Raw genomic sequence first — 55,505 nt, forward strand, 5'->3', positions numbered from 1 at the left:
TCTGCCGTGGGTGTACGAAGCTTGAGAGGATCTGTCCCTAGTACGAGAGGACCGGGATGGACACACCTCTGGTGGACCTGTCGTGGCGCCAGCCGCGCAGCAGGGTAGCTAAGTGTGGAATAGATAACCGCTGAAAGCATCTAAGCGGGAAACTAACCTCAAAACAAGGCTTCGCTGAGAGCCGTGGTAGACCACCACGTTGATAGGCCAGGTGTGGAAGTGCCGCGAGGCATGGAGCTTACTGGTACTAATCGCTCGATCGGCTTGATCGTTCTTAGTAATACTCATGCGTGCTTTGCATGCAGCCAATGATGTCTTCTCATTCTGATCTGCTTGGTTGACCTGGTGGTTATGCCGAGGAGTCCCCACCCGATCCCATTCCGAACTCGGTCGTTAAGCTCCTCAGGGCCAATGGTACTTCGTCTCAAGGCGCGGGAGAGTAGGTCGCCGCCAGGTCTACCAAGCAGATCAGGATCCAGAACCCTTCAATTCACGATGTCATTTCAGGCTTTGCCGCGGGGTGGAGCAGCCCGGTAGCTCGTCAGGCTCATAACCTGAAGGTCACAGGTTCAAATCCTGTCCCCGCACCCAAAGCTTCCAGCCGATCGTATTCGCAGCCTCCTTCGGGAGGCATTTTTGATTCCGGCCTGCATCTGGGGCCCACCGTGGCGGTCCCGCTATCGCGCGGGGCCGTTTCCGCATCTAGCGCCGCGGCACGAGACCCAGCGGCGCGGCGGTTTCGCGCCGGTCGATGAAGCGCTGGTCGCGTGGGTCGTTGCTGATCGTCGTCTGCACCGACCCGAAGCCGTAGGTGGTGGTGTTGCTGTAGACGCTGGAACCTCCGCTGAAGCCGCTGCTGTAGCTGGCGCCCGACGCGGGCCGGCCGCTTCCGGCGAAGGTGTCCTGCAGCCGCGGGCCCGAGCTCTGGGTCGGCTTGAGGTGCTGGGCGGCGTCGCGGCTCGGCGGGGCCGAGGAGATGGTGAGCGCCAGGCAGGGCGTGCCGCCCAGGATCGCGAGGCCGGAGACGAGGGCGAACAGCCGCATGTGAGGCTCCTTCAGGACTGCGCCGAGCCTGGGTCCGGGAGCCGCGCCCGTCAAGCGATGCCTCAGGTGACCTGGGCCACCCGCAGCGAATTGGTGCCCCCGGAGCGGCCGAAGGGCACCCCGGCGATCACCACGATCTCCTCGCGACGCTTGGCGAACCCGCTCTTCAGCGCCAGCGTCGCGGCCTGGGCCACGGTCTCCGTCATCGTATGGGTCGTCTCGGAGGTCAGGGCATGCACGCCCCAGACCAGGGCGAGCCGCCGCGCGGTCTCGAGGCTGGGGGTCAGGCCGAGGATCGGCACGTCGGGCCGTTCGCGCGAAATCCGGATGGCCGTGCGACCCGAAAGCGAGAAGGCGGCGACCGCCTTGGCCTCGATGGTCTCGGCGACCTGCCGCGCCGCGGCGCAGATGGCGTCGCCGGCGGATTTCTCGGGCTTCGGCCGCATCGCGGCGCGACCGGCCCGGAGGTCGTCGTCGTCCTCGGTGCGGGCGATGATCCGATCCATCATCCGCACGGTCTCGACCGGATATTTGCCGGTGGCGCTCTCGGCGGACAGCATCACGGCGTCGGCCCCGTCGAACACGGCGGTCGCGACGTCGGAAGCCTCGGCGCGCGTCGGCGTCGGGTTCTCGATCATGCTCTCCATCATCTGGGTGGCCACCACGACGGGGCGGCCGAAGCGATGGGCGGCCCGGATCAGGCGCTTCTGGATCAGCGGCACGTCCTCGGCCGGCAGTTCCACACCCAGGTCGCCCCGGGCCACCATGATGGCGTCGGAGAGGCGCAGCACTTCGTCGATGGATTGCAGCGCCCCCGGCTTCTCGATCTTCGAGAGGATGAAGGCTCGATCGCCGACGATCTCGCGGGCCTCGGCCACATCCTCCGGCCGCTGCACGAACGACAGCCCGATCCAGTCGCAGCCGTGCTCCAGGGCGAAGGCCAGGTCGGAACGGTCCTTCCTGGTCAGCGCCGGGATCGGCAGCACCAGGCCGGGCAGGTTCACGCCCTTGTGGTCCGAGAGGCGGCCGCCGACGATCACCCGCGTTTCCAGGAACTCCGGCGTCTGGCGGGTGACCTCGAGGCGGATCTTGCCGTCATCCAGCAACAGGACCGAGCCAGGGCTGGCGGCGGCCATGATCTCGGGATGGGGAAGCTGCACGCGCTGGCCGTCGCCCGGCCGTTCCTGGAGGTCGAGGCGCAGTGTGCGGCCCCACTGCAGCACGACCGCTCCGCCGGCGAAGCGCCCGACCCGGAGCTTGGGCCCCTGAAGGTCGGCCAGGATGCCGATCGGCCGGCCGGTCTTCTTCTCGACCTTGCGGATCCGCTCGACCACCTCGGCGTGCCCTTCCTGGGCGCCGTGGCTGAAGTTGAGGCGGAAGACGTCGGCTCCCGTGCGGAACAGTTCCTCGAGCCGCTCGAGGCTGGAGGAGGCCGGCCCGATGGTGGCCACGATCTTCACCCGCCGGCGGCGCCGGATCGCTTCAGCCACGCGGGCGGTCTCCCTCTTGGTCCGCGAATCCGGACGTGCCAATTTGGCCCTCGCCGGTCCTGCCAGCAAGCAACCGCCGGGCCGCCAGTTCGGTTTCTCGATTGTCGGGATAGGGTGCGCTCGGACGTCCTAAGGTCGGAACAATCGGAAGGAGCTTCCCATGCCCTATGTGGACGGTTTCGTGCTGGCGGTGCCGAAGGCGAAGATCGAGGCCTACAAGGCCATGGCCGCCTTGGGCGGCAAGGTCTGGATGGAGCACGGCGCGCTCAGCTACGTCGAGACCTTCGCCGACGACGTACCCTATGGCGAACTGACCTCGTTCCCTCGCGCGGTCCAGGCCAAGGACGACGAAGTGGTGGTGTTCTCCTGGGCGACCTACGAGTCCCGGGAGCACCGCGACACGGTGATGGCCAAGGTAATGGCCGACGAGCGGCTGAAGGACGGCGACATGCCGTTCGACGGCAAGCGGATGATCTACGGCGGCTTCCAAAGCTTCATCGCCCTCTAACGCCCGCGGCGCGGCGTCGAGAAGTGGTGCAGGCCGCGTCCCGATGCTGCGCAACGCCGCCGCATTACCGCGATTTATCTTGGCCGCGCCGGCGGCGCGGGACACATAAGGGCCGCATCGGACGGGCTTGAGGGAGCCGTCGTCCCAGGAGCCGCCCCAACGTGCTGTCCCTTGTCGCCGCCCTCTCGATGGCCGCCCCGCAGGCGCCGGACCTGCCGCGCATGCCCGCCATCGAGCGTACGCCCCAGGTCACCTACCTCGACCGCAACGGCGCGGTGATCGGGGTGCGCGGCGGACGGTTCGCGCCGCCCGTGGACGTGGCCAGGCTGCCGCCTTATGTGCCCGCGGCGTTCGTGGCCATCGAGGACCGACGGTTCTACGAGCATGACGGCTTCGATCCTCGCGGCATCGCTCGCGCCATCGTCATGGGGCTGAGCGAGGGGCGCGCGACCCAGGGCGCCTCGACCATCACGCAGCAGCTGGCGCGGAACCTGTTCCTCAGCCAGGAGCGGACCCTGGAGCGCAAGGCCACGGAACTGGTCTATGCGATCGACCTGGAACGCAGCTACAGCAAGAAGCAGATCCTGGGTCTCTATCTCAGTCGGGTCTATTTCGGCGCCGGAGCCTATGGCCTGGAAGCCGCCTCGCAGCGATATTTCAACAAGCCGGCCGCCGGGCTCTCGATCCGCGAAGCCGCCATCCTGGCCGGCATCCTGAAATCGCCCACCGGCTACAATCCCATCGAGCAGCCAGAACGGTCAGCCGAGCGGACGAAGCTGGTCCTTGCGGCCATGGTCGAGACCGGCGCCATCACCCCCGCGCAGCGCGAGAAGGCGCTGGCCCAGAAGCCCCGGATCTTCAAGACCGCGGCCACGGCGCCGTCGCAGTACTTCGTCGACTGGGTGGACGCGGAGGTCCGCCGCATGGTCCCGAAGCTCACCCGCGACCTCACTGTCGACACCACCCTGGACCAGCGGATGGAGACCGCGGCGGGCGACGCCGCCAAGGCCACGGTCGGGCGCTTCAGGACCCAGGGCGCCGACCAAGCGGCCATCGTGGCGATGGACGGTTCCGGCCGGGTCCGCGCGCTGGTCGGCGGGATCGACTATCCGACCGCCCCCTACAACCGCGCGGTCAGCGCGCGGCGCCAGGCCGGCTCGGCCTGGAAGCCCTTCGTCTATCTGACGGCCCTGGAGCAGGGCCGTACGCCGGACACGCCAGTGATCGACGAGCCGGTGACGATCAACGGCTGGACGCCCAGCAACTACGAGGTCGGCAGCTACCTGGGCCCCATCACCCTGGAAACGGCGCTGGCCAAGTCGGTGAACACCGTGGCCGCGCGGCTGGCCGACGAGGTGGGACGCCCACAGGTGGCGCTGACCGCCCGACGCATCGGCATCAGCTCGCCCGTCAACACCGACCCCGCCATGGCGCTGGGCACCACCCTGGTCTCGCCGCTGGAAATGACCCAGGCCTACGCCGCGTTCTCGAACAGCGGCAATCGCGTCCAGGCCTATGGCATCGAGAGGATCCGCTCGGGCGGCACGATTATCTACCAGAAGCGGACGCCCGCGCCGGTCCCGGCCATCGCCAACCCGGCGCTGGGCGAGCTGAACCGGATGCTGCGCACGGTCATGGTCGCCGGCACCGGCGCACGGGCGAATGTCGCGGGCTACGACCTGGCCGGCAAGACCGGCACCACCTCGGACTACAAGGACGCCTGGTTCTGCGGTTATACGGGCGGCTTCGCGAGTTGCGCCTGGATGGGCCGCGATGACGCCAAGCCCATGGGGCGGATCAGCGGCGCGACGGCGCCGGCCGAGATGTGGCGGGGCTTCATGACGACGGCGCTCAAGCGCGCGCCGACCCAGGCGATCCCACTAGGCCCGCCCGCGCCGGTCCCGACGCCGCCGGTGGAGATCGCCGCGCAGGCCGTCGCGCCGGAGGCTACGGCCTCCCCGCCGCCGGTCGATCCGCCGACGGACTAGAACCGACCCGCGCACGCTGGTCTAAGGTCGGTCCGGGAACGATCGCGGGAACGCCGATGAACAGGTACTGGACCTTGGCCGACCGGCCGCTGCCGCCATGGCCCGAGCCGGACACCTTCGAGCTGCGGGAAGGCCCCATCCCGACGCCGGCGGAGGGTCAGGCGCTGACCCGGACGATCTACGTCTCCCTCGACCCTTACCAATGGGGCTACAAGCGGCGCGGCGTCGAACCGGCGGGCGGGCCCTGTCATGCGCGCACCGTCTCGCAGGTCGTCGAGAGCCGGATGGAGGGCCTCGCGCCCGGCGACTTCGTGTTCAACACCAACGGCTGGGCCGAGTATGGCCTGATGGGGGAGGGCGTCGCGCGGCCCGCCTACATGATCCCGCGCAAGCTGGACCCGGCCCAAGGGCGCATCTCCCAGGCGGTCGGTGTGCTGGGCATGCTGGGCCTGACCGCCTATGCGGGGATGATCCTGATGGCGGAACCCAAGGCGGGCGAGACCGTGGTGGTCTCGGCCGCGTCCGGTGGCGTCGGCCAGATCGCGGGCCAGCTTGCCCGGCTGCGCGGCTGCCGCGTGGTGGGGATCGCCGGCCGGGAAGACAAATGCCGGTTCGTCGTTGACGAACTGGGGTTCGACGCCTGCGTCTCTCACCTGAGCTCGACGCTTCCGCAGGATCTGGCGGCAGCCTGTCCGGCGGGCGTGGATGTCTATTTCGAAAACGTCGGCGGCGCGGTGTTCGATGCGGTCCTGCCGCTGTTCAACGCAGGCGCGCGGATGACGATCTGCGGGCTGATCGCCCACTATGGCGACGCTGCGGGGATGGACGCGCGGGCCGAGCTGATGCGCCGCGGCGAGGCGATCTTCCGCGAGCGCGGGGTCAAGGTGGGCGACCTGTTCGTCGGCGACTACGTCGCCGCGCACCAGGACGCCTTCCTTCGCGACATGGCCGGCTGGGTCGCCTCGGGCGAGGTTCGCTATCGGGAGGACATCCGCGAGGGTCTGGAGACCGTGCCCGCCGCCTTCGCCGAGATGCTGCGCGGCGGCAATTTCGGCAAGATGCTGGTGAGGATCGCCGCCGACCCCACAGGCTAGGGCCTCGCGCCAAGAAGAAGGCCGGGCGGATGGCTCCGCCCGGCCTCATCTTTGCGAATGCGACGGTCGCCGCGTCCCCGACTACATGCGGTAGCGGACACCGAAGATGATGGTGCGGCCGAAGTGGTTGTTCTCGTAGGCGCGGTTGGCTTCCTTATCGACGTACCGGTCACGATAGTCGTCCGTCAGGTTGATCCCCTCCAGAGACAGTTCGAGCTGTTCCGTCACGCGGTACTTCACCGAGGCGTCGACGTTCACCGACGAGTTGTAACCCTCGAAGATGTTGCCCGTGGCGCTGGCGTTGTCGACGAAGCCGGAACGATAGGCGATCGAGGCGCGGGCGCTGAACTTGCCCTCTTCATAGTAGAGGGTGGCGTTGTAGGCGCGCTTGGCCAGCCCATAGAGCGGCGAGTCGACGTCCAGGCCCGGCGAGGCGCCGCCCGGCGTGGTCGCCGGACCGGAGACCCGATAAGTCACGTTGGAGTCCACGAACGTCGCGTTCGCGATGCCGCCGAAGTTGGCCCAGAAGCCGGGCAGGAAGCTGAACGGCGCCTGGATGGCCAGCTCGACGCCCTTGAGGCTGCCGCCGCTGCCGTTCTCGGTCGTCGAGATGGTCCAGGCCTGGCCCTCGACGTTCGACGCCGCGGGCGAGCTCGGGTTGATGACCGAGGTCGGGAGGCCGGTCGACGCGAAGGTGCCGGTCCGGGTCACGCCCAGGGGGAAGGACTGGATGTCCTTCTTGAACACCGCGACCGACGCCACCGCCTGGGGTGCGAAGTACCACTCGACGCCGGCGTCGTAGGCCTTGGCCCGGAACGGATCCAGCTTCGGATTGCCGAACGTGACGCGGTAGTTGAAGCCATCGACGGTGCCGCCGGGGGTCAGGTTGCCGAGGTTCGGCCGGGTCATCACCTCCGACGCCGCGGCGCGGATGATGATCTGCTCGGTCGGGAAGATCGCCAGGTTCACGGCCGGAAGCCAGTCGTGATACTTGCGCTTCGCCGTCACCTCGACGCCGCTGTTCAGCCCGGTCGACGATTGGTCGGTCTCCATGTAGCGGAGACCGGCATTGGCGGCGAAGCGGATACCGCCGATCTCGCCTTTGAAGTTGCCCTGCACGAAACCGCCGGTGTCTTCCTCCCGCACCGAACGGATATTGCCCGCGTCGATGGCGGCGGTGCGGCCGTAGAGGCCGGTGAAAGCCGCGGCGGCGTCGATGTCCGGGACCACCCAGGTCGTCGTCGTACCGGAGGGTTGCCCGGCGCTGCCGAGGTTGACGGTCCGGCTAAGGGCCGCAGTTCCGCGATAGCCGTAGACGGCGTTGGCGCCGAAGACGCTCGACGGGGTGCAGGTGATGGTTCCGAGAACGGCGTCCGGTCCGGCCGTCGTCCGGGTCGGGCAGACGACGGTGTCACGGGTGTAGGCTTCAAGGTCGAAGTCGAAGCGGCGGTAGACGGCCCCGGCGACAAGCTGCACGCCCTCGGTCACGTCCCATTCCAGGTTTCCGGCCAGCGTCTTGAATTTGTTCGTGTTGTTCGACGGCCGGTCGCGCAGTTCGGCAAGCTGGAAGTTGGCCGGATCGGTCACGCTGGTGCCGAAGGTGAGAAGGGGACTGCGGGAGTCGGTATAGTCGTAGTGGTAACCGGCGGCGTCGCGGTCGTCGTACACGAAGGTCGTCTCGACCGGGATGTCGGCGTCCGACTTCGAAATGCCCCCAAGCACGTTGACGCGGAAGTTGTCCGTGAACTCGTGGCTGGCGTTCAGGCTGAACTGGTAGAACTCGGTCTCCGACTTGCGCAGATAGTTCTCGGTCCGCACCCAGGCGTCGTCGAAGGTGCCGGCGACGATGTCGTTGGTGGCCGGGTCGATGGTCAGATTCCGGGCGTCGATCGAGCGTTCGTTAGAGCGGAACAGCACCTCGGCCCACTGCTCGGTCCGCGTCTCGCGGAACCGCGAGTACAGGCCGTCCAGCGAGACCTTGGTGCGTTCGGTCGGCGCCCACTGGAGGCTGCCGGTGAGGCCGATCCGCTCGCGGTCGTGACCCACCTTGCCGTAACGCGGGATGCGGGGATGGAAGGCCAGGGCCGCGGCGTTACACCCGGCGCTGGGCACATAGGTTCCGCCGCTGTTCGGCGCCGTGAAGCAGCGGACGCCATCGACCGAGTCGAACCGCGCCTGCGCCCACCGGACCGTATTGTTGCCGAGCTCCAGCGTATCGTTCTTCGTGTAGGCGCCGGACAGGGAGGCTCCGAAGACCCCGTCCTCGGACCTCCATGAGACCAGGCCGGCGAGCCGCGGGCCGATATCGTCGCTGAGGTCGTTGTATTGGCCCTGAGCGGAGATGACGGCGGTGAGCCCCGCCTTGCCGGCGAGAGGGTTGCCGGTGTTCAGGTCGACCACGGCGCCCAGCGAGCCTTCGTCGAGCGAGGCCTCGGCCGTCTTGTGCACCACCAGGGAATTGAAGAGTTCCGACGCGAAGACGTTGAAGTCGAAGGCCCGGTCGCGATTGGGGCTGGCGCCGTCCGTGGACGTTGCGATGGCCTCAAGGCCGTTGACCCTGACGCGCGTGAACTGGCCCGAAAGACCCCGGACCGTGATGGCGCGCCCTTCGCCGCCGTCACGCTGAATCGAGATGCCGGGAATCCGCTGCAGCGACTCGGCCAGGTTCTGATCGGGGAACTTGGCGATGTCTTCGGCGACGATCACATCGACCGAGGAGACTGTTTCGCGCTTTACATTGATTGCGGCGCCCAGCGATTGGCGGAAGCCGGTGACGACGATTTCGTCGACCTCCGCGGATTCGGCCGCTGGCGCGGTCTGAGCCGCGGCCTGGCCGGCGGCGATCGCGCCGAGAGCCAGAATGGACACGCCGCAAACCAGCCGGCGCAGGCGGAAATCGCCCGGTCGCATCATCAGTATCCCTCCCCATCCACGACGGCGGCGCCGTCGTGTGACCGTCCGTGCGGCCTTGTTTCGCGTCCGACGCCGGTTGTAATGACACCGGTGTCATATTACCCTGGATTCACGCGCTCAAAACGAAGCAAACCCCAGGCGTGGAGGGAACATGCCTTTCACTGACACCGGTGTCAACACAGTGACAATCCATCTCAACCGGACCCCGCGGCGGCCGAACCCCGTGTTCTCGGACGAGTACAGCATCGTGCGCGGGGTGCTCATCGGCGCGCGCCGGGAGGCGGGGCTCAGCCAGCGCGCCCTGGCGGCGCGCCTCGGGAAGACCGGCTCGCACGTAGCCATGATCGAGCGCGGGCAGCGGCGCGTGGACCTGCTGGAGTTCTGCCGGATCGCCGATAGCCTCGGCGTTTCCGCCGACGCCCTGGTCCACCGGATCGCCGAGCAACTGGGCGCGCTGAAGGCTGCGGCTTAGGGGCGTGGCGGCAGGTTGCGGTCCTGGCCGCCGCCTGACGCGGCCTATTCGGGAATGCGCGTGAGCTGCGTGTAGGCGATCCGCCATCGCCCGGCCTGCTTCACCCAGAAATGGGCGATGCGCAGCCGCCGCGTCTGACGGCGACCGTCCTGAGTCCAGCTGAGCTTGAAGGCCCACGCCGTCAAGGCGGCGTCGCCCCGCACCTGATAAGTGAGCGGTGTGACCTCGTAAGGATCGATCCTGAAGCCCGGCGCGGCGAAGTCGGCGAGATAGGACGCCTTACCCTGGACGCTCGCGTCCGAGTTCACGAGCACATAGTCCTCGGTCACCAGGGCTGCGAGCGTCCTCGTGTCGTTGTGCGCCGTCGCCTGGTTGTAGGCGCCCAGCGCGCGGGCGAGGTCGGGCGGCAAGGCCTGGAGCTGCGGTGTGGCTGCCCGAGCGGCGGCGGCGGGCGCCACCCACCACAGGGTCGCGGCGATCAAGGCCATGGTGACGGCCCTGTGGCCGGTACGTTTCTCCGCGATCATGGCCGCCCCCCAACAAGGTGATCGTGGGCAGGCGAGCGTGGACGACGCAAGAAGGCACCTTCCGGTAACCGCGAAGACGAGGCGGCTATCGGAGGTCCCGCACCGCGCCGCGCGCCGCGCTGGTGGTGAAGGCCGCGTACGCGCGCAGGGCAAGCGACACCTTCCTGTCGCGCCCGACCGGCCGCCAGGCTTGAGAGCCACGCGCCAGCATGGCCGCGCGCCGGTTCGCCAGTTCCGCCTCCGTGACCTGCAGTTCGATCGACCGGCCGGGAATATTGATTGAGATCCGGTCGCCGTCCTCGATCAGGCCGATCACGCCCCCTTCCGCCGCCTCGGGCGAAACGTGGCCGATCGACAGGCCGGAGGTGCCGCCGGAGAACCGGCCATCGGTGATCAGGGCGCAGGCCTTTCCCAGGCCCTTCGATTTCAGATAGCTGGTCGGATACAGCATCTCCTGCATCCCCGGGCCGCCGCGAGGTCCCTCGTAGCGGATCACCACCACGTCGCCCGCCTTGATCCTGCCGGTCAGGATGGCGTTGACGGCTGCGTCCTGGCTCTCGAACACGCGCGCCGGCCCCGAGAAGACGAGGATGCTGTCGTCGACGCCGGCCGTCTTCACGATGCAGCCGTCCACGGCCAGGTTGCCCTTCAGGACCGCCAACCCGCCGTCCTTCGAGAAGGCATGCTCGACGCTGCGGATGACGCCGGCCTCGCGGTCCAGATCGAGGTCCGCCCAGCGACGGCTCTGGCTGAACGCGACCTGGGTCGGCACGCCGCCGGGGGCTGCCTTGTAGAAGGTCTGTACGGTCTCGCTGTTGGTGCGCTGAATGTCCCAACGGTCCAGCGCCTCGCCCAGGGTCCGGCTATGCACAGTGGGTGTGTCGGTGTGGAGCAGGCCGGCGCGATCCAACTCGCCGAGGATCGCCATCACGCCGCCGGCGCGGTGGACGTCCTCCATGTGCACGTCGGCCTTGGCCGGCGCCACCTTCGACAGGCACGGGACCCGGCGCGACAGGCGGTCGATGTCCGCCATGGTGAAATTGACCTCCGCCTCGTGCGCCGCCGCCAGCAGGTGCAGGACGGTGTTGGTCGAGCCGCCCATGGCGATGTCGAGGCTCATCGCGTTCTCGAAGGCCGCGAAGTTCGCCACCGACCGCGGCAGGACGCTTGCATCCTCCTGCTCGTAGTAGGCGCGGGTGATGTCGACGATCAGGCGGCCGGCCTCGAGGAACAGGCGTTCGCGGTCGGCGTGCGTCGCCAGGACCGAGCCGTTGCCGGGCAGCGACAGGCCCAGCGCTTCGGTCAGGCAGTTCATCGAATTGGCGGTGAACATCCCCGAGCACGAGCCGCATGTCGGACAGGCGGATCGCTCGATCACGGCGACGTCGGCGTCGCTGACGGAGTCGTCGGCCGCCGCGACCATGGCGTCCACCAGGTCGAGGGCCACCTCCTTGCCCTTCAGGACGACCTTGCCGGCTTCCATCGGCCCGCCGGAGACGAACACCGTGGGCAGGTTGAGGCGCAGTGACGCCATCAGCATGCCGGGCGTGATCTTGTCGCAGTTGGAGATGCACACCAGGGCGTCGACGCAGTGCGCGTTGGCCATGTACTCGACGCTGTCGGCGATCAGCTCGCGCGAGGGCAGGCTGTAGAGCATGCCGTCGTGGCCCATGGCGATGCCGTCGTCGACGGCGATGGTGTTGAACTCCTTGGCCACGCCGCCGGCGCGCTCGATCTCACGGGCGACCAGTTGCCCCAGGTCCTTCAGATGCACGTGTCCAGGCACGAACTGGGTGAAGGAATTCACCACCGCGATGATCGGCTTGCCGAAATCCGCGTCCTTCATGCCCGTGGCCCGCCAAAGGCCCCGGGCGCCGGCCATGTTGCGGCCGTGGGTGGAGGTGCGGGAGCGGTAGGGGGGCATGGCGGCGTCCTGGCTGATCCGCCGCGGAATAGCCCCGCCGTCCTCGCGCGGGAAATATACTTTTGGGATGGTTTTAGGTCGCTGTAGATATCACAGATGGACGTGCGCCAGCTTCGGCATTTCGCGGCGGTGGCCGAGACGCTGCACTTCGGCCGGGCGGCCGAGCGGCTGAATATGACCCAGCCGCCGCTCAGCCAGTCGATCATGGCGCTGGAGCGCGAGCTTGGCGCGCCGCTCTTCATCCGAACGAAGCGAAGCGTCGCGCTCACCCCTTTCGGCGAACAGTGGCTGGTCCATGTTCGCGCGGTGCTCGATGAGCTGGCGGCCTTGCCGAGCATCGCCAACCGACTGCGCGACGGAGAGGCGGGGCGGCTGGAGCTGTCGTTCGTCAGCACTGCGGACTACAGCGTCCTGCCGGCGTTGGTGCGCCGCTACGCTTCGCTCTATCCGGCCGTCGAGATCGCGCTGCGGGAAGCCACCAGCGAGGTGCAGATCGCGGCCCTGCTGGAGGGCGCGGGGCAGGCCGGGATCATCATCCCGCCAGCCACCGGCGCTCTGCCCGCGGCCCTGAACTATCGCCGCCTGCTTTCGGAGCGGCTGGTCGCGGCCGTGCCGGAAAGCTGGATCGAAGACGGGCGTCTGCCTCTCCGCGGCGGGCGACTGGACCCGGCGGTCGTGGTCCAGTCGCCGCTGATCATCTTCCCGAGGCGCTCGGCGCCGGCCTTCCACGACCTGATCACCGGCTATTTCACGGCCCGTGGAGGAACCGCCCGCATCGTCCAGGAGGCGATTCAGATGCAGACGATCATCAGCCTGGTCTCGGCCGGGATGGGCGTCGCGCTGGCGCCCGCCTCGTTGCGCAACCTGGCGCGCACCGGCGTGCGATACGTCGATCTCGCCGGGGAGGTCCCGTCGCTCGAAACCGGCATCGTGTGGCGCCGGGACGACCTGACGCCGACGTTGAACCGCTTTCTGCAGATCGCGGCGGAGGGACCCGGCGCGGCTTAGGCGCCGAAGATCCAGCCGGGGGTGAGCGAACTCATCTGGACGCCCACCAGGATCATCTGGCCGCCGCCGGTCATGTTGATGACCGTGTCCGCGCCCGACTGGCTCACCGTGTATTGGGTCCCGGGATCGAGCTGGACGCGATCGCCCTGGGCCAGGCTGAAGTCGGTCACCCGATCGATCCCCGCGTCGCCGAAGGTGTGGAAGAGGTCGGCGCCCGCGCCGCCGGTCATGGTGTCCGATCCGCGGTCGCCGGAGACGAAGTCGTCGCCGGCCCCGCCGAGCACGAGGTCGTCGTCCTGCCCGCCACGGACGATGTCGTTCCCGTCGCCGCCGTCGCAGGTGTCGTTGCCGATGTTGCCGTAGACGAGATCGGTGGCGGCGTCGCCCGACAGGCTGTCGTTGTCCTTTCCGCCGACCACCCAGTCCTCGCCCACGCCGCCGGACGCGGTGTCGTTGCCGGTGTTGCCGTTGATGTCGTCGAAGCCGGAGCCGCCGGTGATCGAGTCGTTCCCGTCCTCGCCGCGCAGGTAGTTCGAGCCGGAGGGATCGCTGATCGTGTCCGAGCCGAAGTCACCCCAGACCACGTCATCACCTGCGCCCCCGTCCAGGACGTCGTCGCCGCGCCAGCCGTCGATGTAGTCGTCGCCGCCATTGCCGGCGATCACATTGGCCAGCGCGCTGCCGTAGATCTCATCGGCCTGGGCGGAGCCGCGCACATTCTCGATATCGCCCATCAGCCAGGTCAGGGACTGGGGCGCGTCGAGGTCCAGTTCGTCCGTCGGCGTGGCGATGCCGACCATGACGGGATCGGTCGCCGACACGGGATCGTCCGGCAGGTAGACGTACCAGCCCCGGATCGAGCCCGAGGCGTCCAGGGTGTCGCGTCCGCCTGCGTCCCACAGCGTGCCGTAGCTGCCGGTGGCCCGGATCAGGTGTGTATCGTCGCCGGCGTTCGTCCTCAGGTTGGGGCCGTAGAGATGCCGCAGGGCGATGACATCCAGCATCATCGGCGTGGCCGGGAAAAAGCGGGGATCGTCGGCCTCATCCGTGTAGGCCATGACCGTACCCCAATCGAAATCCAGGCCTTCCAGACCGATATCGGCCAGCGTGGGCCGGCCGGTCCCGCCATCGTCATGAGGGTGTTTCAGACCGAGGACGTGACCGAGCTCATGCAGCAACAGCAGATAGCCGGGGCCGCCAGGCAGGAAGTTCGTCAAGGTGTTCGCGGCGCTGTTCACGTTCAGCAGGACGTCGCCGTGGGCTCCGTCGTAATGGACGGCGTCGAATTGAGTGCTCGGGAAATAGCCGACCGCGGCGAAGTCGGGATCGTCGCCGACCAGCCGGCTTTCGCGCGAGAGGCCAACATTGATCTCGCTGCCGGCCCGGGCCGCTGCGCTGGGGTCGGCGAAGACGCCCACGAAGTTGAAGCGGATGTCCACGAAGGACGCGATGCTCTCCAGCGCGGCCTGGACGCCCAGACGCACCTGTTCGGAGGACGCCCAGGTCTCGCCGACGAAGCCCCCGGATATCGACCAGTCGATCGTTCGGTCCGGGCCGAGCGTCCATTGGAATCCGCTCGTCGTGGCGTCGAACAGCAGCTCGCCGGTCAGCGGCGACGGGCCGCTGGACGGTATCGGATTGGCCATGTGGTGGTCCCCCAGGTTACGCGAGGGTCCGGTCGGCACTCTTCCGAACCGCGTGATCCCCCAGTCAGCAACCTGCAATAGCGACGCCAAGCTTGGCAATAGGGTGCGCGCGAGAGGCGAGTTTCAGGGAAGGCAGGTTAGAGGCTCATCCTCAAAGGGCGAGGACGGTGTCGGGGTTGGTGTTCAGGCCGGCGTAGGCTCGAACCACGGTCGTGCGGAAGCGGGCGTCGTTCGCCAGGGCGGCAGGGAAGACGCTCTCCAGGGCCAGGAAGCGGGCCACGTCCGCTTCGGAGCCGTCGCAGGCGGCGGCCACGCTGGCCAGGGTCTCGGCGAGGGGGTCGGTGATGGGGGCGCCGGCCCGGGACTGGCGGACCACGAAGCGCATCCAGGCTGCGACGCCCACCGCCAGGCGGTCCACCGGGCGGCCCGCGGCCAGGGCTTCGGCGGCGGTCTCCAGCAGGCGGAAGCGCAGCTTCTGCGAGCCGTCCCAGGCGATCTGAGACAGTTTGTGGACGATCGCCGGGTTGCGGAAACGGGTCAGGATATCGTCGATGTAGCCGGCGACGTCGAGTTCGGGGGCGTCGAGGCTAGGCGCCACGTCCTGGCGCATCATGCGCTCGACGAAGCCCGCCAGGCGAGGGTCGGCCATGGCGGCCGAGACGGTCTCGTGGCCGACGCCCAAACCCACATAGGCCAATGTGGAATGGGCGCCGTTGAGCAGCCGCAGCTTGGCCCGCTCGAACGGCGCCACGGCGCGCGCGATGGTGGCGCCCGCGGCCGCGAACAGGGCGGCGTCGGCGCCCAGGCGGTCCTCGACCACCCACTGGACGAACCGCTCGCGCTGTACGGGCCAGGCGTCGGCGAGGCCCAGGGCGGCTTCGACCTGGACGCGCAGGGCGTCGTCGGTGGCGGGCGTGATGGAGTCCACCATGCTGCAGGGGAAGGCCGCCTCGGCCTCGATCCAGGCGGCGAGATCGCGTTCGCCGCAGGCTTCGGCGAACCGCACGACGGCGCGGCGCAGCTTCAGGCCATTGTCGGAGAGGTTGTCGCAGCTGATCGTCGTAAACGACGGAACTCCCGAGATTTTCCGCCGCCGAAGGGCCTCGGTGATCCAGCCGATCAGGCTGACCGGACGCTCGGGCGTGTCCAGGTCGTGGCGGATGTCGGGATGGTCCAGGTCCAGGTCGCCGCCAGTGGTCAGGCAGTAACCCTTCTCGGTGACGGTCGAGGTGACGTAGCGGGCCTGCGCCAGCCGTTCGAACACGGCCTCAGGGTCTTCACTCGCGACCAGCACTTCCTTGATGGCCCCGATCACCTGGACGGTCGGATCGGCCTCCTTCTCGGCCAGGGCGTAGAGGCCGTCCTGGGGCTCGAGCGCGTCGCGAAGGTCGGGTGTGCGGAGCGAAACCGCGCAGATCGCGAGGCCCGGATCGGTCGCCAGCATGCGGTCGAAGTACCAGGCCTGGTGGGCGCGGTGGAAGGCGCCGGGGCCGAAGTGGACCACGCCCACGCGGGTGGCGGCGCGGTCATAGGCCGGCCTGCGGGCGGGCGCGCGAACCTGCGCCAGGGTTTGGTCGGAGAGACGCATTACAGGGTGACGCCACGCTTCCAGAGGGCGATCTCGCGCTCGCCGTTCTCTTCGGCGCGGGTGACCTGGCCAGACGCGGTGGCGAGAACGAGGTCCATGAGTCGCTCGGCCGCGGCATCGAGGCTCTCGCCGCTGACGATGCGGCCGGCGTCGAAGTCGATCCAGCGCGGCTTGCGCTGGGCGAGGCCGGAGTTGGTGGCGATCTTGAGCGTCGGGGCCGGGAAACCCAGCGGCGTACCGCGGCCGGTGGTGAACAGGATCACCGTGGCGCCGGCCGCGGTGAGCGCCGTGGACGACACCGCGTCGTTGCCGGGCGCCTCCAGCAGCACGACGCCGCGCTTGTGCGCTCGGCCGCCATAGCGGACCACCTCGGTCACCGGTCCACGGCCGGCCTTCTGCACCGCGCCCAGCGACTTCTCCTCAAGGGTGGTGATGCCGCCTTCGATATTGCCGGGCGAGGGGTTCTCGCTGACCGGCTCGCCGTGGTCGAGGAAGTAGCGCTTGAAGTCGTTCACCACCGCGGCCACCTCGTCGAACACGGCTTGGTCCGTGGCGCGGGCCATCAGCAGGCGCTCGGCGCCGAAGATCTCGGGAATCTCGGTGAGCATCGCGGTCCCGTCCGCTGCGCAGACCTTGTCGGCGATGCGGCCGACCACGGGATTGGCGGTGAGGCCCGAGAAGCCGTCCGAGCCGCCGCACTTCACGCCCACCACCAGGTCGGCCACGGGACAAGGCTCGCGCCGGTCGTGCTCGGCGATGGCGACCAGTTCCGCGACGGCCGCCAGACCCTCCTCGATCTCGTCGCCGGCGGCCTGGGCGGTGAAGGCGCGCAGGCGAGCGCGGTCCAGGTGCGGGGCCGCGTCGAGCAGAGCTTGCAGCTGGTTGCTCTCGCAGCCCAGGCCCAGGATCAGCACCCCGCCGGCATTCGGATGGGCGGCGAGCGCGGCGATCATGGTGCGCGTGGCGTCCAGGTCGCCGCCGAGTTGGGAGCAGCCGAACGGGTGGGTGAGGGCATGGACGCCATCGACGCGCCCGGCGAACCGGCGCTGCGCCTCGGCGGCGATCTTCTGGGCGGTGCGGGCGACGCAGCCCACGGTGCACAGCACCCAGATCTCGTTGCGGGTGCCGACCCGGCCGTCGGCGCGGCGATAGCCCTGGAAGGTCGTGGCGGCCGGCGCCGGCAAGGCCTCGGCCGGCGCGGGGTCGTAGGCGTAGGTCTCCACGCCCGAGAGCGAGGTGGCCAGGTTGTGGCTGTGCACGTGGGCGCCCGGCGCGATGGCTCGCGTGGCGTGGCCGATCGGCCAGCCGTACTTGCGCACGTCCTCGCCGGCGGCGATGGCTCGCAACGCGATCTTGTGGCCGGCGGGAATGTCGGCCTGCGCCGTGACGCCGTCGGCCACCGCATCGCCGGCCGCCACGGCGCGCAGGGCCACCGCCACGTCGTCGCGGGGATCGATCATCAGGGTTGCGGCGGGGTCGTTCATCGGGAAATGGTAACCGGTGTCATTCAAATCTCAAGCTTAGCCGGCTTGCGGTTGCGGCCCGGCACAGGCCAGGAGATATGAATAGCGCTGTTGCGCCTCGAAGGATCGGTCCGACTGCCCGTGAAGCCTCCCATGAGCAAGCCGCGTGCGCCCGAGGACGGGCCTGCTGACGTGTCGCGCCGCCGGCCGAACATCAACGATATCGCACGCCTGGCCGGGGTCTCGAAGAAGACCGTCTCCCGGGTCATCAACGCCTCGCCCTTCGTGCGCGCCGAGACCCGCGAGCGGATCGAGGCGGTGATCGCCGAGCTGGGCTATGCGCCGGATCCGCAGGCGAGGGGGCTGGCCTACGGCCGCGCCTTCCTGATCGGCCTCGTCTACGACAACCCCAACCCGCAGTATGTCGTGAACATGCAGCTGGGCCTGCTGGACGGCATGAAGGGCTCGGGCTTCGAACTGGTGGTGCATCCCTGCGACCGGTCCAGCCCGACGTTCCTGGAGGACCTGCGGTCGTTCGTGGAGCGCCAGCGGCTGTTCGGCGTGGTGCTGACGCCCTCGGTGTCCGAGGACGAGCGGGCCGCGACCATCATGGCCGAGATCGGCTGCGCCTACGTCCGGGTGGCCTCGGTCAGCCTGGACCAGCCGGAGCACATGATCGAGACCCGCGACCGCCTGGGCGGGCGCGAGGCCGCTGCCCACCTGGCCGAGCTGGGGCATACGCGGATCGCCTTCGTCTCCGGGCCGCGCAGCTTCCGATCCTCGCACGAGCGGCGATCGGGTTTCGAGGAGGCCCTGGAGGAGCGCGGCCTGCACCTGGCCAAGGCCTTCGCGGTCGAGGGCGCCTATACCTACGAGTCCGGGATCGAGCGCGGCCGGGAACTGCTGGCGATGTCGCCGGCGCCCACCGCGATCTTCGCCGGCAACGACGAGATGGCCGCCGGCGTGCTGCAGGCGGCGCGACAGGCCGGCCTGCGGGTGCCCGAGGACCTGTCGGTGGTCGGCTTCGACGATTTCCAGATCGCCTCGCGCCTCTGGCCGACGCTCACCACGGTGCGCACTCCCACCCGCGAGATCGGCCGCCTGGCGGTTGAGCGGCTGATGGGCCGCGAGGACGATGGCCGCGATCCCAAGAGCCGGCTGCCGTCGCTGGTGGTGCGGGAATCGACGGCCCCCCCGCCGTGCAGGGACTGAGCGGCTAGGCCGGGCCGTCGCCCAGCCCATCCGGCGGCAGGCGCCGGAGCGCGCCCACGGGCGTGAGCACCGTGCGGTCGATGATCTCGGCCATCGTCCCGGCGTCCACCTGGTCGAAGTTGCGCAGCCACCAGGCGAGCAGGTTGAGGATCGCCGAGACCAGGTGGAACAGGAGGAGATCGTCCAGCGGCCCGCCCGGCGCCGAGGACCGGGCGCGGCCGACCGTTTCCAGGGTTTGGCGCAACATCCCCGCCCGCACCGTCTCGCCGGCCCCGCCCGCGATCAGCGCCTGGTGGATGGCCAGGTTGTCCTCGACGAAGGCGCAGAGCGAGCGGGCGGCGCCCCGGCGGTCCTTCTCGCGCAGCAGCGGCCGCACCTGGGTGAGGAAGGCCCTGGTCAGCATGTCGGCCACATCGGCCAGCAGGCCCTCCTTGTCCACGTAGTGGCGGAAGAAGGTGGCGTAGCCGACGCCTGCGCGGGCGGCGATGGCGCGCACGGTGATGGCGTCGAGCGGGCTCTCCGTCGCCAGGTCGATCATGGCCTGGCGCAACGCCTCGCGCGTGCGCACAACCCGGGCGTCCAAGACAGTTGACATCGAAGCGCTACGGTCCGTTATGATCCACTGTATATCGTAAGTGCTCCGCCATGGCGACAAGCCGCGGCGCGCCCGAAGGCCCGAAGAGGCCCGGGAATGGAGTACGGCGCCTTGGGGAGGACGGCCAATGACCATCTCGAAGACCACGCGGCGCATAGGTTTGGCCGCACTGCTAGCGGCCACCGCGTTAGGCGCCGGCGGGCTGACCACCGGAGCGGGGGCGCAGGCGCCGGCGGCGCAGATGGTCGACGACTTCCGGCTGCCGGATCAGAACTACCTCTCGCACCAGCTTTACCGGAAGGGCGACGCCAAGGCCGTCGTGCTGATCACCTACGCCAGCGGCGACGCGACGGTGAAGACGGAAGCCGCCGCCTATATGGCGCTGAAGGCCGCTTCGCCGGGCGTGGAGGTCTACATGCTGGACTCGCGGCTGGGCGACCGGCGCGAGACGGTGACTCCCGAAGCCAAGGCCGCCGGCCTGACCCTGCCGATCCTGTTCGACTATGAGCAGCTGGTGGGCGAGCAACTGGGCGTCACCCGGGCGGGCGAGGTGATCGTCATCGACCCCAGGACCTGGACCGTGGCGTGGCGCGGGCCCGTGGCCGGCCCGGCGGGCGAGACCTGGGCGCGGGAGGCGATCGAGGCGGTTTCGGCCGGCAAGCCTGTCGCCGTTCCCACGCACGTGGCCCGCGGCGGCGTCATCGCCTTTCCGGAACGCGGCAAGGCGCACGGGAAGATCAGCTACGCCGCGACCGTGGCGCCCATCATCCAGGCCAAATGCACCGGTTGCCACCAGCCCGGCGGGATCGGGCCGATGCCGCTCAACACCTACGAGCAGGTGAAGGGCTTCTCGCCGATGATCCGCGAGGTGCTGCGGACCAAGCGCATGCCCCCCTTCCTGGCCGACGAGACGGTGGGCGCGTTTCTTCACGACGAGCGGCTGAGCCCGACCGAGATCAAGACCCTGGTCCACTGGGTGGAGGCCGGCGCGCCTCGCGGCAAGGGCGAGGACCCGCTGGCCAAGGTGAAGTTCCAGGCCCCCGACTGGCCGCTGGGCAAGCCGGACGTGATCGTCACCATTCCGCCGGTGAAGATCCCGGCCTCGGGCGTCCTGGACTACTCGCGCCCGGTGGTGCCGAACGCGATGGCCGAGGGGCGCTGGATGAAGGCCACGACCTTCCGGGTCACCGACCGCCAGGTGGTGCACCACATCCTGACCGGCGTGGTCACGGGAGAGGCGAAGGCGGGCGACACCGCGTCCGAGGCGTCGTGGGGCGCCTCGCTGGGCGGCTACGGCCCGGGCCGGGGCTCGAACCTGCAGCCGCTGGACACCGGCGTCTGGGTGCCGCCCTCGGGCGGCATCGCCTTCCAGAACCACTACACGCCCTATGGCCGGGAGACGACGGAAGAGACCCAGATGGGAATCTACTTCTACCCGAAGGGCCAGGAGCCGAAATACGTGCTGCGCACCTTCGGCATCTTCGACTTCTCGATCGTGATCCCGCCGGGCGCCGAGTACCACCACGAGCAGGCCTATATCGACGTGCCGAAGGAGATGATCCTCTACGGCCTGACGCCGCACGCCCACCATCGCGGCGGGTCGGTGAACGTCGCGGTGCAGTATCCGAACGGCAAGCAGGAGATGCTGCTGGCCATGCCCCGGTACGACTTCAACTGGCAGTACGAGTACTTCCTGGCCAAGCCGCTGAAGGTTCCCGCCGGTTCGAAGGTGATCACCCGCTGGACCTTCGACAATTCTACACGCAACCCGGCCAACCCGGATCCGAAGCGCGAGATCCGCTGGGGCGAGCAGTCGTCCGAGGAGATGCTGGCGCTCTACCTCCACTACCGCTGGACGGACGAAACGGTCGCGAAGCAGAAGCCCGAGAACGACAAGCTGATGCAGGCTGGCCTGATGATCGGCGTCATGGACGACGATATGGACTCCAAGCTCCAGCCTGACGAACTCAAGGGCAACCTGGGCGAGACGCTGAAGAAGTACTTCGCGATGATCGACGCCAACAAGGACGGCGGCGTGGATCGCAAGGAGCTGGAGGCGGCCCAGAAGCTGATGCCGAAGCGCAAGCCGGCGGCCACCGCCGAAGTCACGCCCGCGGGCGGAACGCCGGGCGGGCGGTAGAATACGCCTCTCCCCTCGCTGCGCGGGGGGAGAGGAGGCAGGGCTAGATCTTCACCGGCTCCATCTTCGGCGTCAGCAGATGCACGGCCAGCAGAGCCAGGAGGTAGGCCGAGGCGGCCACCACGAAGATCGGCGTGTAGGTGCCAAGGTCTTCCAGCACGCCGCCGATGTACTTGGAGAACACCATGCCGCCGACCGCGCCCAGCATCCCGCCGATGCCGATCACGGAGCCGACGGCGCTGCGGGGGAAGACATCTCCCGGCAGGGTGTAGAGGGTGGCCGAGAAGCCCTGGTGGGCGGCCGTGGCCACGCCGATGATCAGGACGGCGACCCAGAGGTTGGACGCCAGCGCCGCGCCGGCGACGGGCACCGCCAGCAGGGCGCAGACCAGCATGGTGGTCTTGCGGGCCCGGTTGATCGACCAGCCCATCTTCATGAACCGCGACGACAGCCAGCCGCCGCCGACGCTCCCCACGTCGGACAGCAGGTAGATGACGACGAGCGGCGGGCCGAAGGTCTTCAGGTCGAGGCCGTGGCGCTTGCCCAGGAAGTCCGGCAGCCAGAACAGGAACATCCACCAGATCGGGTCGATCAGGAACTTGCCGATCGCAAAGGCCCAGGTCTCGCGATAGCGGAGCAGCCGGATCCACGGAATCCTGTCGACCGGGTCGGCCGGGTCGCTCTCGATGTGCGCAAGTTCCGCCGCCGAGACCTTCTTGTGCTCGCGCGGACGGCGGTAGACCAGGAGCCAGATCGGCAGCCACACCAGGCCCATCAAGCCGGTGACGATGAACGTCATCTTCCAGCCGAACGCCAGGGTGAGGGCGGGGATCAGCAGCGGCGTCACGATGGCGCCGATGTTGGTGCCGGCGTTGAAGAGGCCGGTCGCGAACGCGCGTTCCTTCTTGGGGAACCACTCGGTGATCGACTTGATCCCGGACGGGAAGGCGCCGCCTTCACCCAGGCCCAGGATCACCCGCGAGGCGATGAATCCGCCGAACGACCCGGCCGCCGCGGTGGCCATGTGGCCGACCTGCCAGATCGCGAAGGCGATACCGAAGCCGAAGCGGGCGCCGATCCGGTCGATGATCCGGCCCCAGGCCAGATAGGCGATGGCGTAGGCGGCCTGGAACCAGAAGACCAGGTCCGCGTAGTTGGTCTCGCTCCAGCCGAACTCGGTGGTGAGATCGGCCTTGAGCAACCCGAGGGCCTGGCGGTCCACGTAGTTGATGATCATCGCCGTGAAGAGCAGGGCGACGACCACCCAGCGGTAGCGCCCTACAGCAACGGCTGGGGCGTCGGCTGCGGTGTCAGTCCGCCCGGCGGTGGTCATGCATATCTCCTCCAGGGCCTTCGGCGGGCAGGGCGGGAACCGCGATGCAGCGGATCTCCTCCAGGTCGCCGAAGGTGATGCGGGCCGTTTGTCCGGCCTCGATGTCATGAATGCCGCTCGCCGCGCCCGTGGTCACCAGCTGACCGGCCTTCAGGGGACGGCCCCGCGCCGCGCAGGCGGCGAGCAGAAAGGCGAGGGAGGCTGGCGGACGGCCCGGGATCGACTCCGGTGAGCCCTCGCCCACCAGCTTGCCGTCCACATAGGCCTGGCAGGGCGGGGCGATGTCGGCCCGGTCGCGCCAGCCCGGCACGGCGCGGCCCAGGATCAGGCCGGCGTTGTTGCCGAAATCGGAGGCCACGACCCGCGGGCCCAGGACGTTGATGGTGCGGAGCGGACTGCCGGCGAACTCGACGCCCACCAGCAGCTCGTCGACGAAGGCCAGGGCCTCCTCCGGAGTCCAGTTCAGCTTGTCGGCCGGCGTGTCGCGGCCGATGCGATAGACGTACTCGGCTTCCACCGCCCCGAAGCCGCCAACGATCAAGGGCAGCGGCGTGGGATGGGCCGGATCGGCCTGCCAGAGGTGGCCGGCGAACACGGGGCCCATGACGCGCTCGGCGCCCAGTTCGGCCTGCAGTTCCAGCGGGATGCGGCCGACTTTCCAGCCGACTACGGGCTCGGGCCACAATCCGATGGCCGCGTCCTGCACGCGGTAGCCGGCGGCCAGGTCGGCGGGCAGGGGGCCGGGGAATGCGGGCAGGGCGCGGGCGGCCCGGCGCGCTTCGACGAATTGTCGCGCAACCTTGGCCGGATCAAACGCAGTCGCGGTCTTCGCCGCCGGAACAGTCACGTGCTGTTGTCCTCCGGCCGGTCCGATCACGGTCGCGGCGCTTCTTCTGGTCTTTGGACCGGAGACTCCCGGCCGGGTCGGCTGCACATTGTGCGAATAGGTAACCGGTGTCAATTTGGTCTGCGAAAGACAATCCCAGCCGGACAGGCTAGTCGAATAGGGCCGGCGCAAATGGCTTGCACCCCATAATGACACCGGTTACCTACCGCGCCAAAGGGAGGAATGGCCGATGACAAGGCCCCTGACGCTGAACCCGGACCGGCTGTTCCCCGCCGAGCCCGCCACCCGTGCGGTGGCGAAGCGCCTCTATGCGCGGGTCAAGGACCTGCCGATCATCAGCCCGCACGGCCACACCGACCCGGAGTGGTTCGCGGGCGATGCGCCGTTCCCCAACGCCACCGAGCTGCTGCTGGCGCCGGACCACTACCTCTACCGGATGCTCTATTCCCAGGGGATCGCGCTCAGCGACCTGGGCGTGCCGTCGCGCAAGGGGCCTTCGAGCGCCGATCCACGGGCGGCCTGGCGGATCCTGGCGTCCAACATGCGCCTGTTCCGCGGGACGCCGTCGTCCATGTGGCTGAACCACGTGTTCGCCGAGGTGTTCGGCTTCGACGTGGCGTTGAGCGCCGAGACCGCCGACCTCTATTTCGACCGCATCGGCGAGGCGCTGGCCACGCCGGCGTTCCGGCCCCGGGCCCTGTTCGAGCGGTTCAACATCGAGCTGATCGCCACCACCGAGGCGCCGACCGATCCGCTGACCCACCACAAGGCCATGCGCGCCTCGGGATGGAAGGGCCGGGTGGTCACCGCCTATCGCCCCGACCCGGTGGTGGACCCCGAGCACGAGGATTTCACCCACGAGATCGCACGTTTCGGCGAGATGACCGGCCAGGACGTCTATGCGTGGGAAGGCTACCTGGAAGCTCACCGTCTGCGCCGCCGCGCTTTCATGGAATTGGGCGCCACCTCTACCGACCACGGCCATCCGACGGCCCAGACCGCCGACTTGTCAGATGTGGATGTTCGCGCCTTGTTCCGCAAGGTCTTGAGCGGGGCGTTTACGCCGGCCGACGCCGAGCTGTTCCGGGCGCAGATGCTGACCGAGATGGCCAAGATGAGCCTGGACGACGGGCTGGTCATGCAGATCCACCCGGGCTCGTTCCGCAACCACAACCGCTGGCTCCATGGGAGCTTCGGCCGGGACAAGGGCGCCGACATCCCGACCCGCACCGACTATGTGCGGGCGCTGAAGCCGCTGCTGGACAAGCTGGGCAACGATCCGCGGCTGTCGGTCATCGTCTTCACCCTGGACGAGAGCGTTTACGCCCGCGAGCTGGCGCCCCTGGCCGGCCACTATCCGGTGCTGAAGCTGGGGCCCGCCTGGTGGTTCCACGACAGCCCGGAGGGCATGCGCCGGTTCCGCGAGCAGACCACCGAGACGGCGGGCTTCTACAACACCGTCGGCTTCAATGACGACACCCGCGCCTTCCTGTCGATCCCGGCGCGCCATGACGTGGCCCGGCGGGTGGACGCCAGCTTCCTGGCGAAGCTGGTGACCGAACATCGCATCGACGAGGATGACGCGGCCGAGACCGCCGTCGATCTGGCCTACAACCTGCCCAAGCGGGCTTACAAACTGGACGAGCCGGCGGCCAAGCGCACGCCCGAGCTGGTCTGACGGGAGGACCACCGTGTTCAAGCGGACCTATCACGCGACCCATCCGGACATGATGGAGGGGGTCGACAACGAGACCCTGCGCCAGCGCTACCTAGTCGACGGCCTGTTCGCGCCCGGCGAGGTGGTGCTGAACTACACCCACTACGAACGCTTCGTGATCGGCGGCGCGGCGCCGGCGGCCGGCGCGCTGAAGCTGCCCGACCAGACCGTGCCGGAGAGCGCCAAGGGCCATCCGTTCCTGGAGCGGCGCGAGATGGGGGTGATCAACGTCTCGGACACGGCCGGCACGGTGACGGTGGACGGGACGGCCTATCCGCTGGCCCCCCGCGACTGCCTCTATGTGACCATGGGCGCGAAGGATGTGACCTTCGAGGGCGAGGGCGCGCGTTTCTACCTCGTGTCGACCCCGGCCCATGCCGCGTTCGAGACCAAGAAGCTGGCGCTGGCCGACGCCGTCCCGCTGGAGCGAGGCGCCCTGGAGACCTCCAACGAGCGGACGATCTACCAGCTGGTGGTGCCGCAGACCTGCAAGTCGGCGCAGCTGCTGCTGGGCCTGACGGTGCTGAACACCGGCAGCGTCTGGAACACCATGCCGCCGCACCTGCACGACCGCCGCAGCGAGATCTACTTCTACTTCGGCCTGGGCGAGAACGACCGCGTCTTCCACTTCATGGGCGAACCCGACAAGGCGCGGCACATCATCATGGCCAACGAGGAGGCGGTGATGTCGCCGCCGTGGTCGATCCACATGGGCTCCGGCACCTCGAACTACGCCTTCATCTGGGCGATGGGCGGCGAGAACCTCGACTACACGGACATGAACGTCCTCGACATCTGCCAGCTGAAATGAGCGCGACTCTCTTCGACCTTACGGGGCAGGCCGCGCTGGTCACCGGCGCCAACACCGGCCTGGGCCAGGCGATCGCCGTGGGCCTGGCGCAGGCGGGCGCGGACATCGTGGCGGTGGGCCGCAGCGCGCCGGACGAGACCGCCGAGCTGGTGGCCAAGGCCGGCCGCAAGCTGCACGCGGTCAGCGCGGACCTCTCGACCACCGAGCCGATCGGCCGGGTGGTGTTCGAGGCCTATGCCGCCACTGGGCGCCTGGACATCCTGGTCAACAACGCCGGCATCATCCGCCGCGCCGACAGCCTCGACTTCACGGAAGAGGACTGGGACGCGGTGATGGACACCAACCTGAAGACCGTCTTCTTCCTCAGCCAGGCGGTGGCCCGGCGCTGGGTGGCCGACGGGCAGAGCGGCAAGATCATCAACGTGGTCTCGATGCTGAGCTTCCAGGGCGGCCTGCGCGTGCCGTCCTACACGGCCTCGAAGAGCGCGCTGGCCGGGGTCACCAAGACGCTCTGCAACGAGTGGGCGGCCAAGGGCATCAACGTCAACGGCCTGGCCCCCGGCTACTTCGCCACCAACAACACCACGGCGCTTCGGGCCGACGAGAGCCGCAACCAGCAGATCCTGGACCGCATTCCGGCGGGGCGCTGGGGCGAGCCCGGCGACCTGGCCGGCGCTGCGGTCTTCCTGGCCAGCCGCGCGGCGGATTACATGCACGGCGCCATCGTCCCCGTGGACGGCGGCTGGCTGGCGCGCTGACGCCGGCCCACGCACAGAAGGAGTAGCCCCATGGCCCGCGACCGCCTGAAAGTTCTCGCCGCGATGATGGACCAGGGGGTGATCCCGGTCTTCTACCACCCGGACGTGGAGGTCTGCTCCAAGGTCATCCAGGCCTGCGCCAACGGCGGAGCCAAGTGCATCGAGTTCACCAACCGCGGCGACTTCGCCAGTCACGTGTTCCTGGAGGTCACCCGCCACTTCGCCAAGGCCGACCCCAGCGTGATCATGGGCGTGGGCTCGATCGTCGATGCGCCGACCGCCGGCCTCTACATCGCCAACGGCGCGAACTTCGTGGTCGGCCCGATGACCAACGCCGAGGTGGCGCGGCTCTGCAACCGCCGCGGCATCGCCTATTCGCCCGGCTGCGGCTCGGCCACCGAGATCAGCGAGGCCCAGGAACTGGGCGTGGAGATCGTGAAGGTCTTCCCGGGCGGCTCGGTCGGCGGGCCGGAGTTCGTGAAGAACATCCTGGGCCCCATGCCCTGGACCAAGATCATGCCGACCGGCGGGGTCGAGGCGACCGAGGAGTCGCTGAAGGCCTGGTTCGGCGCCGGCATCGTCGCCTGCGGCATCGGCTCGAACCTGGTGACCAAGGCGCTGCTGGACGCCCAGGACTACGACGGCATCGAGCGCCGGGTGCGCGAGACCGTGCAACTCATCAAGAAGATCAAGGGGACATAGACGATGGCGGGTGACGTGCTGAAGATCCGGCCGGCGAACGAATGCCAGTGGGATTGCGCCGCCTTCGGCGAGGTGATGCTGCGCTTCGACCCCGGCCATGGCCGGGTGCGCAACGCCCGCACCTTCCAGGTCTGGGAGGGCGGCGGCGAGTACAATGTGGCCCGCGCCATGCGCAAGTGTTGGGGGAAGCGCGCGACGCACGTGACGGCCCTGCCGGTCAACGACCTGGGCTGGCTGGTCGAGGACCACATGATGCAGGGCGGGGTCGACACCTCGCACCTGATCTGGCGCGAGTTCGACGGCATCGGCCGCAACACCCGCGTCGGCCTGAACTTCACCGAGAAGGGCTTCGGCATCCGCCCGGCGCTGGGCACCTCGGACCGCGGCCACTCGGCGGCCTCGCAGATCCGGCCCGGCGAGGTGAACTGGGAGAAGCTGTTCGGGGAGGAGGGCGTGCGCTGGTTCCACACCGGCGGCATCTTCGCGGCGCTGGGGTCCAACACCGCCGAGGCGGTGATCGAGGCGGTCGAGGTGGCCCACAAGTACGGGACGATCGTCTCCTACGACCTGAACTACCGGGCCTCGCTGTGGAAGAGCCAGGGCGGCAAGCCTGGCGCCCAGAAGGTCAACCGCGAGATCGCCAAGCACGTCGACGTCATGATCGGCAACGAGGAGGACTTCACCGCCTGCCTCGGCTTCGAAGTCGAGGGGCTGGACGAGCACATCTCGGCCATCGACCCGGCGAACTTCAAGAAGATGATCCAGGCCTGCACCGCGGCGTTCCCTAACTTCAAGGTGGCGGCCACCACGCTGCGCAACGCCAAGACCGCCAGCATCAACGACTGGTCGGCGATCATCTGGGCGGCGGGCGAGTTCTACCAGTCGACCATGCGGGAGAACCTGGAGATCTACGACCGGGTCGGCGGCGGCGACGGCTTCGCCTCCGGCCTGGCCTACGGCTTCATGGAGGGGCTTGGGCCCCAGATGGCGGTGGAGTACGGCGCCGCCCACGGCGCGCTGGCCATGACCACGCCCGGCGACACCTCGATGGTGCGCGCCGCCGAGGTCGAGACAGCGATCAAGTCGAAGGGTGCGCGGGTCATCCGCTAGGGCGCACGGCGGCGCCGCCGGGATCGGGCGGTGGGCTCGGAGTTCGTAGGTTCCAGTCTTCCGCCCGCGGCGAAGACCGGGATGGCAGCAGCGACCGTCAGCCGGAGCGGCGAGGGGGCGGCGGGTCCGCGCCGCGTCGTGCGAGGGGCGGGGCCAGGGCCACCGAGGCGGAGCCGAACAGCGCCGTCCTGGGGGCGGCCCTTGGCGGCCGGGTCAGCACGTCCACGTCGCCAGGGGCCTGCGCGGCCGCGGACGCCGCGGCGCCCGCCTTGGCGCGGACCAGCAGATCCTGAAGGGTCGAGGCGCCGGCGCGGAGGTCGGCGGGAAGTGTGTCGTCCAGGCGCGCCGCATCGGCGGCGACGCCGCGCAGGGTGGCGAGGAATTTCGGCAGGCTGACCGGCTCCTGGTCGCGTTCGCGCTCGCGCTCGACAGGGCCGCCGGGGTCCCGCTCGGGGCGGTCGGCCTCGGCCATCTCGGACGGATCATGCTCGGCGGCCTCCGCCCGGGCCGGCTTCGGCGGCGCCCGCAGGGTCATGCTCAGCCGAATGCCCATCCGCACGGCCAGGAAGCTGCGATTGAAGGCGTCGAACAGTTCGAGCTTCTTCGCATGATCGTCCTGGGCCTTCGCCGCCTCGCCGAACGCCACGCCCAGCCCGTAGGCGCAGTCCACCATCGCCTCCAGAATCCGGAGCTCATGATCGGTGCGGGCGACGGCGTCCGGCATGAGAACAAAAATAGAACACATCTACCTCGGCGTCAAGGCGCAGTGCTGGCGCGCGGCTGAGCTTCCCGATGTCCTGACTGTCGATTCGACCTAGCGCACCTCGCGGCGCGGCAGGCCGGCGGCGCGCCGGGCCGCCGCGTCGTAATAGAAGAGCGACTGAGCAGCGCCCTCGGCGGCGGCCGGGTCCTTGGCGTAGCGCAGGTAGGACGCGTAGTGGCCGTAGGCGTTGCGGCAGTGGCTGTCGCGGTCGTTGATCTGCGGCGAGAAGCGGAAGGTCCCGTAGTTCTCGAGCGTGTAGCCCGCGCAGGCGCCGTTGGGCGTGAGCCACTCCAACTGGCCGTGCTCGGCCATGAGCTTCTCGGCCAGGGTCGGCTCCCTGGGCAGGTTGTCATAAGCGCCGTAAGCCCCGGAACGGACGCCCTTCTCCATCTCGTCGGCCTGGCGGAGCATCTCGGCGCGGGCGTCGGGCGTGAGGGTCGCCTTGTGCTGTTCGGCGGTGGTGCGGAGTTGCTTGGCGGCGGCCAGCATGCGTTCGGCCTGGGTCTGGGCCGAGGCGACGGGCGCAAGGGCGGTCAGGGCGACGGCCAACAGGGGGGCGAGGAAGCGCAGGCGCATCCGGTTGATCTCCGGTCAAGGTCAGGAACCAAGATGTACGGCAGGACACCGGGTTCGGACGAGTGTCGGCGCCGAACCCCCAGAACGCGCGGTGACGCCTCTCGCGAGACGTTGAAGGGGGCCGCTTCTGGGCCTGGCGCGGAAGGTCCGTGTGTGGACACGACGCCGGCTCCGGCTTTCGACCCGTCGGGAACACTCGCCCGACGATGACGCTGACCAACCGCTTGCCGTACGGGGGGCTCCGGGGCGCCTTAGGCGGCGGCGACGATGCGCCTGCGCCGCACCACAGCGCCCGTAGCGCCGAAACCGAGGATCATCATCGCCCAGGTCCCGGGCTCGGGCGCGGGCGCGGGCGCCGGGGAGTTTGTCTGCAGGTGCGCGGAGGCCGAATAGGGCGTGTTGCGCGCGTCGAGGGTCCCCTCGGCGACCAGCATGTCGCCGAACTGGCCGAAGTTATAAAGCTGGTAGCTGAACAGGTTGCGCTCTGAACAGCAGTCGCCACGGGCGTAGATCACGATGTCGCTCACGTCGAATGCGTCGGTGAACTTGACGAGGAGGTACTCGGTCGGCCCGGCCCCGTCGCTGTGGTAGATGTTCGGATAGGCCGTGCTGATAATCCCATCGGTGGCCTTGCTCGGCGGCGTGCTCGCATCGTAGCTCCCGGTCCCGAAGACGAGGCCCCCGTTGCTGGCCAACGCCACGTTCACGCCGCCGGCGAAGACCTGCAATTCCCCGATCCCGAGCCAGTCGCCTCCGGCGGCTCCGCTGATGATCTTGATCGAGGTCGCGACGGTGGCCTGCGCCGGGGCGCTCGCGCCCATCATCACGGCGGCTGCGATGACGCTGCCCGCCAGCACTCTGATTGAAGACTTCATACTCAACTGCCCCGTCATAGGCGCTTCTGCGCGCGCCAAGCGTTAGCTGGCCCGGCAGGCGCTCGTCATCCTGACTAATCAGTAGGGGTCTTGGTCTCGTCCGCCACGGGGGGACGGCTGGCCCGGTTGAGCCAGAGGCTCATCAGCCCAACCCGGCTGCGGACGCCGAACTTGCGGAATATGCAGACCACGTGCTGGTGGGCGGTGGAGGCGGCGATGCCCAGCTGAAAGGCGATGCTCTTCTCCGAGGCTTCGGTCAGCAGGAGCTGCAACACCCGCTGCTCGGTCGGCGTCAGAGGCATGTCGGCCATTAGCAGGCCCTGGCTCAGCATCAACCGCCGGTGAAACCATTTGACGCCGCGCAGGGTATAGGCGAGCGCCTCGATCGTCTCGTCGCTGACCGTGTCGCGGGAATGCAGCCCGAAGTGGGATTCGCAGCTCTCATTCAGCGGAAACGCCACGAAGGCGGCGTCATGGACGTCCCTGACGGCATACTGCTCGCGATAGAACGGTTGCTCGAACCAGGCCGGCAGCAACTCGCGGCGAAACGAGTAGGTCCGGAACATTCCGACGTCCCGCATGGGCAGCAGGAAGGACGGATCGATCTCGCGCCGATCCCACGCGCGCAGGATCTTGTTGGGCGCGACTGGATTGAGCGTCTTGACCGCCGCCACCCGCCATCCCTGCAGCGGATCGGGAGCGGCCTCGCCATCCGCGACGCCGCCCATGCGGATGCCGGCGGTCCAGGTCACGTTCGAGACGTTGCCCAGACTCGCGAGAAACACCATCAGGCGCCTCAGCGCGAGCTCCGGTTGGCTGGCGTCGTAGTCGGATAACTCGTCCCAGACCCGATGGATTGCATCGGCGTTCGCAGTCGGCATGACGGGTTCCCCTCCACGCGCTCCTTACCTCATGCTTCGCCTGAACGGGCATCACGCCAATCTTGGCCTGGGGTCAACGTCCGCGAGGTCCGCCTTGGAGGCGATCGGGCTCGGCTTTGCGGTTGGAAGGCGACGCCTGCCTGCCGTCCTACCCCTGCGCCGCCGCGATCATTTCCTTGAGGCGGAGCTTCTGGCGCTTGAGGGCCTGGAGGGCGAGGTCGTCGGAGGCGGGGCTGCGGGCTTCCTGGCGGATCTTCGTGTCCAGGTCCTGGTGCTTGCGGGTGAGCTGCGGCACGCGTTGACGGCTCATGAGGTCCTCTTCGCCTGCGCCCGGCCCTTCGCCGGACGGAAGCTGGAGCGTGCGGCCGACAAGCTTACCGGGCGCTTAGCGCGCGCGGCCTGCGCCGAGCCGCCGCAGCGGATGGTTTACGCGCCGGTCCGGATGAAGGGGAGGCTGCACGCAAGAGTGGCTTATATGTTGTAATGCAACATAAAGCAGTCGCCTGCGTTAGGGTGACGTAGCCGGACTGTGTGTCGGCCGCGTTCTCCGCCACAATCTGTCTGGGCAGGGCTTGCACTCCGCGCGCCTCCAGTTTCCCGAAAGCCGGCCATGCCCGCCCGTGCGCCACCCACCGAAGAAGCGGCGCTGAGCCTGGCTCTGGCGGTGGTCGCGGCGTCGGCGGGGCCGTTGCTGTTGCTGGACGGCGACCTGAACATCGTCGCCGCGAGCGCCTCGTTCTCGCAAGTCTTCGAGCTCGACCCGCCGGGCGCCCCCGGCATGCCCCTGGCGGGGCTCGGCGACGGCGAGTGGGACGTTCCGCAGTTGCGCTCGCTGCTGGAGGCCACGCTCTCGGGGGCCGCCACGATCGAGGCCTACGAGATGGATCTCAAGCGGCCGGGGCGCGGCGCGCGGCGGCTGATCATCCACGCCCAGCGCCTGGTCTACCTGGATCTCGACAACCAGCGGCTGGTGATGGCCGTGACGGACGTGACGGACGCCCGCGCCAGCGAGCGCGAAAAGGACGACATCCTCGCGCAGAACCTGATCCTGCTGCAGGAGGTCCGCCACCGCGTGGCCAACAGCTTGCAGATCATCGCCAGCGTCCTGCTGCAGAACGCCCGCCGGACCCGTTCGGACGAGACGCGCGGCCACCTGAAGGACGCCCACAGCCGGGTGATGTCCGTCGCCGCCCTGGAGCGGTTGCTGGCGGGATCGAGCGAAGAGCAGGTCGAGCTGCGCGGCTATTTCACCAGCCTCTGCCGCAGCATCGGCGCGTCGATGATCGCCGACAGCGACCAGCTCTCGCTGGCCGTCACCGGCGCTCGGGGCCACGTGGAGGGGCGGGTGTCGGTGAGCATGGGCCTGATCGTCACCGAACTGGTGATCAACGCCCTGAAGCACGCCTTTCCCGAGAACCGTTCCGGCCGGATCACGGTGGCGTGCGAGTTCCAGGGCCCGAACTGGACCCTGGTGGTCACCGACAATGGGGTCGGCATGCCCAGCGATCCGCCACAGGGCCTCGGCACGAGCATCGTCCAGGCCCTGGCCAAGCAGTTGGACGCCAGGGTCGAGATCGCCCCCGCGCAACCCGGAACGCGCGTCACCGTCACTCACAACCAGGTCGCCCTGGTCGATGAGGACGGCTCCGCGGCCGCCCCGGCGACCGGGCGTCCGGCCGCGCAGGCCGGCTGATGACCAACCATTCCGAAATAAGGGAATCCGCCATGGCGACCGCCGCCCCTGCCGCGCGCGACGTGCGCCTGCTGATCGTCGAGGACGAGATCCTCGCCGCGATGTCGCTCAAGGACGAGCTGGAGGACGCCGGCTATCGCGTCATGGACCTCACGTGCCGGCACGAGGAAGCCCTGACGGCGGTGCGCGACTGCAAGCCCGACCTGGCGCTGGTGAACATCCGGCTGCAAGGGCGCGACGACGGCATCGATCTCGCCCGGGACCTGTGCGGGCTGGATATCCCGGTGCTGTTCATCAGCGGCCAGGTCAGCCGGGCGCGGACGGCGCGAACCCATGCGGTCGGGTCGCTGCCGAAACCCTACAGCCCGGCCGACATGGTGCGGGCGGTCGCCTACCTGCTGGCTCACCTGCGGGGCGACGAGACGCCTCCGCGCCCCAAGAACCTGGAAGTGTTCGACGGCTCGCCGGACGTGGCCGCCGCCTAGCTGCCTAGGTCCCGGCCTGCACGAAGGGGACCTTGGCGAACAGCCTGCGTTCCGCGCCGCGCGGGTCGTCGACCAGCCTGGACGGGACGTTGAACACCATCGTCCGGCGGCGCCTGAGGTCGTAGGGCGCCCAGGTCGGGATCGCCTTGCAGTTGGGATCGCCGGTCCTGGCGAAGGCCAGGAAGGCCTCGCTCATCTGGTCGGCCATGGGCTGGGCGGTCGGGCCGATGGCGGTGGCGCCCGGCTTGGCGAGGTTGTCGAAGACCAGCTGGATGTCGCTGGCGTGCGGCGCGCCGAACCTGCCGCCGTCCTTGGGCGTGGCCCAGTCGAGCTGGTAGGCCCAGGTGGGATGGCCGGCCTTGGCGCGCTCTTCCACCTCGATGATCGCGCCGCGCCAGGAGCGGGCGGCGGTGGTGGCGGCGAACAGCACGTCGCTGGGGCTGTAGCGCGGATAGAGCCGCCGGTACTCGGCGATCACCGGTTCGGGCAGGATGTCGACGCGCATGACCTCCTGGGAGAGGCGGGCGGGGAGTTCGTCCCAGGTCAGCGAGAAGTTCCTGGGGTCGCCGCCCATGAAGGCGCGGGTCTCGTCGTGGGTGTTGCCGACGATCATCGGGATGTGCGCCGACTGGGCCGGGGCGTCCGGATAGAACGGGTGGCGCTTCAGCGAGCGCTCGTCGAGCACCGGGCCGAAGTAGAGGCCGCCGAAGCCCAGGACCGGATCCTCGGCGCCGAGGGCGTCAACCAGGCGTTCGGCGGGCAGGGTGCGCAGGTCGGCGGCTTGTTCGGGTTTGAGCTTGAGCGCGTCGAGCCAGGCCAGCGCGCGACGCGTGGCGTTGCCGGGGCCCGAGGCGGTGACCTGCTGGCCGCTCATGGTGGCGGCGCGGTGGAAGAGGCCGGCCGCGGCCGGGGTGGCCATCATCGTCGCGATCTTGGCGCCGCCGCCCGACTGGCCGAAGACCATGACCTTGCCCGGATCGCCGCCGAAGCGCGCGATGTTGTCGCGGACCCACTGGAGCGCCAGGATCAGGTCGAGCTGTCCGGCGTTGCCGCTGTCGGCAAGTTCGGGGACCAGCCGGGCGAGGTAGGCGTAGCCGAAGGCGTTCAGGCGGTGGTTCAGCGTCACCACCACCACGTCGCCGCGCTGGCAGAGCCGGACGCCGTCGTACAGGGGCGACGAGCCCGAGCCGTTCGAATAGGCGCCGCCGTGGATGTAGACCATGACCGGCCGCCGGCCCGCGTCGAGCGCCGGCGTCCAGACGTTCAGGAACAGGCAGTCCTCGCCGGTCGGGCCGGCGTTGCGGTCGCGTTGCGGCGAGGCGGCGCCATACTGCCGGGCGTCGGCGACCTCCGTCCACGGGGCGGGCGGGGCCGGCGGCTGGAAGCGGCGGGGGCCGGTGTCGGCCCCGTAGCGCACGCCGCGGAAGGCCAGGATCCCGTCGTCCACATATCCGCGGATCGGCCCGTGCCGGGTGCGCGCGACGGGGGAGGCGACAGCCGGGGCCGCCCGCGCGCTCCATGCCATCGCCGCCATGCCCAGGCCCGCGGCGACCGCGCCGCGCCGGGTAAGCTCGCAAACCATCGAATCCGCCCTGTTTTCGCGTTTTGACCACTATGACACCGGTAGCAATTCGCGCTACATCCGTTTCAACGACAGAGGAAACGGGCATGGTTCGGGGCGTATTGGCCGGTGTTGTCGGCGCGTTGATGTTGGCGTTCGCAGGCCCCGCGGCCGCCCAGGCCCCCACCACGGAGCAGACCCTGGCGGCGATGAAGACCGCCACCCGCTTCATGGTCGAGAAGGTCGCCTACAACGGCGGCTACGTCTGGTCCTACACCGCCGACATGTCGCGCCGCTGGGGCGAGCTGGAGGCCAAGCCCACGATGATCTGGGTGCAGCCGCCCGGCACCCCGACCATGGGCCACCTGTTCCTCGACGCCTATCACGCCACCGGCGACGACTATTATTACCGCGCCGCCGAGAAGGCGGCCGAGGCGCTGATCTGGGGTCAGCATCCGAGCGGCGGCTGGCACTACATGATCGACTTCGGCGGCGAGGCCTCGATGAAGGACTGGTACGCCACCTATGGCCAGAACGCCTGGCGGATGGAGGAATTCCAGCACTACTGGGGCAACGCCACCTTCGACGACGCGGGGACGTCGGAGGCGATGCAGTTCCTGCTCAGGCTCTACGTCGAGAAGCGCGACCCACGCTGGCGGCCGGCGCTGGAGAAGGCGCTCAACTTCGTGCTGGAGAGCCAGTACCCGATCGGCGGCTGGCCGCAGCGCTATCCGCTGAAGAACGAGTTCAGCCACCACGGCAAGCCGGACTACACCAGCTTCATCACCTTCAACGACGACGTGGCCGGCGAGAACATCAAGTTCCTGGTCATGGCCTACCAGGCGCTGGGCGACGCGCGGGCGCTGGAGGCGGTGAACCGGGCCATGAACAGCTTCCTGGTCACCCAGCAGGGCCAGCCGCAGCCCGGGTGGGCGCTGCAGTACACGGTGGCCGACCTGAAGCCGGCGGGCGCGCGGACCTATGAGCCGACGGCGCTGGCCACCCACACCACGGCCAACAACATCACCCAGCTGATGAACTTCTACGAGCTGACCGGCGACACCAGGTACCTGGCCCGCGTGCCCGAGGCGCTGGACTGGCTGGACAAGGTGAAGCTGGCCAAGCCGCGGCCCGACGGGCGGACGCACCCGACCTATATCGAGATCGGGACGGACCGGCCGATCTACGTCCACCGGCGCGGCTCGAACGTCGTCAACGGCGAGTACTACTGGGACTACAGCGACCAGAAGACCCTGGCCCACTACGGCGCCTGGCGGAAGATCGACGTGGCGGGGATGCGCGCCCGCTATGAGCGCCTGAGGACGAGCGATCCGGCGGAGGTCACGAAGGACTCGCCGCTGATGGCGAAGGGCCTCGTGCCGCTGCCGAAATACTTCGCCACGCGGGACCTGGAGACCTCGGACCTGAACATCAAGGCGCAGAAGGGTTCGGCGGTGACGTCCGATGCGGCGGCCAAGCTGGTCGCCGGGCTGAACGCCGAGGGCTACTGGCCGACGCCGCTGGTGGCGACCAGCAACCCCTACACGGGCGCGACCCCGCCGGCGAAGGCGGACAAGGACTATTCGACCACCCACGTGGGCGACGCCACCGACACCTCGCCCTATCCGACCGACAAGCCCGTGCTGGGCATCTCCACCGGCGCCTACGTTCAGAACATGACGACCCTGATCGACTATCTGGACCGGGCGCGCTGAGCCGCTAGGCTCGGAGCCATACCGGAGATTCCAGGATGCGCCTTCGCCTGCTGCTCGCCGCTCTTGCCGTGGTCGCCGCGGGCGAGGCGATGGCCCAGGTGGTGAACCATGACCTGCCGGTCCAGGCGATCATGGCCACGGGCGTGAACCCGGGGGCGCTGGCGTTCTGGGCCGGCGGCAACGATCCGCCGGAGGGCGAGACGCCAGCCCAGGCCGAGGCTCGCTGGGCGGAAGCGCTGAAGGGCGCCCAGACGCTCCAGGTGAAGGGGCGCGAGCTGATGCAGCATTCGCGGCCGGGCCGCTGGAACGAATTCGCCCAGATGCTGGTGGACGGTGCGGCGGCCGGCGAGGCGGCGGCCAAGGCCAGGGACGCCGGGAAGGCCTTCGAGATCGGCGGCGGCCCGATCTACGACGCCTGCAACGGCTGCCATAAGACCTACATCCCGTCGCCGAAGCGACTGCCTTAGCTCTCCTGGATCTGGCCGCCGGACTCGCCCACGAGCGCGACCTCCGAGAAGTCGAGCTCTTCCTGAAGCAGCAGGAAGGTGTCGCCGCCGACCTGTCCCTGGGCGCGGAGCTCCTCGAGATGTTCGCGCTGGCGGCGGATCGCCTTGAGGCCCAGCCGTCGCTTCTCCGGAAGCTGCGGATCGTCCTGGGAAAGGGCGGCGGCGCGCACCGCCTCCAGGCCATAGCGCCAATGGTCGGCGGCCGGGCCGGTCTCGCCGTCGAGGGTCGTCAGGGCGACGGCGGCGAGCCGGGCGCGGGTCTCGGCGAGCTCGGCGTCGAGATCGTCGTGGCCGTCCAGCTTCAGCAGGCGGACCAGAGGGGCCAGGGTCAGCCCCTGGACCACTAGCGTCGCCAGCACGACGGCGAAGGCCGTGAGCACGATCAGGTCGCGCTGCGGGAACGAGGCGGGCAGGGCGAAGGCGGTGGCCAGGGTCACCAGGCCGCGCATCCCGCACCACCCGACCAGGATGCCCTGGCGGAACGTCGGCGGCGGCAAGTCGCCGCGGATCGCTGGGAACCAGTTCACCACCCGATTGTAGATCATTACCCAGACCATCCGCGTCGCGATCACGCAGGCGATGACCGACAGGGCGAAGATGGCCGCCTCGCGCAGGCGCTCGGGCTCCATGGCGCCGACGATGGCGCGGGCCTGGAAACCCATCAGCAGGAAGGCCAGCACGTTCAGCAGGAAGACCGCGCTGCTCCAGACGGCGAAGCTGTGGATCCGCACCCGCGGCGCGGTGGTGAGGCCTGCGGTGCGGGCGATGGTCATGGCGAAGGCGACGAGGCAGAGGACCGGCGACAGGCCCAGGCGCTCGGCGATGATCCAGACGCCGAAACAGCTCACGAACTCCATCAGGTTGCCGCCCAGCGTGCCCGTGACGAATGGGGTGAGGTACCGGAACAGCCTGGCGATCGCGAAGCCGAGCAGCAGGCCCCCGGGCGCGGCCAGACCAAGGTGGACCGCCAGGCCGGCGTCGATCTCGCCGCGGGTGTGTATGGACACGGCGGCGCTGAAGAGCAGCAGCGCCGTGGCGTCGTTCAGCAGGCTCTCGCCCTTGAGCACGGTCACCGATCGGCGGGGCATGCTCACGCTGCTGAGCACGGCGGTGGCGGCGGCGGCGTCGGGCGGGGCGGCGATGGCGCCGAGCGCCAGCGCCGCATAGAGCGGCAGGCCGGCCATGGCGACGCCCAGCCAGGCCACGGTTCCGGCGCTCACGATCACGGCCAGGACCGCGAGGGCGAACAGCGGGCGCCAGAACCGCCTGAGAGCCTGGACCGGGAAGTCGAAGGCCGCGTCCACCAGCGCCGGGGCGATGAACAACGCCAGCGCCATGTGCGGATCCAGGGTGATCGCCGGGGCACCGGGGATCACCGCCAGGCCGACCCCGGCCGCCGCCAGCATGGTGGGGTAGGGGATCGTCAGTCGGCGCGACACCTGCAGCAGGAGGATCGCGACCGCCAGCAGGACGAGAAGGCTCTCGAAGAAGCTCACGGGGCGACCCCCGGCAGGCTGGCGGCGATCCAGTCGGCCGCGTCCAGGCCACTCTGCCAGGCGCCATGGGCGGTGGAATAGTCGTGAGCCGAGCAGGCTTCGCCCGCGAAGCAGAGTCGCCCACTGGGCGGGCGGGCCAGGACCGCGCGCGCGTCCGCATGCCCGGGCTCGGCGTGGCTGTAGGATCCGAGGATGGTGGGTTCGGCGCCCCAGCGGGTCACGGCGAGCGGGGTCAGCGACTGGACGAACCGGGCGCCCAGGAGCTCGCGCAGTTCCTCGCGAACGAAATCGAAGGTCGCGGCTTCGCCCGCCGCCTCGAGCTCGCGGGCCAGGGCGCCGCCGAGGAAGGCCTCGATCACCGGGCGGCCGAAGGGACGCAGGTAGTAGCTGCCGGTCCCGGCGCGATCCAGTTGGCCCAGCAGGTGGGACTCCGGCGGCACCGCGTCGGGCTCGGAGAGGGCGAGGAACACCTTGTTGTCGAGGCCGAGCGGCAGGCGGGCGGCGGCGTGCAGGTGGTCGTCGAGAGGCGGCGAAAAGCGGATGTCGCCGCGCGCCAGGACGTTGCTGGAGACGGTGACGATGGCGGCGCGCGCGCGGATGGTTCCGCGGTCGGTCTCCACCGTGACGCCGTCGCCGTGGGCAATGGAGGTCACGCGGGTGTCGAGGGCGACGGGCAGGCCCGCGCCGAGGTCGCCGAGGAACGCGCCGTAGCCCGCCGGAAGCCGCCAGTTGTTCTCGCTGGCCGCATCATCGTAGGCCAGGAAGTCCCGCACCGAGAGCTGGTCGAGCTCCACCCCGTTCATGAAGCTGCTGATCCCGTCGAGGAAGGGACGCCAGGGGTCGTTGCGCGCCACGGCGTCGCCGGCGCGGTCGCTGGGGGGCGGCGCATGGCGGAGCCGCTCGCCCAGACGCGCGTAGGCGGTCCAGGCGGCGCGCTGGTCCCGCTCGGGAAAGTCGATGTCGTGGAGCTGGCGGCGCCAGGCGCCTTCGCTGCGGTCGAGGGTGCGGCCCTGGGCCTCCGCCAGGGCGACGAGGGGGTTGCGCTCGGCCGAATGGAGCCAGCCGCAGCCGTAGTCGAAAGGCAGGTCCAGGAGCTGAACCGTGTGCGCCCGGCCGCCCAGCCGCGGCAGCGCCTCCAGGAGCAGCACCGAGCAGCCGCGATCGACCAGCCGGCGCCCGGCGGCGATCCCGGCCGCGCCGGCGCCGACGATGGCGACGTCGATGTCCCCGCTGACGGGGCCGGTGGCGTCTGGCTTGGGCGTAGAGACGGACACCGGCCACCTATAACGCTAGCGTCAGCGCAGCCAACCCCGCCGCGCCGCCCAGGCCAGGAACAGGTCGGGCCAGGCGTGGGCGGGCTTGCCGCGCGCCAGGTAGATGCCGAACCCATGGCCGCCTTCCTCGAAGATGTGGGCCTCGGCCGGAACCTTGGCGGCGCGCAGGGCGGTCAGGTAGTCCAGGCTGTTCTCGACCGGCACCGAGGTGTCGTCGGCGGCGTGAACCAGGAAGGTCGGCGGCGTCCCGGCGGTCACCTGGCGATGCGGCGAGTAGGCGGCCTCAGCGGCGGGCGTGGGCGAGGCGCCCAGCAGCGCGGTGCGTGAGCCGACGTGCGCATGGGGAAGCGCCATGTCGATCACGGGATAGAGCAGGGCGGACAGGTCGGGCCGCGCCGGCAGGCGGTCGGCCTCGTCGACCGGCGGATAGACCGTGCGGTCATGGCCGGTGGCGAGGCTGGCCGCGACATGGCCGCCCGCTGAACAGCCCAGCGCCGCGACCCGGGCGGGATCAACGCCATAGCGGCCGGCGCCGGCGCGGATCAGGCGGATGGCCCGCTGGGCGTCCTGCAGGGGGACGTCGGCCCGGTCGGCCCAGCCCTCGGCCGGCAAGCGGTAGCGCAGCACGAAGCTGGTGACGCCGGCCTCCGCAAGGCGATGGGCGATCTCGAAGCCCTCCTTGTCGATCACCACGCGGATGTAGGCGCCGCCCGGGATGACGAGGCACGCCGCGCCGTTGGGCCGGGCCGGCCGGAACACGGTCATCAGCGGCTCGCCGACGCCGGTGACGATGCGGTCCTGGAAGCCCGAGGTCTTCACCCGGTCGAGGACCCGCTCGCGGGGGACGGCGGCCAGGGCGCCCGGCGGCTTGCCCGGCCAGAGCTTCACGATTTCCGTGGGATCGGCGGCCTGCGCCAGGGCCGGCGTCGCGGCGCTCGCCGAGGCGAGGGTGAGGAGCGTGCGGCGGTCGAAAATCATAATGACACCGGTAGCATTCGCACTTTTGCGCGGCTAGACGTGGCGGCCATGTGGACCCGTCGATCCGTGCTGGCGTCCGGCGCCGCGTTGCTGGCCAGCCCCGCCGGCGCGGCCGAGACCTATGCGGCGGCGCTGGCCACGGCCTGGGGCGGACCGATCGACGCCAGGGCGGCGCACCGGCAGGCGCTGGTGGAGGCCCGCCGGCTGCAGGTGCGGGCCGACGTGCTGCTGCGCGGGCAGGGCCTGGTCCGGGGGACGGTCGCCGAGCGGATCGGCGCGCTCTTCGCCGACCCGCGCTTCCTCTACCCGGACGACGACGCCGGGCGGGACCGGGCGGTGGCCGAGATGAATGGCCGCCTGGCGGCGCTGCGGCCGAAGCTGGCCGGGGTCTTCGGCGTCGCCATGCCCGCCGCCGAGGTGCGCCGGATGTCGCCCGCCGACGTGGCGCGCGGCCGGGGCGGCTATCGCGAGCCGCCGGCCTATTACGTGGACCTGAAGGCGATCCGCGAGCGGCCGGCCTGGACCCTGCCCAGCGTCGCCTTCCACGAGACGGTCCCCGGCCACGCCCTGCAGGCCACGCTGCAATCGTCCGACCCGGCGAAGCAGTCCTACCTCGGCGTCTATTCGGAGGCCTGGGCGACCTACGCCGAACAGCTCGCCGCGGACCTTGGGGCTTACGCGGGCGATCCCCTGGGCGAGATCGGCGATCTGCACTGGCGGCTGTTCCGGATGGCGCGGGTCGTCGCCGACACGGGCCTGGGCGCGCTGGGCTGGAGCGCGGAGCGGGCGCTGGCGGCCATGCGGGACCTGCAGGGCCACGCGATCGCCTTCGCGACGATCGAAGCCGACGTGGCCCGCATGGGCCGACAACCCGGGACATACGCCGCGCAAGGGCTGGGCGCCCTGGAGATCGCCCGCCTGCGGCCGAAGCCTCGGGCGGGGTGGGCGCACTTTCATCGCGCGATACTGGCTGACGGACCCTTCCCCTGCGGTATGTTCGCCGCCGTCGTGCGTGCAAGGGAGTCGGCCCGATGATGGACATGAAGGTCGCCCCGGTCCCCGAAGCCGCCGCCGGCGCGGCGGTCCACTATCTGGAGGACCTGCTCGAGGAGGTGATCCGCTACCTGGACGGTGAGGAGGCGGCCGCCCTGGTGCAGCGGGCCCGCGACGTGGCCCGCCAGGACGACGAGGAGGCGCTGGAGGCGCTGTTTTCCACCCTGCGCCCGGACCAGGCGGTCTACCTGGCCCGCGCCTTCACTTGCGCCTCGATGCTGTCGAACCTGGGTGAGGATGTCGTCGGCCGCCGCCGTTCGGTCGAGGCCGAGATGGAGCCGGGCGCGCTGCCGCACACCCTGGTGGACGCCGCCCAGCGGCTGGGGCCGAAGGTCGCCGGGCGGATCGTGCCGCGCATGGTCGTGGCGCCGGTGCTGACCGCCCATCCGACAGAGGTGCGCCGCCGCGCGGTGGTGGAACGCGAAGCCGAGATCGCCCGGCTGATGTCACTGCGCACGCACCACCTCCTGCCGCACGTGGAAAAGCGCCTGCGGGAGGACCTGTTCCGCGAGGTGGCCCTGCTCTGGAAGGCGCGGATGCACCGGCCCGAGCGGATCAGCCCGGCCGACGAGATCCGCAACTCGCTGGCCATCGTCCGGCGTTCGATCCTCCCGGCGCTGGCCGACCTCTACGACGGCTGGAGCGAGCACTTCGAGAGCGCGACGCCGCTGACCCTGGGTTCGTGGCTGGGCGGTGATCGGGATGGTCATCCCGGGGTGACCGGCGACACCTTGCGCCTGGCCATGCGCTCGCAGGCGCGGCTGATCCTGAACCATTACTCGGACGAGGTGCGCAGGCTCTGGTTCGATCTCGCCGTCAGCGTCGACCTGACCCCGGCCAGCCCCGGCGTCCTGGCGCTGGCGGAGGCCTCGCCGCACGCCGGGAAGGACGACGCCCACCGCAAGGACGAGCCGTACAGACTGGCGCTCCAGGAGATCTGGGACCGGCTGTCGGCGACCGCTAACCGCTTGGCCGGCGGGGCGTGGCCCACGGGGTCGCCGGCCTACGAGGCGGCGGCGGACTTCGTCGCCGACCTGGAGACCATCCGCCAGTCGATCCGGACGAACCTGGGGGAGCGCGTCGTCGGCGGGCGGCTGCGCACTCTGGTCGCCGTGGCGCGGGCCTGCGGCTTCCACCTGCTGTCCATCGACCTGCGCCAGAACGCCGACGTCCACGAGCGGATGATCCACGAGCTCTACGTGCGGGCGGGCGTGAACATCGACTACCTGGGCTCCGACGAGACGGAGCGCGTGCGGGTGCTGTCCAAGGAGCTCAGTCACGACCGGCCGCTGCGCTCGCCGTTCCTGGACTACAGCGAAGAGACCATGCGCGAGCTGGGCGTGCTGGACGCCGCGGCCGAGGTGGTGCGGCTCTATGGCGAGAAGGCGCTGGGCGCCTGCATCATCTCCAAGACGGCCACCCTGTCAGACGTGCTGGAGCCCCTGGTGCTGCTGAAGCAGGCGGGGCTGGTCCAGGGGGGCGACAAGGGCCGCAGCGCCATCCGCATCAGCCCGCTGCTGGAGACCATCGGCGACCTGGAGCACGGCCCCGAGCTGCTGCGCCAGTGGCTGGCCCTGCCGTTGCCGCCGGCGCTGTTCGGCGAGCCCAAGTGGCGCGAGATCATGCTGGGCTACTCGGACTCCAACAAGGACGGCGGCTATGTCGCGTCGCGCCACAACGTCAGCAAGGCCGCGGCCCTGCTGGCGGCCCAGGCGCGGGAGCAGGGCGTGGACCTCTGGTTCTTCCATGGCCGCGGCGGATCGGTGGGGCGCGGCGGAGGGCCCGCGGCCCAGGCCGTGATGGCCCAGCCGCCCGGCACGGTGAAGGGAAGGCTGCGCCTGACCGAGCAGGGCGAGATGATCTCCCGCCGGTTCGGCGACCAGCCGACCGCACGGCGCAACCTGGACAGCCTGGCCGCCGCGGTGCTGATGGCCAGCGCCCGGCCCGACGAGGTTCAGGCGGGGTCGGGCATGCTGGACACCCTGAGCCAAGCCTCGTTCACCGCCTATCGCGAGCTGGTCTACGACAATCCCGCGTTCGAGGACTTCTTCTGGGGCGCCACGCCGATCGCCGAGCTGGTGGGGCTGAACATCGGCAGCCGGCCGGCCTCGCGCACGCCCAGCCGCCGGATCGAGGACCTGCGGGCGATCCCGTGGGTGTTCTCGTGGTCGCAGGCGCGGTTCATGCTGCCGGCCTGGTACGGTTTCGCGGGCGGGGCGGCCAAGGCCGGGCTCACCGCCGACGATCTCCGGAGCCTCGCCGAGGAGCAGGTCTTCGCGACCCTGGTCTCCAACATGGAGGTGGCGCTGGCGCAGTCGGACATGGCGATCGCGGCCAAGTACGCGGCGCTGCACGCGGGGACGGCGGGCAAGGCGATCTTCGGCCGCATCCGCGACGAGCACGAGGCGGCCTGCGAACTGGTCCTGGCGATCCGCGGCGGCTCCAGCCTGCTGGACAACCATCCGCAGATGGCGGAATCCGTGGCCCTGGCGGCCGAGGTGGTGGACCCGCTGAACCACCTGCAGCTCGAACTGCTGGCTCGGCGGCGGGCGGGCGACGAGGACCCGCAGCTCAAGCTGGCCATCCAGCTGACGGTGGCCGGGATCGCGTCGGGCCTGAGAAACACCGGCTGATGGCCACATCCGCGCCCTGATGCTAGGCGAACGAGCGCCATGCGAACGCTTGCCCTTGCCCTGCTGCTGACGATCCCCGCCGCAGCGGCCCACGCCGACCCGGTGCAGGAGGCGCGCTCGGCCACGGCGGCCTGCCTGGCGGCGGTGATCGACAACGCCCCGGTGGAGGACATCGACGGCGACGACGTCACGATCCGCCGCGGCAGGGACCCGGTGAGCTGCACCGTCCGGGTCAGCGCCGGCGAGCCGGTGCAGATCCAGGACGCGGTGCAGTCGGCGATCAAGCGGCGTGCCGAGCTGTTCGTGCCGGCCAAGACGAAGTGGCAGGCCGGCGACTGGGCGTTCCGCGAGACCTTCTGCAACATCCCCGGGCGGCGGGCGCTGTCGGCCTTCGTCAGCACCAATAGGCCCGGTTACCAGCCGGTGCTGACCGTGACGGTGTTCGAGGCGGCCAAGCGCGACGAGCGCTGCGACCGGGACCTTGGGGTGCAGCAGGTGGCGGCCGCCGAGCCGCCGGCGCCGGCTGCGGCGCCCGTTGAGACCGCGGCGGCCGCGTCCACGGCCGCGCCGGTGATCGAACTGCCGCCGCCCGCGGCGAAAAAGAAGAAGCAGAGCTTCCTGCGGCGGATCCCCGGCCTCGGCCGCCCGGACTAGGCCGCCGCCAGGGCCTGCGCATGAGGACTACCGCCGGACGGCGGCTCCGTTCCAAGATGCCGGAAAATCCTGGGGGAGACGACCGTGGCCGACAAGCTTTTCGACACCGAGTGGAAGACGATCCGCGTCGAGCGGCGGGAGGAGGTCGTCGAGGTGGCCCTGGCGCGCCCCGAGGCCCGCAACGCGCTGAACGGCGAGCTGATGGCGGAGCTGACCGAGGCGGCGGCCCTGCTGCGGCTGCGGACGGACGTCCGGGCGGTGATCCTGACGGGCGGCGACGGCTACTTCTCGGCCGGCGCGGACCTCTCGGCCAGCCAGGCGCGCACGGCCTTGCCGCTGATCGAGGCCCGGCGCGCGGTGATGGCGGGGCCGGACCTGTGCCGGGCCTGGAGCGAGATCGAGGCGGTGACCATCGCGGCGGTCGAGGGCTACTGCATCGGCGGCGGCGCGGCGCTGGTGCTGTCCTGCGACTTCCGGATCCTGGGCGAGGGCGCGTACCTGCGGCTGCCGGAGGTCCCGCTGGGGATGAACATGAGCTGGCGCAGCATCCCGAAGATCGTCGCCCTGGCCGGCCCGTCGCGCGCGAAGCAGTTCGTGATGTTCGGCGAGCCGGCGGACGCGGCGAAGTGCCTGGACTGGGGTCTGGCCGACGAGGCGGTGGCGGCCGGCGGGGCGCTGACGGCCGCGCGCCGCTGGGCCGACAAGGTGGCCGCCCTGCCGCCGATCCCGGTCCGGATGACCAAGGAGGCGGTGAACGCGGTGGCCGCCGCGACGGCCCAGGCCTCGATCTACATGGACCGCGACCAGTTCCTGCTGGCGACCTCCAGCCAGGACTACCGAGAGGGGATCGCCGCCTTCCGCGAGAAGCGGCCGGGGACGTTCACGGGGTCGTAGCGGCCCCCGCCTTCGCCGCCGTGTCGCGCTCGGCCTGGCGGCCGCCGGCGAGGATGTTGGCGAGGGCGTAGTTGCCCTCGTGGCAGGCGTATTCGAAGACGCGGGCGTCGGTGGCGTGGAACGGCAACTCGGCGCGCCACGGCTGGGTGTAGGCGCCGGGGTCGTCCACGACGTAGCTGTAGAGGATCTCGTCGGCGCCGGTGCGGGTGAACCGTTCGACGATCCGGGCGTCGGGGGTGAGCAGGATCCACTCGCCGGCGTTCCAGCGCCAGCGGTCGCGGGGGTTCAGGTTGGTCGTCTCGACCACCAGGGTGTCGCCCTCCCACCAGCCCACCGGATCGCCCATCCAGGGCCGGATCGTCGGCGGCAGGTGGCGGCGGTCGCCCAGGCGGACGATGCGGACCTCGTGGTTCTGCTCGCCGGAGAGGACCACGTGGTCGCGGGTCTGGAGGATCTGTATGTGATCGCGGTTCATGATCGGCGGCGCGACCCCGCCGCCGCCGCCCAGGAGGCAGCGCTCGTCGAAAGGGCGGCCTTCCGGATGGTCGTAGGTCAGTTCGTCCTTCAGCGCCTTCTCGGCCGCGGCTGAGGCGGCCGGCGTGTAGGGCAGGCGGCCGTCGGGCGTGCTGACGATCTGGGAGGTGCGGATCTCGCCGCGGACGCGCGCCAGGCCGCGGGGCTTGTCGAAGCGGTCGTCGTCCGTGACCCCGTCCTCGGGCGGCGGCGGATCGTCGGGATCAACGTCGCCGATGACCTTGGCGTACTTCTCCAGCTTCTTCGCCTCGAAGGCGGCGGCTTCCTCCGGCGTGGCCACCAGCGCCTTGAACGCCTTGGGACGCTGCAGGACGGTCATGGAGTCGGTGTCCCACAGACCTTGCAGGTCGGGGGCGCCGAAGCTGGTGCGCGGGGGCTTGTAGGCCTGGGCGTGGGCCGAGGCGGCGATCAGGAGCGCGGCGAAGAACGCTGTGCGGCCAAGCATCCCCCTAGGCGTTGCGCGCCATCAGCCCTCCGTCAACGGGAATGGTCGTCCCGGTGATGTAGGAAGCCGCCGGAAGGCAGAGGCTGAGCGTCATGTGGGCGACCTCCTCGGGCCGGCCGTAGCGGCGCAGCGCCGTGCGGCGGCGGGCATAGGCCTGCTTGTCCTCGTCGGGGATCGCCTCGGTCATGCCGGTCAGGATCGGCCCCGGGCAGATGCAGTTGACGGTGATCCCTTCCGGCCCAAGCTCGACGGCCAGGGCGCGGGTCAGGCCGGTGACCGCCGCCTTGGCCGCGGAATAGGGGCTGTCACGGCTGGTGGCGCCGAGGGCTTCGGTGGAGGCGATGTTGACGATGCGCGGGGCCTTGGACTTGCGCAGGTGGGGCAGGGCGGCGCGGATCAGCCTTTGCTGGGCGGTGATCAGGATCGAGAACGAGCGGGCCCACACCGTCTCGTAATTCTCGGCGTCGATGGCGGCGAAGCCGGAGACGCCGGCGTTGTTGACCAGGATGTCGATGCCCCCGAAGCGGGCGGCGACGGCCTGGGTGACCAGAGAGATCGCGGCGGGGTCGGCGACGTCCAGGGGCCAGGCCTCGGCGCTGTAGCCGCGGTGGACCAGGTCGTCGGCCACCTCGCGCACGCTCTCCGCGGCGATGTCGGTGCAGGCGACGTGCGCGCCCTCGGCGGCGAACACCTCGGCGGTGGCGCGGCCCATGCCGGAGGCGGCGCCGGTGATCAGCACGACGGAGTCTTTCACAGAGCGGGTGGGCATGGTCATCGTCCCAGGAATACGGCCGGGCGCTTCTCGAGGAAGCTGGCCACGCCCTCGCGGTGGTCTTCAGTCTGCATCAGGAGGCGAATCTTCTCGATCGCCCAGGCCCCGATCTCGCGCGGATCGCCATAGGCGAAGCGGCTGAGGCCGGCCTTCAGGTGGCGCACGGCCAGAGGCGGGTTGGCGGCGATGCGGGCGGCGAGCGCGCGGGCCTGCGGAAGGAGCTCGTCATGGGCCGTGACCTGGCTGACTAGGCCGATCCGCAGGGCCTCCGCCGCGTCGAAGATGTCGCCGGTGAACAGCAGTTCCGCCGCCTTGGCGGGGCCGACGACAGCGGGCAGGCGGTAGAAGCCACCCACGTCGCAGACCAGGCCGCGCTTGACGAACAGCTCGCCGAACCTGGCCTTCTCCGAGGCGATCCGGATGTCGGCGAACAGCGCCAGCTCCATGCCCCAGCCGACGGCGGCGCCGTTGACGGCGGCGATCACCGGCTTGTCGCATTCCAGCGCGGCGATGGCGGCGGGGGTCGCCTGGTAGGTGACGGGCAGCGACCGTTTCGAGACCGGCTTCTCGCCCGCCATGATCTCGCCGACGTCGTCGCCGGAACAGAAGGCGGGATCGGCGCCGGTGACGATCACGCAGCGGACCTCGTCGTCGGCCGCACTCAGCCGGAACGCCTGTTCCAGCTCGTCATAGGCCTTGTAGTTGAGTGCGTTGCGCCGCTGCGGGCGGTCCAGGACGACGGTCGCGACGTGGTCGTCGAGCGTACAGCGGACGTGCTCGAAACCGGCGCTCTTCTCGGCCAGCGAGACCATGGGCGCTCCTCCCTTTTCGACAAGCTGGCATGCGGGACGGCGCGGTCAACGGTGACGCACGGTCAGACTTGCCAGCGCCGGGTGGCGGGAGAACATGCGCGCCGACCACAACGGGGGAAGCTCATGCCGGAATTCCGCACCATCGACACCGGACGGGCGAAGCTGCGGGCGGCGGTGGAGGGCGAGGGGCCGCTGGTCGTCATGGTCCATGGCTTTCCGGAAAGCTGGTACTCGTGGCGCCACCAGATCGGCCCGATCGCCCAGGCCGGCTACCAGGTGGCGGCGCTGGACGTCCGCGGCTACGGCGGGTCGGACAAGCCGGCCGAGGTGTCGGCCTATTCGATGCAGGAGCTGACCGGCGACGTGGCCGGCGTGGCCGAGGCGATGGCGCCGGGCGGGAAGGCGATCCTCATCGGCCATGACTGGGGGGCGCCCATCGTCTGGAACACGGCCCTGACCCGGCCGGACGTGATCTCGGCGGTGGCGGGGCTGTCGGTGCCCTATTCGGGCGTGCCGAAGCGCCCGTTCACGGAGATCTTCACCGAGCTGTTCACCAGCAAGGGCCACTTCTTCTACCAGGCCTGGTTCCAGGAGGTGGGCCCGCCGGAAGCGGAGGCCGAGGCCGACGTCCGCGATTTCCTGCGCAAGTTCTACTACGGCATCGCCGGCGAGGCGCCGGACGGCTCCTGGCCGCAGAAGGCGCACGGGGCCTCGATGCTGGAGGGAATGGTGGATCCCGATCCCTTCCCGGCCTGGCTGACGCCGGAGGACCTCGACTACTACGTGGCCGAGTTCGAGGGCTCGGGCTTCTTCGGGCCGATCAGCCGCTACCGGAACCACGAGCGCGACTTCGAATGGCTGCAGGCCTTCAAGGACCGCAAGATCGAGCAACCGACACTGCTGATCGGCGGCGACCGTGACCCGGCGTTCAACGGCTTCGGCCGCATCCCGGACCCCGCGGCGATGATGCGCGAGCACGTCACCGACCTGCGCGGCGCCCATGTGCTGCCGGGCGTCGGGCACTGGACCCAGCAGGAGCGGCCCGCAGAGGTCACCGCCCTGCTGCTCGACTGGCTGAAGGGACTCTGAGCATGGCCGATCTGGAACTGCGCCACGAAGGCGATGTCATCTGGGCGACGATGAACCGGCCCGACCGGCTGAACGCGCTGAGCCGCAACCTGGTGACCGAGCTGCGGGAGTTCTTCGTCGGACTCTACTGGCGGCGCGACGTCCGCGTGGTGGTGCTGCAGGGCGCGGGCAAGGCGTTCTGCGCCGGCCTGGACCTGAAGGAGCGGGGCGACCCGCAAGGCGAGCGCTCCATCGGCGCGGGCCTGACACGACAGCGCGAGATCAGCGAGATCGTCATCGCCATGCGCCGCTGCCCGCAGCCGATCGTGGCCTGCGTCAACGGCGCGGCGGCCGGCGGCGGCTTTGCCCTGGCGCTGGCCTCGGACGTGCGGATCGCGACGCCGGACGTGCGCATGAACGCCGCCTTCATCCGTATCGGCCTGTCGGCCTGCGACATCGGGGTCAGCTACTTCCTGCCCCGGATGGTCGGGTCGTCGGTGGCGGCCGAATACATGCTGACCGGCCGCTTCATCACCGCCCAGCGGGCCTATGAGCTGGGGCTGGTCAGCCGCGTGGTGGAGCCGGACCAGATGGCGGCCGAGGCCCAGGGCTTCGTGGACGACATGCTGCACGCGACGCCTCTGGGCCTGCGCCTCACCAAGGAGGCGCTGAACCACGCCATCGACGCCCAGGGGCTGGAGGCCGCCATCGCCATGGAGGACCGCAACCAGATCCTGGCCAGTTCGGACGGCGACTTCCAGGAGGGCGTCCGGGCGTTCCTGGAGAAGCGCAGGCCGAACTACGTCCGGCGGGAGGGCTGACATGATCGAACTGTGGCACTGCCCGGACGCGCGCTCGTTCCGCCCACTGTGGGCGCTGGAGGAGCTGGGGCTGGACTACGAGCTGCACCTGCTGCCTTTCCCGCCGCGGGCGCGCGAACCCGCGTACCTGGAGATCAATCCGCTGGGAACGATCCCGGCGATGAAGGACGGCGAGACCTTCATGACCGAGAGCGCCGGGATCGTGCAGTACCTCGCGACCCGCTACGGGCCGAACGAGCTGGCGGTTCCGGTGGACGATCCGGCCTATGGCGCCTGGGTGAACTGGCTGCACTTCGGCGAGGCGACGCTGACCTTCCCGCAGACCCTGGTGCTGCGCTACCGGCGGTTCGAGCCCGGCAAGGCGGAGGTGGTGGCCGACGACTACGCCAAGTGGTTCCTGAGCCGGCTGCGGCACGTGGACCGGGCGCTGGCCAAGGGCGATTGGCTGTGTGCGGGTCGGTTCACAGCGGCAGACATTTCCGTGGGTTATGCGCTTCTACTCGCCCATTCCCTGAAGCTGGACGAGACCTTCTCGCCGGCGATCAAGGCCTACTGGGAACGGCTCAAGGCGCGGCCGGCGTTCCTGGCCGCGAAGAAGGCCCAGAAGATGGACCTGTCGGAGGCGCTGTCGTCATGATCACGCTCTACGAACATCCGCTCTCGCCCTACGCCCAGAAGGTGAAGATCGCGCTCCGCGAAAAGGGCCTGGCGTTCGAGCTGCAGCAACCGGGCGGCCTGGGCGCGGGCGGGGCGGCCGGCGACTTCGTGACAGCCAGCCCGCGCGCCGAGGTGCCGGCGCTGGTCGACGGCGACGTCCGGATCTTCGATTCCACGATCATCCTGGAGTATCTGGACGACGCCTATCCCGAGCCGGCCATGCGTCCGGCCGGCGCCGCCGAACGGGCGCGGGTGCGGATGCTGGAAGAGGTGATGGACACCCATTTCGAGGCCATCAACTGGGGGCTCTCGGAAGTCCGCTGGTTCGGCCGGGCCAAGGGCGAGCAGGCCGAGGCGCTGACGGCGGCGGCCCGCAGGCAGACCGACGGGTTCTACGCCTGGCTGGAGGGGCAGCTGGGCGGGCGCGAGTGGTTCAACGGCGAGGCCTTCGGCTGGGGCGACCTCAGCGTGGTTCCCTACCTCAACGGCTCGGCCGGCCACGGGCATCCGCCGCCCCCGGCCTCGAAGCTGGCCGCGTGGCTGGCGCGGGCCAATGCGCGGCCCTCGGTGGCCAAGGCCACGGAGGAGGCGATGGCCTCGGCGCGCGCCTCCGCCATGCCCAACGTCGCCGAGCTTGTGGAGAAGGGTCTGTTCAAGCGCGAGTACCGCGACCACCGGCTCGAATGGATGATCAAGTCCGGCGGGGTGGAGGTGGTCCTGAAGGGCCTGGAGCGCGACAACATCCGCTTCGCGCCGTCGTTCGGGTAGGCGGCTCGGGCGAACCACCCGCCGTCTTGACGTGGCGTCCCCGTTGCAGGTCCGCGCGGTTGGCATAGGCTTGCCCCAACAACGAAAACCGGGAGGACGGGCATGAGCCCCGCCGACGATCTGGGCGCCGTCGCCGCGCCGCCGCCGTTCAAGGCCCTTCCCCAGAAGGCGCCGGACGTCTCGATCGAGAAGACAGCGAACGGGACCTACTACGTCCGCTCGAACCATCCGCCCGCCCAGGGGCCGCGCTCGATCGCCCACCTGCTGGCCGAGAAGGCGGCGGCGCATCCCGACCGGCCCTACATCCTGCAGCGCGCGCCGGGGCACGGGCCCTGGGCCGGGGTCACCTACGGCGAGGCCAAGCGGGCGGCCGACGGGATCGCCCAGTGGCTGCTGGACCGCGGTCTGACGGGCGCAGACAGCGTCATGGTGCTGTCGGCGAACTCGGTGGAGCACGCCCTGGTCATGCTGGGCTGCTACACGGCGGGGGTTCCGATCGCCCCGATCAGCCCGGCCTACAGCCTGATCTCCAGCGACCACGCCAAGCTGAAGCACTGCTTCGCGACGGTGAAGCCGCGGGTGGTCTTCGCCCAGAACAGCGAGATGTTCGCCCGCGCCTTCGAGACGCTGAGGGCTCTGGACCCGAGCCTGACGTTCGTGACCGTGGACGGCGGAAACGGGACCGTCGCGCTCTCGGCGCTGACTGCGACCGAACCGACGCCGGCCGTCGAGGCGGCGCGCGGGGCGCTGACCCATTCGACGGTGGCCAAGTACCTGTTCACCTCGGGCTCCACCGGGATGCCGAAGGGGGTGCCGCAGACGCACGGGATGTTCGCGGGCGTCATCGCCGGCATGGAGGGTATCCGTGACGAGCCGGCCGACCCGGACCTGATCCCGCAGGGGCTGGAGTGGATGCCCTGGAGCCACATCTCGGCGGGCAACATCGGCTTCAACGGCGCGATGTGGGCCGGCGCGACCCTGCACCTGGACGAGGGCAAGCCGATCCCCGGCATGTTCGAGACCACGATCAAGAACCTCTACGAGATCTCGCCGATGGCGTTCGGCTCGGCGCCGGTGGCGTTCGGGATGCTGGTCGAGGCGATGGAGCGTGACCCGGTCCTGCGGAAGAGCTTCTTCAGGAACCTGCGCAGCGCGGGCTATGGCGGCGCGACCCTGTCGCACGACGTCTCGCAGCGTCTGCAGGCCCTGGCCATCGCGGAGACCGGCTACCGCATCCCGCTGACCACCATGTACGGGGCGACCGAGACCCAGGGGATCACCGTCGTGCATTGGATCACCGAGCTGGTGGGCCTGATCGGCCTGCCCCTGCCGGGGATCACCCTGAAGCTCGTGCCAAACGGGACCAAGCTGGAGGTCCGGGTGAAGGGGCCGACGGTGACCACCGGCTACCACAACGATCCGGAGAAGACGGCCGCGGCCTTCGACGAGGAGGGCTTCTACAAGCTGGGCGACGCCTGCCGGTTCCTGGACCCCGAGCGGCCGGAACTGGGGCTGGTGTTCGACGGCCGGGTGACCGAGGACTTCAAGCTTGATTCAGGCACATGGGTCTCGGTCGGCACCCTGCGGCCGGACGTGGTGGCCGCCTGCACGCCCTATGCCTTCGACATGGTGATCGCCGGCCAGGACAAGCCGTTCGCCGGCGCCCTGATCTGGCCGTCGCCGGCCGCGCTGCCGAGCCTGGGCGACAACCCCGTCGAGAAGCTGAAGGACGTGCTGAAAGAGCGGATCGGCGAGTTCAACCGCACGTCGGGCGGATCGTCGCGGCGGATCGGCCGGTTCATCGTCATGCTGGAGCCGCCGTCGATCGACGCCGGCGAGATCACCGACAAGGGCTATGTGAACCAGCGCGCCACGCTGGAGCGGCGCCATGCCCTGGTGGAGGCGCTCTACGCCAATCCGCCGGGCGAGGGCGTGGTGGTGGTCTAGATGACGGGGCCCGAGATCATCCTCCACCACTACGACACCTCTCCGTTCTCGGAGAAGGTGCGGCTGATGCTGGGGATCAAGGGGCTAACGTGGCGCTCGGTGATCCAGCCGGTGATCATGCCCAAGCCCGACCTGGTTCCGCTGACCGGCGGCTACCGGCGCATCCCGGTGATGCAGATCGGCGCGGACGTCTATTGCGACACCCAGGTGATCCTCGCCGAGATCGAGCGGCGGCATCCCAAGCCCAAGGTCGTCACCGGCGCGGACTGGGCGGTGAATCTCTGGGCCGACCGGCTGTGGTTCCAGGCCAGCGTTGCGGTGATCTTCGCCGAGATGGGCGACCGCGTGCCCAAGGAATTCATCGCCGACCGGGAGAAGCTGTCGGGCCGGCCGTTCGACGTCTCGGCCATGAAGGCCGCCGCGCCGTTCATGCGCGCCCAGTGGCGGGCCTATGTGGCGTGGGTCGAGGACGGGCTGGAGGGCGACTTCCTGGGCGGGGCCAAGCCGTCTCTGGCCGACGTGGCGGCCTGGATGAACGTCTGGTGGCTGAGCGCGGCCGCGCCGACCATCGCCGACGACCTGATGTCCGGCCTGCCGCGCGTCCAGGCCTGGCGCGACCGCCTGCGGGCCATCGGCCATGGCGAGCGGCGGGAGATGAAGCCGGCCGAGGCCCTGCAGGCGGCCACCGCCACCGCGCCGGCCGACGAGGGCGTCTGCGACCCGGGCGATCCGTCCGGCCTTAAGAAGGGCGATC

General features: G+C 69.8%; 48 protein-coding genes, 1 tRNA gene, 2 rRNA genes and 1 pseudogene (1 of these 52 running past the window's edge). 29 read left to right on the top strand and 23 right to left on the bottom strand.

What is annotated here, in order from left to right:
• The 3 genes from EPO51_RS21525 to EPO51_RS21535 form a co-directional block, all read left to right on the top strand.
• A 23S ribosomal RNA gene (locus tag EPO51_RS21525) occupies positions 1–272 on the top strand; the annotation flags it as partial.
• A 69-nt stretch (positions 273–341) separates the two neighbouring features.
• A 5S ribosomal RNA gene (gene rrf, locus EPO51_RS21530) occupies positions 342–456 on the top strand.
• Positions 457–514: 58 nt separating this feature from the next.
• Positions 515–591: transfer RNA gene (locus EPO51_RS21535), tRNA-Met, on the top strand.
• Positions 592–702: 111 nt separating this feature from the next.
• Here the strand turns inward: EPO51_RS21535 and EPO51_RS21540 are convergent.
• Positions 703–1,044 (bottom strand): hypothetical protein, encoded by a 342-nt coding sequence (locus EPO51_RS21540; RefSeq protein WP_293354451.1) that lies wholly within the window; start codon positions 1,042–1,044, stop codon positions 703–705.
• A 62-nt stretch (positions 1,045–1,106) separates the two neighbouring features.
• Entirely contained in the window at positions 1,107–2,522 is a 1,416-nt protein-coding gene (pyk, locus tag EPO51_RS21545) for a pyruvate kinase (protein WP_293354732.1), read from the bottom strand.
• 172 nt (positions 2,523–2,694) lie between these two features.
• Between pyk and EPO51_RS21550 the strand changes: the two genes are divergently transcribed.
• From EPO51_RS21550 to EPO51_RS21560, 3 genes are all read left to right on the top strand, one after another.
• Positions 2,695–3,042, top strand: coding sequence for a DUF1428 domain-containing protein (locus EPO51_RS21550; RefSeq protein ID WP_293354453.1), 348 nt, complete (start codon positions 2,695–2,697; stop codon positions 3,040–3,042).
• A gap of 161 nt (positions 3,043–3,203) precedes the next feature.
• The gene (locus EPO51_RS21555) at positions 3,204–5,030 is read left to right on the top strand and encodes a transglycosylase domain-containing protein (RefSeq protein ID WP_293354455.1); all 1,827 of its coding nucleotides are present in this window, start codon (positions 3,204–3,206) and stop codon (positions 5,028–5,030) included.
• A gap of 56 nt (positions 5,031–5,086) precedes the next feature.
• Positions 5,087–6,124 carry an NADP-dependent oxidoreductase gene (locus EPO51_RS21560; RefSeq protein WP_293354457.1) on the top strand — a complete coding sequence of 346 codons (1,038 nt, stop codon included), beginning with the start codon at positions 5,087–5,089 and terminating at the stop codon, positions 6,122–6,124.
• Positions 6,125–6,205: 81 nt separating this feature from the next.
• Here the strand turns inward: EPO51_RS21560 and EPO51_RS21565 are convergent, their stop codons facing one another.
• Complete coding sequence (locus EPO51_RS21565; RefSeq protein ID WP_293354459.1) at positions 6,206–9,037, bottom strand: TonB-dependent receptor; 2,832 nt, start codon at positions 9,035–9,037, stop codon at positions 6,206–6,208.
• Between the two features lie 151 nt (positions 9,038–9,188).
• On the opposite strand from EPO51_RS21565, the gene EPO51_RS21570 reads away from it, so the two are divergent.
• Positions 9,189–9,509 carry a helix-turn-helix domain-containing protein gene (locus tag EPO51_RS21570; protein WP_293354461.1) on the top strand — a complete coding sequence of 107 codons (321 nt, stop codon included), beginning with the start codon at positions 9,189–9,191 and terminating at the stop codon, positions 9,507–9,509.
• A 44-nt stretch (positions 9,510–9,553) separates the two neighbouring features.
• On the opposite strand, the gene EPO51_RS21575 is transcribed toward EPO51_RS21570, so the two are convergent.
• Both EPO51_RS21575 and ilvD read right to left on the bottom strand, forming a co-directional pair.
• The gene (locus EPO51_RS21575; RefSeq protein WP_293354463.1) at positions 9,554–10,036 is read right to left on the bottom strand and encodes a nuclear transport factor 2 family protein; all 483 of its coding nucleotides are present in this window, start codon (positions 10,034–10,036) and stop codon (positions 9,554–9,556) included.
• Positions 10,037–10,121: 85 nt separating this feature from the next.
• Entirely contained in the window at positions 10,122–11,960 is a 1,839-nt protein-coding gene (gene ilvD, locus EPO51_RS21580) for a dihydroxy-acid dehydratase (RefSeq protein WP_293354465.1), read from the bottom strand.
• 96 nt (positions 11,961–12,056) lie between these two features.
• Between ilvD and EPO51_RS21585 the strand changes: the two genes are divergently transcribed.
• On the top strand, positions 12,057–12,968 hold the full coding sequence (locus tag EPO51_RS21585; RefSeq protein WP_293354467.1) for a LysR family transcriptional regulator: 912 nt from the start codon (positions 12,057–12,059) through the stop codon (positions 12,966–12,968).
• Here the strand turns inward: EPO51_RS21585 and EPO51_RS21590 are convergent.
• From EPO51_RS21590 to EPO51_RS21600, 3 genes are all read right to left on the bottom strand, one after another.
• Positions 12,965–14,614, bottom strand: a complete 1,650-nt coding sequence (locus EPO51_RS21590; RefSeq protein ID WP_293354469.1) for a hypothetical protein — start codon at positions 14,612–14,614, stop codon at positions 12,965–12,967. The genes EPO51_RS21585 and EPO51_RS21590 overlap by 4 nt on opposite strands.
• A gap of 151 nt (positions 14,615–14,765) precedes the next feature.
• Complete coding sequence (locus EPO51_RS21595) at positions 14,766–16,202, bottom strand: mannitol dehydrogenase family protein (protein WP_293354471.1); 1,437 nt, start codon at positions 16,200–16,202, stop codon at positions 14,766–14,768.
• A complete protein-coding gene (locus EPO51_RS21600; RefSeq protein ID WP_293354735.1) occupies positions 16,202–17,686 on the bottom strand; it encodes a UxaA family hydrolase in 1,485 nt (494 codons plus the stop codon). Before EPO51_RS21600 ends, EPO51_RS21595 begins: the two co-directional genes overlap by 1 nt.
• Before the next feature lie 132 nt (positions 17,687–17,818).
• Between EPO51_RS21600 and EPO51_RS21605 the strand changes: the two genes are divergently transcribed.
• Complete coding sequence (locus tag EPO51_RS21605; protein WP_293354473.1) at positions 17,819–18,877, top strand: LacI family DNA-binding transcriptional regulator; 1,059 nt, start codon at positions 17,819–17,821, stop codon at positions 18,875–18,877.
• 4 nt (positions 18,878–18,881) lie between these two features.
• Here EPO51_RS21605 and EPO51_RS21610 read toward each other — a convergent pair whose 3' ends face one another.
• Entirely contained in the window at positions 18,882–19,472 is a 591-nt protein-coding gene (locus EPO51_RS21610; protein ID WP_293354475.1) for a TetR/AcrR family transcriptional regulator, read from the bottom strand.
• A 127-nt stretch (positions 19,473–19,599) separates the two neighbouring features.
• Here EPO51_RS21610 and EPO51_RS21615 point away from each other — a divergent pair, with 127 nt between their 5' ends.
• Entirely contained in the window at positions 19,600–21,612 is a 2,013-nt protein-coding gene (locus EPO51_RS21615; protein ID WP_293354477.1) for a monooxygenase, read from the top strand.
• Between the two features lie 43 nt (positions 21,613–21,655).
• Here the strand turns inward: EPO51_RS21615 and EPO51_RS21620 are convergent, their stop codons facing one another.
• Entirely contained in the window at positions 21,656–22,945 is a 1,290-nt protein-coding gene (locus EPO51_RS21620; RefSeq protein ID WP_293354478.1) for an MFS transporter, read from the bottom strand.
• Positions 22,923–23,792, bottom strand: a complete 870-nt coding sequence (locus tag EPO51_RS21625) for a 2-keto-4-pentenoate hydratase (protein WP_293354480.1) — start codon at positions 23,790–23,792, stop codon at positions 22,923–22,925. Before EPO51_RS21625 ends, EPO51_RS21620 begins: the two co-directional genes overlap by 23 nt.
• Positions 23,793–24,021: 229 nt before the next feature.
• Between EPO51_RS21625 and uxaC the strand changes: the two genes are divergently transcribed.
• The 5 genes from uxaC to EPO51_RS21650 are packed head-to-tail and all read left to right on the top strand — an operon-like array spanning position 24,022 to position 28,890.
• Positions 24,022–25,470: a glucuronate isomerase gene (gene uxaC / locus EPO51_RS21630; protein ID WP_293354482.1), complete on the top strand. Its 1,449-nt coding sequence runs from the start codon at positions 24,022–24,024 to the stop codon at positions 25,468–25,470.
• A gap of 13 nt (positions 25,471–25,483) precedes the next feature.
• Positions 25,484–26,320, top strand: coding sequence for a 5-dehydro-4-deoxy-D-glucuronate isomerase (gene kduI, locus EPO51_RS21635; protein ID WP_293354484.1), 837 nt, complete (start codon positions 25,484–25,486; stop codon positions 26,318–26,320).
• Positions 26,317–27,078 carry a 2-dehydro-3-deoxy-D-gluconate 5-dehydrogenase KduD gene (gene kduD, locus EPO51_RS21640; RefSeq protein ID WP_293354486.1) on the top strand — a complete coding sequence of 254 codons (762 nt, stop codon included), beginning with the start codon at positions 26,317–26,319 and terminating at the stop codon, positions 27,076–27,078. Before kduI ends, kduD begins: the two co-directional genes overlap by 4 nt.
• 30 nt (positions 27,079–27,108) lie before the next feature.
• Positions 27,109–27,780, top strand: coding sequence for a bifunctional 4-hydroxy-2-oxoglutarate aldolase/2-dehydro-3-deoxy-phosphogluconate aldolase (locus EPO51_RS21645; protein WP_293354488.1), 672 nt, complete (start codon positions 27,109–27,111; stop codon positions 27,778–27,780).
• Between the two features lie 3 nt (positions 27,781–27,783).
• Positions 27,784–28,890 carry a sugar kinase gene (locus tag EPO51_RS21650; RefSeq protein ID WP_293354490.1) on the top strand — a complete coding sequence of 369 codons (1,107 nt, stop codon included), beginning with the start codon at positions 27,784–27,786 and terminating at the stop codon, positions 28,888–28,890.
• Positions 28,891–28,987: 97 nt separating this feature from the next.
• On the opposite strand, the gene EPO51_RS21655 is transcribed toward EPO51_RS21650, so the two are convergent.
• From EPO51_RS21655 to EPO51_RS21675, 5 genes and pseudogenes are all read right to left on the bottom strand, one after another.
• Positions 28,988–29,614: a hypothetical protein gene (locus EPO51_RS21655; RefSeq protein ID WP_293354492.1), complete on the bottom strand. Its 627-nt coding sequence runs from the start codon at positions 29,612–29,614 to the stop codon at positions 28,988–28,990.
• Between the two features lie 90 nt (positions 29,615–29,704).
• Positions 29,705–30,229 carry a hypothetical protein gene (locus tag EPO51_RS21660; protein ID WP_293354494.1) on the bottom strand — a complete coding sequence of 175 codons (525 nt, stop codon included), beginning with the start codon at positions 30,227–30,229 and terminating at the stop codon, positions 29,705–29,707.
• A gap of 251 nt (positions 30,230–30,480) precedes the next feature.
• Positions 30,481–30,573 (bottom strand): annotated as a pseudogene (locus tag EPO51_RS28175) (PEPxxWA-CTERM sorting domain-containing protein); the annotation flags it as partial.
• A 605-nt stretch (positions 30,574–31,178) separates the two neighbouring features.
• Positions 31,179–31,985 (bottom strand): helix-turn-helix transcriptional regulator, encoded by an 807-nt coding sequence (locus tag EPO51_RS21670; RefSeq protein WP_293354498.1) that lies wholly within the window; start codon positions 31,983–31,985, stop codon positions 31,179–31,181.
• Positions 31,986–32,133: 148 nt separating this feature from the next.
• The gene (locus EPO51_RS21675; protein ID WP_293354500.1) at positions 32,134–32,295 is read right to left on the bottom strand and encodes a YdcH family protein; all 162 of its coding nucleotides are present in this window, start codon (positions 32,293–32,295) and stop codon (positions 32,134–32,136) included.
• Between the two features lie 300 nt (positions 32,296–32,595).
• On the opposite strand from EPO51_RS21675, the gene EPO51_RS21680 reads away from it, so the two are divergent.
• Together EPO51_RS21680 and EPO51_RS21685 are read left to right on the top strand one after the other, a co-directional pair.
• The gene (locus EPO51_RS21680; protein ID WP_293354502.1) at positions 32,596–33,678 is read left to right on the top strand and encodes a sensor histidine kinase; all 1,083 of its coding nucleotides are present in this window, start codon (positions 32,596–32,598) and stop codon (positions 33,676–33,678) included.
• Positions 33,679–33,710: 32 nt separating this feature from the next.
• Positions 33,711–34,163 (top strand): response regulator, encoded by a 453-nt coding sequence (locus EPO51_RS21685; RefSeq protein WP_293354504.1) that lies wholly within the window; start codon positions 33,711–33,713, stop codon positions 34,161–34,163.
• A gap of 4 nt (positions 34,164–34,167) precedes the next feature.
• Here EPO51_RS21685 and EPO51_RS21690 read toward each other — a convergent pair whose 3' ends face one another.
• Positions 34,168–35,745, bottom strand: coding sequence for a carboxylesterase/lipase family protein (locus EPO51_RS21690; RefSeq protein WP_465246620.1), 1,578 nt, complete (start codon positions 35,743–35,745; stop codon positions 34,168–34,170).
• A 125-nt stretch (positions 35,746–35,870) separates the two neighbouring features.
• On the opposite strand from EPO51_RS21690, the gene EPO51_RS21695 reads away from it, so the two are divergent.
• Together EPO51_RS21695 and EPO51_RS21700 are read left to right on the top strand one after the other, a co-directional pair.
• Positions 35,871–37,439 carry a pectate lyase gene (locus tag EPO51_RS21695; protein ID WP_293354506.1) on the top strand — a complete coding sequence of 523 codons (1,569 nt, stop codon included), beginning with the start codon at positions 35,871–35,873 and terminating at the stop codon, positions 37,437–37,439.
• A 35-nt stretch (positions 37,440–37,474) separates the two neighbouring features.
• The gene (locus EPO51_RS21700) at positions 37,475–37,906 is read left to right on the top strand and encodes a hypothetical protein (RefSeq protein ID WP_293354508.1); all 432 of its coding nucleotides are present in this window, start codon (positions 37,475–37,477) and stop codon (positions 37,904–37,906) included.
• On the opposite strand, the gene EPO51_RS21705 is transcribed toward EPO51_RS21700, so the two are convergent.
• Genes EPO51_RS21705 through EPO51_RS21715 form a run of 3 tightly spaced genes read right to left on the bottom strand, consistent with a single transcriptional unit; the run spans position 37,903 to position 41,693 of the window.
• Complete coding sequence (locus tag EPO51_RS21705; protein WP_293354510.1) at positions 37,903–39,441, bottom strand: cation:proton antiporter; 1,539 nt, start codon at positions 39,439–39,441, stop codon at positions 37,903–37,905. The two genes, EPO51_RS21700 and EPO51_RS21705, sit on opposite strands and share 4 nt — an antisense overlap.
• Entirely contained in the window at positions 39,438–40,715 is a 1,278-nt protein-coding gene (locus EPO51_RS21710) for a flavin monoamine oxidase family protein (RefSeq protein ID WP_293354512.1), read from the bottom strand. Before EPO51_RS21710 ends, EPO51_RS21705 begins: the two co-directional genes overlap by 4 nt.
• 21 nt (positions 40,716–40,736) lie before the next feature.
• Positions 40,737–41,693, bottom strand: coding sequence for an alpha/beta hydrolase (locus EPO51_RS21715; protein ID WP_293354513.1), 957 nt, complete (start codon positions 41,691–41,693; stop codon positions 40,737–40,739).
• Positions 41,694–41,741: 48 nt separating this feature from the next.
• Between EPO51_RS21715 and EPO51_RS21720 the strand changes: the two genes are divergently transcribed.
• The 4 genes from EPO51_RS21720 to EPO51_RS21735 all read left to right on the top strand — a co-directional run bounded on the left by EPO51_RS21720 (position 41,742) and on the right by EPO51_RS21735 (position 46,927).
• Positions 41,742–42,728 carry a DUF885 family protein gene (locus tag EPO51_RS21720; RefSeq protein WP_293354515.1) on the top strand — a complete coding sequence of 329 codons (987 nt, stop codon included), beginning with the start codon at positions 41,742–41,744 and terminating at the stop codon, positions 42,726–42,728.
• On the top strand, positions 42,725–45,379 hold the full coding sequence (ppc, locus tag EPO51_RS21725; protein WP_293354517.1) for a phosphoenolpyruvate carboxylase: 2,655 nt from the start codon (positions 42,725–42,727) through the stop codon (positions 45,377–45,379). Before EPO51_RS21720 ends, ppc begins: the two co-directional genes overlap by 4 nt.
• A gap of 39 nt (positions 45,380–45,418) precedes the next feature.
• A complete protein-coding gene (locus EPO51_RS21730) occupies positions 45,419–46,033 on the top strand; it encodes a hypothetical protein (RefSeq protein ID WP_293354519.1) in 615 nt (204 codons plus the stop codon).
• Between the two features lie 84 nt (positions 46,034–46,117).
• Complete coding sequence (locus EPO51_RS21735) at positions 46,118–46,927, top strand: enoyl-CoA hydratase/isomerase family protein (RefSeq protein ID WP_293354521.1); 810 nt, start codon at positions 46,118–46,120, stop codon at positions 46,925–46,927.
• Here EPO51_RS21735 and EPO51_RS21740 read toward each other — a convergent pair.
• Genes EPO51_RS21740 through EPO51_RS21750 form a run of 3 tightly spaced genes read right to left on the bottom strand, consistent with a single transcriptional unit; the run spans position 46,914 to position 49,490 of the window.
• The gene (locus EPO51_RS21740) at positions 46,914–47,906 is read right to left on the bottom strand and encodes a hypothetical protein (protein WP_293354523.1); all 993 of its coding nucleotides are present in this window, start codon (positions 47,904–47,906) and stop codon (positions 46,914–46,916) included. The two genes, EPO51_RS21735 and EPO51_RS21740, sit on opposite strands and share 14 nt — an antisense overlap.
• Before the next feature lie 4 nt (positions 47,907–47,910).
• The gene (locus EPO51_RS21745) at positions 47,911–48,675 is read right to left on the bottom strand and encodes an SDR family NAD(P)-dependent oxidoreductase (RefSeq protein WP_293354525.1); all 765 of its coding nucleotides are present in this window, start codon (positions 48,673–48,675) and stop codon (positions 47,911–47,913) included.
• Between the two features lie 2 nt (positions 48,676–48,677).
• On the bottom strand, positions 48,678–49,490 hold the full coding sequence (locus tag EPO51_RS21750) for an enoyl-CoA hydratase/isomerase family protein (RefSeq protein ID WP_293354527.1): 813 nt from the start codon (positions 49,488–49,490) through the stop codon (positions 48,678–48,680).
• A gap of 123 nt (positions 49,491–49,613) precedes the next feature.
• Here EPO51_RS21750 and EPO51_RS21755 point away from each other — a divergent pair, with 123 nt between their 5' ends.
• From EPO51_RS21755 to EPO51_RS21780, 6 genes are all read left to right on the top strand, one after another.
• Complete coding sequence (locus EPO51_RS21755; protein ID WP_293354529.1) at positions 49,614–50,579, top strand: alpha/beta fold hydrolase; 966 nt, start codon at positions 49,614–49,616, stop codon at positions 50,577–50,579.
• Positions 50,580–50,581: 2 nt separating this feature from the next.
• Positions 50,582–51,379 carry an enoyl-CoA hydratase/isomerase family protein gene (locus EPO51_RS21760; protein WP_293354531.1) on the top strand — a complete coding sequence of 266 codons (798 nt, stop codon included), beginning with the start codon at positions 50,582–50,584 and terminating at the stop codon, positions 51,377–51,379.
• A gap of 1 nt (position 51,380) precedes the next feature.
• Positions 51,381–52,016: a glutathione S-transferase family protein gene (locus tag EPO51_RS21765; RefSeq protein WP_293354533.1), complete on the top strand. Its 636-nt coding sequence runs from the start codon at positions 51,381–51,383 to the stop codon at positions 52,014–52,016.
• Positions 52,013–52,804 carry a glutathione S-transferase family protein gene (locus EPO51_RS21770; protein ID WP_293354535.1) on the top strand — a complete coding sequence of 264 codons (792 nt, stop codon included), beginning with the start codon at positions 52,013–52,015 and terminating at the stop codon, positions 52,802–52,804. The genes EPO51_RS21765 and EPO51_RS21770 overlap by 4 nt, the downstream gene beginning before the upstream one ends.
• A 102-nt stretch (positions 52,805–52,906) precedes the next feature.
• Entirely contained in the window at positions 52,907–54,751 is a 1,845-nt protein-coding gene (locus EPO51_RS21775) for an AMP-binding protein (protein WP_293354537.1), read from the top strand.
• Positions 54,752–55,505, top strand: the 5' portion of a protein-coding gene (locus EPO51_RS21780) for a glutathione S-transferase family protein (RefSeq protein WP_293354539.1). It continues 158 nt past the right edge of the window; only the first 754 of its 912 coding nucleotides appear in the window; the start codon lies at positions 54,752–54,754; its stop codon lies beyond the right edge, outside the window.

It is taken from the genome of Phenylobacterium sp., assembly GCF_004297125.1.
Classification (GTDB): Bacteria; Pseudomonadota; Alphaproteobacteria; order Caulobacterales; family Caulobacteraceae; genus Phenylobacterium.

What these genes read in the sequence shown, in the direction of transcription:
- ilvD (WP_293354465.1), bottom strand. Translation starts at nt 11,960, where the DNA reads ATGCCCCCCTACCGCTCCCGCACCTCCACCCACGGCCGCAACATGGCC.
- EPO51_RS21670 (WP_293354498.1), bottom strand. Translation starts at nt 31,985, where the DNA reads ATGCCGACTGCGAACGCCGATGCAATCCATCGGGTCTGGGACGAGTTA.
- EPO51_RS21690 (WP_465246620.1), bottom strand. Translation starts at nt 35,745, where the DNA reads ATGGTTTGCGAGCTTACCCGGCGCGGCGCGGTCGCCGCGGGCCTGGGC.
- EPO51_RS21590 (WP_293354469.1), bottom strand. Translation starts at nt 14,614, where the DNA reads ATGGCCAATCCGATACCGTCCAGCGGCCCGTCGCCGCTGACCGGCGAG.
- EPO51_RS21765 (WP_293354533.1), top strand. Translation starts at nt 51,381, where the DNA reads ATGATCGAACTGTGGCACTGCCCGGACGCGCGCTCGTTCCGCCCACTG.
- EPO51_RS21585 (WP_293354467.1), top strand. Translation starts at nt 12,057, where the DNA reads ATGGACGTGCGCCAGCTTCGGCATTTCGCGGCGGTGGCCGAGACGCTG.
- EPO51_RS21565 (WP_293354459.1), bottom strand. Translation starts at nt 9,037, where the DNA reads ATGATGCGACCGGGCGATTTCCGCCTGCGCCGGCTGGTTTGCGGCGTG.
- EPO51_RS21715 (WP_293354513.1), bottom strand. Translation starts at nt 41,693, where the DNA reads ATGATTTTCGACCGCCGCACGCTCCTCACCCTCGCCTCGGCGAGCGCC.
- EPO51_RS21760 (WP_293354531.1), top strand. Translation starts at nt 50,582, where the DNA reads ATGGCCGATCTGGAACTGCGCCACGAAGGCGATGTCATCTGGGCGACG.
- EPO51_RS21745 (WP_293354525.1), bottom strand. Translation starts at nt 48,675, where the DNA reads ATGCCCACCCGCTCTGTGAAAGACTCCGTCGTGCTGATCACCGGCGCC.
- EPO51_RS21650 (WP_293354490.1), top strand. Translation starts at nt 27,784, where the DNA reads ATGGCGGGTGACGTGCTGAAGATCCGGCCGGCGAACGAATGCCAGTGG.
- EPO51_RS21655 (WP_293354492.1), bottom strand. Translation starts at nt 29,614, where the DNA reads ATGCCGGACGCCGTCGCCCGCACCGATCATGAGCTCCGGATTCTGGAG.
- EPO51_RS21750 (WP_293354527.1), bottom strand. Translation starts at nt 49,490, where the DNA reads ATGGTCTCGCTGGCCGAGAAGAGCGCCGGTTTCGAGCACGTCCGCTGT.
- ppc (WP_293354517.1), top strand. Translation starts at nt 42,725, where the DNA reads ATGATGGACATGAAGGTCGCCCCGGTCCCCGAAGCCGCCGCCGGCGCG.
- EPO51_RS21560 (WP_293354457.1), top strand. Translation starts at nt 5,087, where the DNA reads ATGAACAGGTACTGGACCTTGGCCGACCGGCCGCTGCCGCCATGGCCC.
- EPO51_RS21755 (WP_293354529.1), top strand. Translation starts at nt 49,614, where the DNA reads ATGCCGGAATTCCGCACCATCGACACCGGACGGGCGAAGCTGCGGGCG.
- EPO51_RS21770 (WP_293354535.1), top strand. Translation starts at nt 52,013, where the DNA reads ATGATCACGCTCTACGAACATCCGCTCTCGCCCTACGCCCAGAAGGTG.
- EPO51_RS21605 (WP_293354473.1), top strand. Translation starts at nt 17,819, where the DNA reads ATGAGCAAGCCGCGTGCGCCCGAGGACGGGCCTGCTGACGTGTCGCGC.
- EPO51_RS21570 (WP_293354461.1), top strand. Translation starts at nt 9,189, where the DNA reads ATGCCTTTCACTGACACCGGTGTCAACACAGTGACAATCCATCTCAAC.
- EPO51_RS21660 (WP_293354494.1), bottom strand. Translation starts at nt 30,229, where the DNA reads ATGCGCCTGCGCTTCCTCGCCCCCCTGTTGGCCGTCGCCCTGACCGCC.
- kduD (WP_293354486.1), top strand. Translation starts at nt 26,317, where the DNA reads ATGAGCGCGACTCTCTTCGACCTTACGGGGCAGGCCGCGCTGGTCACC.
- EPO51_RS21540 (WP_293354451.1), bottom strand. Translation starts at nt 1,044, where the DNA reads ATGCGGCTGTTCGCCCTCGTCTCCGGCCTCGCGATCCTGGGCGGCACG.
- EPO51_RS21730 (WP_293354519.1), top strand. Translation starts at nt 45,419, where the DNA reads ATGCGAACGCTTGCCCTTGCCCTGCTGCTGACGATCCCCGCCGCAGCG.
- EPO51_RS21645 (WP_293354488.1), top strand. Translation starts at nt 27,109, where the DNA reads ATGGCCCGCGACCGCCTGAAAGTTCTCGCCGCGATGATGGACCAGGGG.
- EPO51_RS21595 (WP_293354471.1), bottom strand. Translation starts at nt 16,202, where the DNA reads ATGCGTCTCTCCGACCAAACCCTGGCGCAGGTTCGCGCGCCCGCCCGC.
- EPO51_RS21740 (WP_293354523.1), bottom strand. Translation starts at nt 47,906, where the DNA reads ATGCTTGGCCGCACAGCGTTCTTCGCCGCGCTCCTGATCGCCGCCTCG.
- EPO51_RS21620 (WP_293354478.1), bottom strand. Translation starts at nt 22,945, where the DNA reads ATGACCACCGCCGGGCGGACTGACACCGCAGCCGACGCCCCAGCCGTT.
- EPO51_RS21610 (WP_293354475.1), bottom strand. Translation starts at nt 19,472, where the DNA reads ATGTCAACTGTCTTGGACGCCCGGGTTGTGCGCACGCGCGAGGCGTTG.
- EPO51_RS21600 (WP_293354735.1), bottom strand. Translation starts at nt 17,686, where the DNA reads ATGAACGACCCCGCCGCAACCCTGATGATCGATCCCCGCGACGACGTG.
- EPO51_RS21775 (WP_293354537.1), top strand. Translation starts at nt 52,907, where the DNA reads ATGAGCCCCGCCGACGATCTGGGCGCCGTCGCCGCGCCGCCGCCGTTC.
- EPO51_RS21700 (WP_293354508.1), top strand. Translation starts at nt 37,475, where the DNA reads ATGCGCCTTCGCCTGCTGCTCGCCGCTCTTGCCGTGGTCGCCGCGGGC.
- EPO51_RS21685 (WP_293354504.1), top strand. Translation starts at nt 33,711, where the DNA reads ATGGCGACCGCCGCCCCTGCCGCGCGCGACGTGCGCCTGCTGATCGTC.
- EPO51_RS21615 (WP_293354477.1), top strand. Translation starts at nt 19,600, where the DNA reads ATGACCATCTCGAAGACCACGCGGCGCATAGGTTTGGCCGCACTGCTA.
- EPO51_RS21720 (WP_293354515.1), top strand. Translation starts at nt 41,742, where the DNA reads ATGTGGACCCGTCGATCCGTGCTGGCGTCCGGCGCCGCGTTGCTGGCC.
- EPO51_RS21680 (WP_293354502.1), top strand. Translation starts at nt 32,596, where the DNA reads ATGCCCGCCCGTGCGCCACCCACCGAAGAAGCGGCGCTGAGCCTGGCT.
- uxaC (WP_293354482.1), top strand. Translation starts at nt 24,022, where the DNA reads ATGACAAGGCCCCTGACGCTGAACCCGGACCGGCTGTTCCCCGCCGAG.
- EPO51_RS21550 (WP_293354453.1), top strand. Translation starts at nt 2,695, where the DNA reads ATGCCCTATGTGGACGGTTTCGTGCTGGCGGTGCCGAAGGCGAAGATC.
- EPO51_RS21675 (WP_293354500.1), bottom strand. Translation starts at nt 32,295, where the DNA reads ATGAGCCGTCAACGCGTGCCGCAGCTCACCCGCAAGCACCAGGACCTG.
- EPO51_RS21695 (WP_293354506.1), top strand. Translation starts at nt 35,871, where the DNA reads ATGTTGGCGTTCGCAGGCCCCGCGGCCGCCCAGGCCCCCACCACGGAG.
- EPO51_RS21575 (WP_293354463.1), bottom strand. Translation starts at nt 10,036, where the DNA reads ATGATCGCGGAGAAACGTACCGGCCACAGGGCCGTCACCATGGCCTTG.